Below are 57671 nucleotides of genomic sequence, written 5' to 3' on the forward strand. Positions count from 1 at the left end.
TACAATCACCTGGCGAACCCTTGTGGCCAACGCCATGATTTCCTCGCGGGTTCGCAAAGTGCGATGGTCATCGAGGCTTGTCATCGGATCGTCGATCATGACGATCTTGTTCGCCAGATTCGGGTCCTGTTCCAGCGATGCGAAAAAGAAAGCTAGGGCGAGAGTGTTGCGATCTCCCGCGCTGAGAGTGTTTCTGAAGGACGGGCCAGCGTCGGCCGTGACATCTACATTCTGCTGATTAATGACGACGACGTACGACGCCGACGAGCCCGACCTGTTGTTGACCGACTGGACTTCCCCAAGCCGAAACGACGCGCCGAAGCGGCGCAGGTAGTCGTTGATCGCCGCCTCAAAGACAGGGAAAATCTGCTGCCGATACTGGTCGAGGGCCGCGCGGGCCTGCGTTCGAAGCGCCTCCGTTGCCGTTTTCGCAGCCTTCTCTGTCAGGTAGTTCGCGCAGTGAGGCAGGACTTCCGGCTCGAATCGCGCTTTCTGCGCATTCAGTTTGGCGAGATCGGTGCGCAATGCAGAAAGGTCGTCTGCGGCAGCTTGCTCTTTGATGAGTTCCAACCGGGCGTTGGCACCGACTAGGCGTTCGGAAAGTGCCGTCACTTCGGCGATACACACGCGATAGTCTTGGATGGACTGCCGTGTTTCGTGCGTGAGCGCCATTGCTTCCAATGGCGAAGCGGCCTTTGCACGAAGCTGTTCAAGGACGGACTCGCGCGCTGCATTCCATTGCCGGGCCACCGCCGCAGTATCGATGTCGATTGCCGGCAGCTCTGCGAAGTCCTTCCAGAACTCATGAGCCTGCGCAGCCGTACGCACGTCCCGCTCGAATGCGGAAGGGATGTCACCGCCATGGGCATCGCGTACCCCGATCCCTGTCTGCCGTATCGTGGCTTTTAGATCCTCATAGGCCTGGCTGAAGTAAGCGCGGTAGTGGGCAATCAGATCAGAGCCCGCGAGGCTTTGTGCGCAGAACGGGCAGACCTCCCCTTCGTCTCCCTCAGAGGCAGGCGCGATGAGTGTCATGCCCTCGGATACCCAGTTTTCACCGCTGCGCCCCAGTTTGCCGATGTGGCTGCGCACACGCTCGGCGGCGGCGGCTTCGAGATCGGCAAGAGTGCGCCTCAGGACGCCATCAATGCTGTCGATGTCGAAATCCGGGAGGCGGATCGCCTGAAATCCCGGCCTTTGCCGTATCGCATCGGCCGACCGCGCCGCAGCCAGCCGTCGCTCCGCTTCCTGAATCTTCCGGTCTATCTCCGCGTCCGGTTCGAGATCGCAGAAGGCGTCAACCTTGTAGGGGCCAAGGGCTCCGGCAGGTATGGCTTCGGCGAGTTGGCGCAGCGCCACGTTGTGTTCTTCGATCCGGGCAACGTGCCCCTGCAGCGCGCTGCTGAGCGCACCCCCCCGCGCGCCGAGGATCAGTTCATGCAGGTTTTGGCGGTGCGCCGATTGAAGTTCGATACCCGAGCAGACATTTGCCGACACGAAAGCATCGTCGAAGATCGCAATATCGGGCAGCGGGTTCGACCACGCCCCGTTCTGGAAAACGGCGGCTCCTCCGGTGTGGCGAATAACAACGTGTGGCGGATGCTGTGCGCCGAGGCGGTGGCGCTCCAGTACAAGCCTAGGATTGCCGGTCGCTAAAGACCGCAGCACTGCCGCTAGTGTGGTCTTACCGCGAGCGTTTTCGCCGTAGATCAAGGTGAAAGGCGTGAGCGCCGTCTGCGCCGGAGGGTTGAGATTATCGAACTGGCCGACATTCCGTAGAAGTTGAATATGTTCGATCATACCGGCAGCCTCCCCCAAAAGCACCGAGTCAGTCTGATAATATTTGCCTAGAAGTGAACCAAATAGGCAAGAGCGATCCGCCGGATGTTGGAGCACCCAAAGAATTCGTAGTCTCACGTGTTTTTCAGCACTTGGTGTGCACAGGGTTTCCCAGTGTCGAGTTCTGAAGAGCTGTAGGTCCGCTCCCAGTGTCAGCTTGCGGCGCGTGACAGAATCCAACTAAACGGCTCGAATGGGGTCGGAACCAGACATTTCCCGAATGCAATTACCCATTGAAGCGATTTCCCAATCGACTGCGAAGCTTGCGTCAGTAATGCACGAATATGGTAGCCTTATTTCGAGAAACTCGTTGATGGCATTACATTCTAATTTACAAATCGATTTGCTAAGTACCTTCGGCTACCGCCCGTTTCAGGGCAGATAGGCGACGACAGCTGAGATACCCAACCAGGTCGCTCGCGCTAAGCTCGTAAGATTCGCCCGTTTTCCTCATGTCTCCGCCGCGCGGAGTAATAGACGTTTAATATCGATTGAACTCGATGAGGGTAAGATCATTCCCGCGAGGCGCAGCACTCCTGCTGCAGCCACGATCCATGCTGCCGAGGTGCCCCCACGGGTCTGCACCACCAAATAACTGACTTGCCGCAGTTGCACGACCAGCTGCTGCGGCTAAAGTCAGAACAGATTCTGGGGTAGGGGCATCATGGACTATCAGGGCGGAGCCGCCGAAAGCGCGGTTAGGCAGCAACTTCTTGCTGATCGGAAGAACCTTTTAGATTTGGGCACGCGGAACCGACTTATCAATGTCCCGCTGCGTTCAAACAATATTCGCACAATCGAAATTGTCGATGAGAAAGCCACCGAAGTTTACCGCCTACTGGTTGAGGGCAAGGGACTAACCTTCGTCCCCGGACGACAATTGACGGACGAGGAAAAGGCGGAACTCGGTGACGCAGATGCTGAAACCGGAGGCATCCCACAGCCTGACGAGAATGAAGAGGTGGACGATCGTGGGATATCGCGCCGCCACTCCGACAACAGATTACAAACCCGCCTGACTTCGCAGGGTCTTCAAAAGCGGCTGTTTGACATTTGGTATGATGCCCGGACGCTGGAGGAGGAGCAGGGCGTTAACATCCTCTACCTTGCAATAGGGCTACTGCGCTGGTTCGAATCCGAAACTTCGGATGTCGAGCGCCACGCCCCACTCGTCCTGCTTCCCGTGCGGTTGGACCGTACTAGCGCTGCGGATCGATTCACCCTTCGCTGGCGCGGTGAGCCAGCTTCGTCCAACCTGTCACTTCAAGCCAAGATGAACGCCGAATTCGGCTTGAAGCTCCCAGATATCGATGACGAAGAGGAGTTCGATATTGCAGGGTACATCGCGAGGGTCGCTGAGACGGTCTCGGGCAAGGGAAAATGGGACGTCCGTCCGGACGGCATAATCCTTGGCTTCTTCTCGTTCGCCAAGTTCCTGATGTATCGGGATCTAGATCCCGACAATTGGCCGGCCGATAAATCTCTCGATCAAAATCCGGTCATCAACAGCCTCCTCCGCGAAGGATTTCCTGATAGGGAGCCGATCGTTCCGGATAGTGGCCGAATAGATGCTTTCATTTCGCCTGAGAAAACCCATCACGTAGTGGAGGCAGATTCCTCGCAAACTGTTGTCATCGAAGAAGTCTCCCGTGGCGGGCATCTCGTTGTGAAGGGCCCGCCCGGCACCGGAAAAAGCCAGACCATCACAAACATTATCGCTGCGGCAGCGGAGCAGGGCCGAAAAGTCCTCTTCGTTGCAGAAAAGATGGCCGCGCTAGATGTAGTCCACCGTAGGCTGAAGGATGCGGGCCTTGGCCCCCTGACGCTTGAGCTTCACTCGAATAAGACGAACAAACGTGCATTGCTGGAGGAGCTGCGCAAAACGAAGGATCTTGCTAGGCGTGTTGCGGGAACTGACGCCACCGTTGTCGCTCGACTGAAAGACGCTCAAAACGGGCTCAACAGCCATGCGGACGCGATGCACAAGGTTCACGAGCCGAGCGGCATGACACCGTATCAACTCATCGGACATCTCGTCAGGGTCAGCGATGGGGCTGGGCTCCACGGTTTCGCACTGACCGGTCCAGAACACTGGTCTAGGTCAGACTACGAGGTGAGGTTGGATGTCTGCAAAGAGCTGACGGAGCGCTTTGCTTCGATCGGACAACCCGTTGAACACGCCTGGTATGGCGTTCGCCGCGACGCGCTGGATCCTGCTGAAATTGGTCACCTTGGGCAAAGTGTAGAGGAACTGCTGTCCGACTACTCGCAGATACAGGCGCTGACGAGTCAGGTCACGTCGGCATTGAAACTGGAGCAGGCTCAAACTTTCTCGGATCTAGTGACCATTCTGGACGTGGCCAAAGCCGTTGCTACAATGCCGGTGTGCGACCGGCGGGCGCTCGCGGATCCGATATGGCAACAACCCGGTCGCGCTGCCGAACTGGTTGAGGTGGGAACGAAGCTTAGGGAGCTTCGTGAATCTGTCGACGCCTCCTTCCTCGAGGTTGCCTGGACGGCGTCGCTGGGCGAATGCCGTTCCGTACTCGCGACGAAGGGCGGATCCATTTTCCGGCTGCTCAGCGGCCGATATCGGTCGCAGGTCGCGCTGCTAAGATCGTACCTGAAGCAGCCACTTCCCAAGGATCTGCCCGCAAGGCTGGCTCTGATTGACATGTTGCTGGCGGCTCAAGAAGCGCGGCGAAGCTTCGAAGAACTGAAACCTGCAGGCACGACAGCCTTCGGGTCATCCTGGAACGGCGAAAGGTCCAATTGGGACGACCTCCGCGCTGTCGTTGAGTGGCATGGCTCGAATCCGAAAGTCTTGACGGCGAATGTCATGGCCCGGGTAGCGGAATTGTCTGATCTCACTCCACAGAGGGAGATCGCCCGCGATTTGTCAGAATTGCTAACTCGGTTTGTGCAGGGTTGGACCGCTCTGCAGACATTTCTTGACCTGGACCTGGAGCGGTCGGTTGCGTCCGATACCTTCGCCGCGGCCAACGTAGAGGTTATTTCACGACGGCTGTACCAGTGGCACGCCAACATCGAAGCTGTAACCAAGTGGGTGGCCTTTCACGGCCGGTGCCGAGCCGCTTCCAGTCTCGGATTGGAAAGCCTTGTTGAAGGAATCCTGTCAGGCCAAATAGCCGACTGCAACTTGATCCCTACGTTTGACCGGTCGTACTTCGAAGCAATGCGCGCCGATTTCTTCGCCCGCGAGCCTGGTTTGAAACGCTTTGATGGCGAACTGCACACTCGATTGGTTGACACGTTCCGTAGGCTCGAAGTCGCCCGCATGTCTCTGGCGCGCGAACAGATCGCCACCCGCCACGCGACCGAACTCCCCCGCAGCAATGGCGGTATCGGACCGCTTGGCGTCCTCAACGGAGAGCTCGCAAAGAAGCGCAATCATCTTCCAATACGCCAGCTGCTAGATCGTGCGGGACCGGCCATCCAGCAGATTAAGCCGATTTTCATGATGAGTCCGCTATCGGTCGCTCAATTCCTGAAGCCCGGAACTATCTCATTCGATTTGCTTGTCGTCGACGAAGCGTCACAGGTTGAGCCCGTCGACGCTTTGGGGGCAATCGCCCGCAGTGGCCAAATAGTCGTTGTTGGCGACGAACGCCAACTCCCTCCGACACGCTTCTTTTCAAAACTGACCTCCGACATCGATGAGCGAGACGAAGACGACGAAGTCACGTTTCAAGCCCGCGACGCTGAATCCATTCTCGATCTATGCCTGGCTAAGGGTATGCCCTTCCGTATGCTGAACTGGCATTACCGCAGTAAACATCAGTCGCTAATCGCGGTTTCGAACCGCGAGTTCTATGATAACAGGCTGTTCATAGTCCCGAGTCCCTATGACGCGGTCGCCGGGATGGGGCTCAAGTTCAACTATCTTCCGCATGCCCATTACGACCGTGGGAACACTCGCACTAATCCTGTTGAGGCCAAGGCAGTAGCCGAGGCAGTCGTCCAGCATGCGAAGGAGCGGCCCGAAATATCGCTCGGCGTCGCAACCTTCTCGGTAGCCCAACGCCAAGCGATCCTCAAGGAATTGGAGTTATTGCGCCGTGCGCATCCAGAAACCGAAGACTTCTTCAATCGTGGGTCGACTGAACCGTTCTTCGTAAAGAATCTGGAAAACATTCAGGGTGACGAGCGGGACGTCATCTTCATATCGGTAGGATATGGGAAAACCAGCACAGGCTACATGGCCATGAGCTTCGGCCCCTTGAATTCGGAAGGTGGCGAGCGCCGGCTGAATGTCCTTATCTCGCGCGCCAAATTGCGTTGTGAAGTCTTCTCTTCTATCACTGGCGACGACATCGATCTGGAGCGGGTCCGTAGTCGGGGTGTTGCAGCCTTGAAGCTCTTCCTGACGTTCGCGCAAACCGGGAAGTTCGGTTTCGCAGAGGAGACCGGGAACGGCCCCGACTCCGTCTTCGAGGAGCAGGTCGCGGACAAACTTCGGTCACTTGGTTGCGACGTCAAGACCCAGATCGGATCGGCGGGGTTCTTCGTGGATTTGGCCGTTTCGGATCCTGACAAGCCCGGACGCTTTGTATTGGGTATCGAGTGCGATGGCGCTCAGTACCATTCTTCGCGGTCAGCCAGGGACCGTGACCGGCTGCGGCAGCGGGTGCTCGAGGACCATGGATGGATCATTCATCGCATTTGGTCGACTGACTGGTATCTGAGGCCAAACGAAGAGTTGGCAAAGGTCACTGCTGCGATCGAAGCCGCCAAGGCGGAGTGGCGGACCCGAGACGACGATCTCGCTAGGCCTCGGCAGGCGGTGCCATTGCATTTCACCACGCACCACGAGGGGGAGGTCGACATCCTCACCGCGCATGTGTCGCCCGAAGAACGGTCACTCGCGATCCCCTACGAAGAGTCCTCGATTACCGTTCGAATGGACCTGGAACCCCACGAGGTTTCAATTGCCGACATGGCTCGGTACGTAGGTCAAATTGTTTCCCAAGAAGGGCCGATACACGAAAGTGAAATTGTTACGAGGGTTCGGTCTGCGTGGGGCTTGGCACGTGCTGGCAACCGCATCCGGGATGCCGTGCTTGCAGGCATCAAGGCTGCCGAAGCCCGTGGCGAGATCGAAGGCGAGGGGGCGTTTTACGTCGCCCCTAAGCAAGAAATAAGAATCCGTGATCGATCAGGTGTCTCATCTCTCTCGCTCAGGCCAATTGCGTTTGATGCTTTTGACGCACCTTTGATGGATCGCCACTGAAGGAGCGTTCAATTATGTGTAGTTCACGTGCTTCAGCACGGTCCATCCTAGGCCTAGCGTCCCTTCTCTTATTGACGCTGTCCGCCTCGTCATTCGCGCAATCGGTTCCTGAAAAAGAGCAGTTCGATCCCGTCGCGGTCGTCAACGGAATATCGATCGATCGCTCTGAGTGCGCTGCATTAGAGAGAAATGAAACGGCAGTGTGGGTTGAAATCGAAGGGCAGAAGGCGTGCATGCGCTATTACGCAGCCGGCCTGAAGCCGTCGCCCGGTCCGAATCCCGTCGCCGTCATATGGATGAATGGCGACGTTCTTGGTCCAAAAGGAAATAACGCGGACAAGAGGCAGAAGGGCTTCGGCCCGACCGAGATGGTGGCCCAAGAACGGGAACTTTCGAGTCGTTTCGGTGTCCCGGTGATCTTCTTAGGGCGTCCGGGGACGTACGGAAGCGCTGGCAAGCATCACACGATGAGAGGCCGGCCAGTCGAAGCCCTGCTCGTGAACGCAGCGATTGATATTCTCAAGCAGCGCTACGGTATTCAGTCGCTTGCGTTAGGTGGGCATAGTGGCGGTGGCACCCTGGTTGCGGAAATGTTGGCACGCCGAGGGGATCTGAGCTGTGCGGTCATTTCCTCCGGAGCACCGGCCTATCGAGCTTATCTGGAGGCGAGGGCGTTTATCAAACCTGGTGAAACGCTGAGGCGCTTCGACCCTTACGCGTCGCTTGATAAAGTGCGCAATGATTCTAATCGGCGGATTTTTGTTATTGGTGACCCACGAGAGACGAACGTTCCGTTCTCAACACAGGAACTTTACTACAAAGGGCTCGTGACCCGCGGCCATGCTGCGTGGCTCCTTCCGCTCCAACGAGCGACGGACGCCCGCTACCATAATCTCGTTGATTTTGGGGAGACAGCGATCGGAATGTGCGCCGCCGGCGCAAGCACTGACAAGATCATTGCGACCTTGGAAGCAATGCCGGATCAGCGTTCCCGGGTCACGAACTGAGCGGCGCTGGTATCCATCACGAAGCGAATGGCGGCCGTAAGGGCGCTCCCGCCATTCGCCACCTCACCGCTGGTCCTCAAGGGCTTCCGAACCCTCCTGTCTGAGCTTCGGCCCGTCTGCGAGCCTACGCCCGAATGCGGGCAACGAAGGCTTGATAACGTCCGCCGATTTCGTGCGCGCCTGGCGGCGTGCTCAGGCAGGGCGGCCGTCGTGTTGAACCAGAAGCGCACGAAGATGGCGATCGCGATGGTGGGGGATCCTACAGCTCAATATCATCGGCAGGAGCGCCCCCACAGCATCGCGCCCGCTCGATTCCCGATGCTTTCAGCGACCTCGCGGAACATCACGACGAGCCTGATCGATCATTGTTCGCCTAGACATCCAAGTCGCGGTGGGCCTCGTCCGGGGCATCACAACGTCATGATACCGGGCCAGGAGTCGCTTTACCCGGCTTCTTTCCGACCCATTGGACGTGGCGGGCCAGCACCGATGCGGCAGTTTCCACTTGCCCCGCGCGCAATGCGCCGAGGATTGCCCGGTGATCGCGGTCGGTAGGTGCTTCCCATTCCGCCCGCCAACCAGAGAACAGGAAGCGGGCGCTTGCCGAATGCAGATCGTCAATGGTCTTAAGGAGTCGGGGCATGGCGCAGGGCGTCAGGATTAGTCGGTGAAAGGCACGGTTCGCTTCCTCCCAAGCCTGCACGTCGCCCGCCTTATCGCCAGCTCGGGTGGCATCCTCGGCCTGATCCAATATCGCTTTGGTCAAATGAGGCGCGGCATGGCGTAGGGCCAAGACCTCAAGGGCGGCGCGCATCTCAGCCACTTCCGTAATTTCGTCCATACTAAAACCAGCGACCCGAACGCCTCGGCGCGGTTCGCTGACCACAAGCCCTTGCGACTCCAGACGTCGGAATGCCTCGCGCACCGGCACATGGCTCGCTCCAAATTCTTCAGCAATACGATCTTGTCCGAGCCGCGAACCCGGTTCGAGCGAGCCCGAGATGATGCGATCAGCAAGTGCCTTGCTGATCCGCGCCGCGATTGTGTCGTCTTTAGCTGCTGTCATGAATTATAGATAATTCCGACACTGCGCAGCGTCGAGCGACTAAATCACGGCGCGGAGAAATCCGCTAAGGGACCCACAGAAAGCTCATTGAGGACGCTTGAGGCGGGCATTACTGATGCTCTTCCAGTTCTCGGATGTCGGTCCGGATGACGCGCCCCCAAGATACTGAAAGCTTGCATGCCGCCATCGCGCGGCAGTAGCTGCCCTACAACGATGCCAGGGCGACGCTTAGACAGCTCTCCGCCTACGCTACGCCTGAACGGAAGGCTGCGATGTGGAACTGGTAACAAGAGCCGCAGGCACGGTCTATCTTTGCCACCCGTTTCTCGTTCACGCCGCGCAATCGCGGGAACAACTGCGCTTCTTGGCAGCCGGCGCTGTTGCCGAGGGGCGAGTTGATCCGGCGTTGTTCACCATCGCCGGTTCAGATCGCCATCCGCCAGTTGCACTGACGTTCTGAATTGGATGACATCCGCGGCCGCTCGGTGGCTCCCGAACTGCTGAATCGATCGGCAAACCCTATCCGCCTTGCGGCCGAACATGCATCGCCGGGTTTCGGCATTTGAGCGCGGGAACCGGACCGCCTCCGATGGGATGAGCGGCGCAGAAAGCCGCCTCTCCGCTCAACCTCTTCAAAGACCGTCGAGCGGGTTGCGTACCCACCTGAAAGCCGTCATTGATAGCGGTCTCGACGAAGGGGGGCATATGGCTGGCAAGGAGCATCGATACTCCGTTCAGGTGAGCTGGACCGGAAACACCGGAAGCGGCACACGGACCTATCGTGGATATGAGCGAGCGCACGACATCACTGCGCCTGGAAAGCCGACGATAGAAGGCTCCGCTGATCCGGCATTCCGTGGAGACAGCAGCCGGTGGAACCCAGAGGATCTGCTTGTTGCCTCTCTCTCGGCTTGCCACAAACTCTGGTTTCTCGCCCTTTGCTCGAAAGCTGGTGTCGTCGTCACTGCTTACGAGGACTCAGCCGAAGGCTTCATGCTCGAGGAGCCAAACGGGGCTGGGCAGTTCACATCGGTTACTCTGAAGCCATGTGTGACCATTTCAGCGGAATCGGATGAAGCAAGGGCGCTGGAGCTTCACCACGAGGCGCATGCAATGTGCTTTATCGCTCGATCGGTAAACTTCCCGGTATCGAACGAACCGACGATTAAACGAGAACGACCCACAACACCATGACTAGCAGCAGCGCAGTTTGTCCGCCTCTGAGGCGCCAGATCCAGCCGCACAACCAAGGCAGTGCACGCCCATAAGGGTCAGGTTGCTGGGGCAGCCTTGCGCGCTGGGATTGTCATAGCAGCCACCCCCGCAATAACGCACACCAATCCGATCATTCCGGTCGAGGACAAGCTTTCGCCGAGGAACATGACGCCGATCGCCACCCCGATTGGAACCCGCAGATAAGCTTGCGCGGTCGTACCGACCGACCCAAGGGTCTGGACGAGGCGGAAATAGATGACGAAAGCGAGCGCCGTCGAGAAAACCGAAAGCGCCAGCAAGGCCAGGATCGACTCCGTTGATGGAGCCATGGTCCCCGGCTGTTCAGCGATGAGACTGACCGGGATAAGGACCGTCGCGCCGCAGATCATCGACCCCGCCGCCGGCATGATGGGATGGAGTCCTCTGAAGTTCTTGCCGAAGATCGCGGCGGCGGCATAGCAAACCGTGGCGGCGACGATGGCGAGTTGCGCCCATAGCTCCCGCCCCACACCATCGAGAGCCTGAACGCCGACGATCAAGCAAATGCCGACAATGCCAGTGCCAATCCCGAACAGCTTGCGACCTGTTACGGCTTCATGGCGCGTGACGAGCACGGTCAACAGGAAGACGAAGATGGGCGATGTGGAGTTGAGGATCGTTGCCAGTGCGGCGTCGGTGGTCTGCTGTGCCCATGCGATCAGCGTGAAGGGGATCACGCTGTTGAGGCACGCCTGAAACAAAAAACGTCGCCAAGTAGCCGCGTCCGTCGGTAAGTTCAGGCCTTGCCACTGGATGATTGCGACCAGGATCAGACCGGCGATAAAGGTCCGGGCTGCGATCAGCGTAACAGGCGCGATAGTCTCAACCCCGATTTTGATGAAGCTGTAGGAGGCACCCCAAAGCGTCGAGAGCGCCAGAAGCAGCGCCAATTCTTTCACCAGATTCTGATTCTCGCTCTTCATGCTCTCTCCGCGATCACAATTGAGCACAAACACCTCTCCTTTTTGGCGTGAGCCTTGCGCCGAATGTTTCGGCGTCGGCCAAAGTTGCGGCTGCGGCTGCGGGAGTGCAGGTTATACTTTGTCCACGTCCAACGGCGCTTCGAGAGACCACCTTTGCGGAGGTTGCGTCCTGATCTGGGACGCCGCCCGAGTAGCTTGGCCTAGCCACCGCTTTCGAACTCACGTCTGATTCACTCAGCGCCGTTTACCGGCGCGACTGGTGGGCTGGAATGCCGTGCCTGTTATCCAGATTTCTCGAAGCCCTCGATCAACAGAATCGTGGCATCTGCACCGGCCCTGCGATCCTTGACAATCTCCCGGTAGGCAGCCGATCCAGACCAGGCTGCAAAATCGTTCCTGCTCTTAAAAGAGATCAGGACAACTTTGTCTCCTTCCCAGATGCCCTCTACGGTCTCAGGCCTCTCATCGGCTGCGAGCAACCGACCGCCGAACTCCTTCAGGATCGGCATGAACCTCGCTTGGTAGCGATTGTAGGCAGCGAGATCCTTGAAACTGAGTTGGGCAAGCACGAAAACGGTCATCATTTGCGCCTCTGCAACTCCCAGGCAAGCCCTCGCTAGACCGCAGCAAGTAGCTGCCTCAGTCCACGCGCGCAGCAGACCCCTGTTCCGGCCGGTTTTCAGCATCTTCGGGTGCCATAGAGAAATTGGCACGCGAATAATTCTCAGCTGCAAATGGCACGGAGTTGGCAGCCGGCTCGCGCACCGCCTTTGCTTCCAGCCTACAGCCACGAGGTCCTCCGAGACGGGGCCTCCGACCGCTTTGCCGGTGAAATCTACTCATCCGGGTTCAAAGGTCGTACCGGCAAAGCTACGCTTAGTCCTGTTGCCGAAACTGTCCAATGAAAGCCAGACCGACTCTGATTCTCAAGAGCCAATGTGACCAATGCCCGTTCTCCAGATATTGTCGCCCCGCACGATCACGAAACCGTTTTCCCCGCCTGATGCACATGAAATCTATGCGTGTATTTCTCCGGAGATCACGAAATTCATGACATGGGAGCCGCCCGCTTCATATTCGGATTTTCGAACCGTATGGCGCGCTTGGCTTGCTCCCGGTGATCCACAGACCGACCTCCACTTGGTGGTCCGCGACCGCAAGGACTCTCGATTTCTCGGATGTGTCGGCCTTCACTCGCTCAGGACCAAAATACCCGAACTGGGCATATGGCTGCGGCGCGACGCCCACGGCATGGGATTTGGGGGCGAGGTGATTGGCGCCGTCGTCGCTTGGGCGAGCCGACAGTTCACTGTCGAGTGTTTCGAATATCCAGTCGCCGAAGAAAACGTCGCCAGCAGGCGGATAGCTGAATCGCTTGGCGGCAGCACCATTGGCCGACGTGACAACCCCAAATACCGGGCCATTGTCTATCATATTCCCAGCGCAGTCGAGCAAACCGAACTGCCTTAGTGCAGTGCCCGCGCGCCCCTCTGGACTGAGAGTGTAAACGGGGTTTGTCGTGAGGGATTGACGGCTGGGAGAGAGCCTCCCGGCGCTCGTCGCAGAGAACCGCGATGTCCAGACATGACCGCACCTCACACACCGGCTCGGACCGGGCGAAGCTTTACGACAAGATCATAGACAAGATCATCGCCGAGCTTGAGGCAGGACGATTTCCTTGGGCCCGACCTGGGGGAAGTCCAGCGCGAAAGCCTCGCTCGGTCTCCCGAGCAACGCCAGCACGGGCCGCCCATAGCGTCACCAGCATCCTGATCCTCTGCGGCGCCGTGATCCAGCACGGCTTTCCCGGTCAGGGCTGGCTCACCTACCGGAAGCGACGCCGTTCGGCAGCAATGTGCGCAAGGGCGAGCGCGGCACCACCCGATGAACTGGCACCGGATCGCATTGCACGATATCGGGCATAATCCCACAACCGGATTATGCCGGAACCAGTTCTGTAGTGCCGGAAGCGGTGGCCTCCGGCTCAAACACATTTCGGCATAATCATAGGGATTCGAGAAAAGCGAGCAGCTTGTCATCAGGCCAGTTCTGCTACGTGGGGGGCTTTTGACCGACGTACACGGCGGTCACAAAATTCCGGCGAACGTGCCCGCCGAATTCATCATCTACGATGCGCCCAATCTCGCTCAAGAAATTGGAGCGCTCATCCTGGGACAGTCTTGCGACCGAAGAAAAAGTTTGGGTTAGCAGTTGGACTTGGCGGGTGGTTAACCTGTTCTTCCATCGGATTTCTTCATATCCGACTTTCAAAAATCCTGCAGTTTCCAATTCGGCCTTGCGGGCCTCCCTATCAAGAGCGAAAGGGCGTTTTCCGTCGTTGGATGGACTACGGCTAAGTCGTTCGAAAAGCGATTGAGTACGGCGTTGGAATGGATCCATATCGTCTGGATCACCGAAAACTGTCCACCACATTGCCCACCAACCGCCTGGGCGCAAAAGTCGAAATACTGTTGCGAGCGTGGGCTCTGCTTTGAGCCAGTGAAACGCTGTTGCGGCCACACCGAGATCGAAGGCTCCTGCCAGAAGATCACTGTCCTCGAACGAGGTTTTTACGACGTTTAGCAAAGAACCATAGTTTTTCAGCCGATCCGCTAATATCGAGGAAAGCCGCTCGTTGGGTTCCACTGCTGATACTGTGCTTCCCATTGCCAGCAAGGGCTCGGTTGCCTGTCCAGTCCCTGCTCCAATCTCAAATACACGCGCACCTTGCGGTAGCGCGCCAACGTCGCGGAGTATATCAAAGACACGCTGAGGATATGGCGGCCTTGCATCATTATAGGCTTTACTGACCGCTCCAAATGCAGTTCGACCTTCCATGATTGAAATAGTATCTGGCGCCATTTCTTTAACAGCCTCGCCGGGCGATGTATCCAGGCTCCGGCTCCACTTACCACAAAAAGAAAAGCATCTTAATGCGTTCAGAGGCACCAATCCCTCCGACTGACTGATCCCCTAAGTCCGTTGGGTTTCCGGTCGCAACCCTCGTGGCTCCGGACCGTGTTGCCCGCAAACACGGCTGCCCGCCCATTCCGCGCCTAATGGGCGAGGTGCCCGCGAGCAGGCAGTTGCAGGCGTCTCCCGCCGGCCTTGGCCGGGCCTCGTCGGAGGGATGGCCTGCCGGCGAGACCCGCACTACCCCGGGCGGCACCCGGATCACCCACCTCACGCTGGTCACTTCACAGCGTACGCTATGCCGATCTTTCGCCTCGGGGTGTCAGCCATACGCGATCTGCCCTCTCCATCACGCCGCGATTTAGACTTTGCTTGGATGATTGGGCGGGGCAGGGAGCCTCATCGACTATCTAGATGCGAGCACGATCCCAGAAAGCGACACGACGAGCCCTACGGCCATCGCGCCGGACAGTGGTTCATCGAACATCAACCAGGCCCACAGCATCGTGACCGGAGGACTCAGATACAGAACACTGCTGACGCGAGCGGGTGACGATCTCCGCAAGCACAGGTAATACAGGCCGTATCCACCGAAGGTGGCGACAATGACCAGCCAGCCGATACCGATGATGAATTCCCACTCGTAAACTGGTGCGATGCCGCCCTCCCCAGCAGCGAAAGCACTGAAGATTACAGCAGCAGCAAAACATTGGATGCACAAGCTTTGATGAACAGGCATATCGCTGCTTGCGAAACGCTTCTGCAGAAGCGTGGCCAGAGCCAGAGACAGCATTCCTAACACCGGCATAGAGTAGGCCCAGGGCGGGGCTTCCCCTACGTGCAACGATCCGACCGAGGCAACGAGCACTCCCAGGAAGCCAATTCCCAAACCAACCCACTGCCTGCCGTTGAGAAGATGGCCCAGGACCGGCAATGAGAGCATTGCGATCGCCAAGGGCAGCATGTCGGCGATCAGTGCCACCAGCCCCGTTGGTACACCTCTAGCGATGGCGATAGCAAAACCCGCGAGATACCCCGACATCGCCAAGGCTCCAAACACGAGGTGCTTTGCAATCTCGGCCAGCCGAGGCTTTGGACCGATCAGAAGCGCAAAGGGCAGCAGCAGGACGCCGGAAGCAAGTGTACGCCAGAGCAAGATCAGAAAAACCGGCCCGTGATCTATGGCGTATCGGATTCCTACGAAACCGGAACTCCAGCAAACAACGAGCGAGGTCTCTAGCAGCAGAAGGCCGACAATTGGCAGAAGCTGCGGTCTTCCCGTTCCGACAGACTCGATGGCCATCTCTCATCCCTTAGCCGCCTTCGATTGGGATAGTACGCTGCCGTAATTACAAAAAATACGCTCAATGCGACAATCTGCTTCGCAAGCCTGAGAGCGTTAGACGACGTCCGCGAAGCTGCCGTCGTCCTGTGCGTCGTTGGCCGAACCGATCTCTAGCTCTGTTGTCGCAAGGATAGTATGCCGGCCCCAACGAGGAGCAGCATGCCGAGCGTGGAGATCACGTCCGGCAACTCTGGAAAGAGGACCATCCCCCAGATCACTGCAAAGCCGACATAGACGAAATCGAAGGCACCCACCGCAGGAGGGCCGTTCTGATAGGCAATAGCGGGCCCAATGCTGCCTACCAGGATCGCTGCCCTAACAACCCCATCTAAGCCCACTCTGCTCCGCCCATAGTCGCCCAGTGCGCGAACGAGAAGCCCGTTCGCAACGAGTGGGGCAGCAGCAGAATCAGTCCAGCGTTCCTGTAGCGATAAAAGCCATATTCAGCGCCATCGACAGAACGAGAGGATGCTGGTCGCGGCACTTGTTTGGCGCTCAAACATCCTTCCTTTGAAAGAGCTGTCACACCCTTTCAAACCATTTCATTTCCCGTTGCGAGGCGTTTCGTCATTTAAGCTCAGGCTCGTCATAAGCGACCCGCACCGCGGAGTGCGAGTTGCCGGTTTCAGCCCGCAGGAGGTCAAGGAGGTGGCCGACATGCGCGCAGCGCTCGAGTCATTGCTCTGCGGAACGCTGCACCCCATTTAACGCCCGCCCTTCTCGGCGAGGCTGAGGAGGTCAACAAAGCCGGCGACCGGGCGAAGGCTTTTGAGTCGGACTTTTCACAGGCTCATCCCTACGCCATGTGCGATGCCCCGCCTTCTGAGGGCTATCGACGATCTTCATACCGTATCGTAACGGCGGTTCCTATTCTACGGTGGCTCGCAGAATGGGATGCTTCAACCTGATCGCGATCACCGCTCCATCCTAGAGCATTACGAACCGGTCAGGCGGAGTTGGCGGCGTCGATTCTGGTCCGACATATCCAGACGATCGCGCAACCTCGGCAACCCTTCTAAAAATCTATAAAAATTTGCGAGCGCGACGCGCTGCAGGTGTTGCTTGCAATTTTCGCCAATTCGAGGAATCCTTTTAGCGATAGATTCTGAAGATTATCTATAATTCTGAAGGAAACTGCAATGAGTGAAGCACTGACCACGCCGGGCCAGACGCGTCCGGCGACCGCAATACAATCGGCTGCCGTGATCATCACCGGCACAGCGCTTATGGCGCTGGCTGCCAAGGTACAGATACCATTTTGGCCGGTTCCGATGACGCTGCATACTCTGGGTGTAATGGCCTTCGCTGTAGCGTTTGGACCGCGGGCGGCGGTCTCGATTTTCGCCTCCTATCTTGCCCTTGGGGCAGCGGGGCTGCCGGTGTTCTCAGGATCTCCTGAGCGGGGTATCGGCGTCGCCTATTTGATGGGCCCGACGGGCGGCTATCTGCTCGGATACCTGATCGCCTCAGGACTGGTTGGCTATCTGGCTGTCGGTAAAAAAACCTTCGGGCGTATCTGGGCGATGCTGGTTGGCATGATTCCGATCTACGGTTTGGGTGTGGCGTGGCTCGCATTTTACATCCCGTCCTCCGAGTTGTTCGTCGTGGGCGTCGCGCCTTTCCTGCTTGGGGATCTGGTGAAGATCTGTGTTGTCGCTGCAATCGGCACGGCGATCCCGGCCTCGATCTCCCGGCGGTGGAGCAAGGGCCAATGAGACCAGCCATCCGAACGACCCGCCACGACTGGACTGTGGAAGAGATCGTTTCGCTTCACGACCTGCCGCTGCTTGAATTGATCGGCCGGGCCAATCAGGTGCATCGCGAGCACCACGATCCCAACAAGGTGCAGAAGGCAAGTCTTCTGTCGATCAAGACTGGCGGATGCCCGGAGAACTGCGCCTATTGCCCGCAATCGGCGCATCATCGTGAAGTAGATCTGACGCGCGATCGGCTAATGGATCCTGCACGGGTGGTGGCGATGGCCGCCACCGCCAAGAGGGCAGGGGCCGAACGCTTCTGCATGGGAGCCGCATGGCGACAGGTTCGCGACGGCAAGGACTTCGACGCGATCATCGAGATGGTCAAAGGCGTACGCCAACTCGGAATGGAAGCGTGTGTGACGCTCGGCATGCTCAAACCCCACCAGGCCGAGCGCCTAGCGGGCGCCGGCCTCACTGCCTACAACCACAATCTCGACAGCAGCCCCGAATTCTACGGCAAGATCATCACCACCCGTACTTATGAAGATCGGTTGGAGACGCTGGCCACGGTTCGTGCCTATGGGATCGATTTGTGTTGCGGCGGCATCATCGGGATGGGCGAGACGATCTGCGATCGCGCGTCCATGCTGCAGGTCCTAGCCAATATGCATCCCCACCCCGAAAGCGTACCGATCAATGCGCTTGTTCCGGTGGCAGGGACGCCCCTGGCGGATCGGCCAAGGATCGATCCGCTCGAACTGGTGCGGATGGTCGCGACGGCCCGGTTGGTAATGCCGGGTTCGACCGTGCGACTTTCCGCAGGGCGATCTGCCCTCGTTCGTGAGGCACAGATCCTCTGTCTCATCGCTGGCGCGAATTCGGTGTTCTACGGAGACACCCTGCTAACCACTCCCAACGCCGAGATTGGCGAAGACGCGGAGCTTTTCGCGGCTATCGGTCAACCGATGTTCGACCCTGTTTCGCCAACGGCCGCCTGACGGACGAATACGGAACGACGTCATCAAATAGGGAGCTTTTGCCACGGAAGAACGCTTCCACCAAGGTGCAGTTTCTTCTCAAGCTTGGCATCATTTATGTCGCTCGATAGAATGACGGACACCTCGGGTAGTAGGCTGACGAGCAGCCGGCACGAAGACGGAGGAGGTCAGACGGCAACAATAGCTGTTGTCGCCGCTCCTGCATTACTGGTCTTCCTGTCCTCCACGAGCTTCATCGCCGCGCGTGCAGTTGCACCTTATGCCGATCCTGTTCTTTTTCTTTTCATCCGATTTTTGGTCGTCGTCGTCTTGTTTGCGATACTCGCACGCAACGTTCCGTGGCCGAAAGGCTGGCAATTTGTTGGTCATCTACTTGCCGGCATGGTCATCAACGGCGTTTATCTATGCGCCAGTTGGTGGGCCGTGGCCAATGGCTTGGCCGCTGGCGTTATGACCCTGATTGGCGCGCTACAGCCGCTGTTTGCAGCTTTCCTGATCGCAACCATCCAAAAAAGGCCGATTGGATCTAGCGCCTGGACCGGGCTGATGCTTGGCTTTGCCGGTGTCGCTTTGGTGCTTGCGCCGAGACTTGCCGACGTTCACGTCGAAGCCATCCCGGTGCTTCCAGCGGCACTCGGGATATTCAGCATACTTGCTTTGACGATTGGCACGATGATTCAGAAATCCACGCTTTCGAAGGCCAATCTGTGGGCTACAGGGGCAATCCAGCACCTCGGGGCGTCTGTCGTGGCCGGTATGACTTTTGTGACCGTTGGAACGGGTGATTGGAACGGTTCACTCTCGTTGTGGTTGGCACTGATTTGGTCGGTCCTAGGACTTTCCCTGGCTGGTACATCGCTGTTCGTCTGGATGGTCCGTTGTGGTGAAGTCACCCGGGTAACGGCATTGATGTTGTTGGTTCCCCCGGCCACGGCGTTGCAAGCATTCTTCCTGTTCGGAGAGACTTTAAACAGTATTCAGCTAGCCGGGTTTGTCGTCACCCTTGCGGGCGTGATGCTCGCGCAGGAGCTGCACCGTTTCCTAACTTTAGGGCGCATCTTTAAGCTTCCGCTACTGCCTCGCGCGATAAAGGCGGACAGGGGGAGCAACTTCTGCCATGGGCTGATTTGTGATGGTCTGGAGCGCAGCACGAACCTTCCGCCGGCGGCCTCACGCGCGACCGCGCAGCTGTGCGCGATCGCAGAACCGCGGTCAAACGGGCAGACCGAGGGCAGATCACCGAACTCATGCTAGTGAAGCGCCAGATGCACGGCCGTGGAAAGCCCACATCTTGCAAGCCAGTCACGCAGGATACGCATGATCCCGGGAACGTGTCTAAAAAAGCCAGTTGGTCAAGTTCGGCTTGAGAGTACATCGCGTTCACCGCGATGCCCTCTAGCATCGTCCAGACGTCGCCTATTTCGGTCGGCCGGATTCGAGGGGCGAGGTGCGGTACGGTATTGCCGAGAATTCCGAGAACAATGCCATTGCAGTTGCAGCCTTCAGCCATCAGCCGATGCATTCGATGCATTGCTCAAGCACATGCGCGACGTCGCAGCCCGCGAAGATAAACTGATCAATTCCGCTCTGCTGCAGCGCGATTTCACGGGTGCCAGGCTTGCCTGCGAGGGCGACAAGTGCCGCCCCCTCTCGTTTCAGCGTCCGGGCGACTTGTTCGACCAGAGTGTCGTCTGTATGAACAGCCTCATCCGGCACCGACCAATAGTCGTTGTCACTGCCGCAGATGCAAACCACGGAGCAGTCGCTTCTCTTGAACGCAGCAGTTAAGGTGTTCATGTCTGTATCGCCATTGCAAATGTAGCCGTCACCGATTGGCGCTTCGATCCCCGCGGCTTCGAAGAAGTTCTTGGCAAAGGTTGCTCGTGCAGTGAAGGAAGCGGCCGACCCGAGCGTCGCCATGAAAATACGAGGAACGACACCCCTTGCTGCGGCGAGGCGCTCGGATTGCGCGCGCAAGGTCTCAAAAGGCGCCGCAAATCGAAAGGGCTCGATAGCTGGGAATGTCTGCATCAACGTCGCCTCCGTGTTCAAACAAGACTTAGAATATGCACAGCTAGGCGCTGCACGATCGTTCCAGGGCGGTCCCGTGCCGATCTTTCCGCAGTGCTCCCCTGAATTGAGTCAGAGCCATGTCAAATCCTGGGGTGAAAATCCGTTGTTTCCAAAATGTTCGGAAATTTCACTTATCCCTGTGAATAGGGACCGATCCGTTTGAAACGCGTCGAAGCAAGTCAGCTTGACCACATCTCAACGCCCCCGCGATTGTCGCCATCAACAAGCGCCTTCCACATACCGCTCGTCACTCAATCGTTTGGAACAAGGCTAAGCTGCAGCACGCAGACTCTTGATCAGCGTTTCGCACCAACCTGCCCCAGCGGCCGGATCAATGACACGAGCAAGGTGAGCCTCTTTTCCGCATATGCGCGTCTGGCAATCCGACCGTCTGCTTAAAGGCAGGACGCTGGTCGGTCGACGTTCGCGCAGCAGATTCACCCACAGGTCGCGACGATCATCATCCGTCACGATGTTTTCGCCTGGAGCGAGAGCACTGCTCTCCTCAACCCAATTCCATAGGCATAGGAGAGCCCGAAAGGTCTCAATCGTGAGAAACTGGTCGGCATATTTTGCCCGCGATCTAGCTCTACCCAGTGCATCGGTACCGCCGCTCTCGCCCCCGATATCAATCGACCTGTTAAAACGAGGCATTCTCCCCTTCGAAATCGACGCATTAGATCCAGCGTCAGCTCCGCCAGCGACCCAGTGACGCGCTGATCTGTTACGTCAGGCATTCTTGAACTCAGGCTCCCGCTTCTCAACGAACGCTGCCATGCCCTCTTTCTGGTCGGCGGTAGCGAACAGGGAAGAGAAAATGCGGCGCTCGAAACGCAAGCCCTCATTCAGTGTTACCTCGAAGGCACGGTTCACCGCCTCTTTCGTCATCAGCACGGACGGCAACGACTTCGAGGCGATCATCTCGGCCGCCATCATCGCTTCCGTGAGAAGGTCCGCGAATGGCACTACACGAGCTACGAGGCCTGTGCGCTCCGCTTCTTGCGCATCCATTATCCGTCCGGTGAGGCATAGATCCATCGCTTTGGCTTTGCCGATCGCCTTCGTGAGGCGCTGGGTTCCGCCGGCACCCGGAATCATTCCGAGATTGATCTCCGGTTGGCCAAACCGGGCGTTGTCGGCGGCGATGATGAAGTCGCACATCATCGCGAGCTCACAACCGCCCCCGAGGGCAAGGCCCGCGACCGCTGCGATGATCGGCTTGCGGCGTTGGCTGATTCGATCCCAGCGTTCGAACTTGTCCTCCAGGTAGGTCTCGGGAAAAGTACGGCTCTGCATCTCCTTAATGTCTGCACCCGCGGCGAACGCTTTCTTTGATCCGGTGATGACGACGCAGCCGATGCTCACATCCCTCTCGAAGATGTCGAGCACCTGGTTGATCTCGCCAATGAGTTGGTCATTCAGAGCGTTCATGGCCTGCGGACGATTGAGTGTTATCAATCCGACCTTGCCCTTGGTTTCCACGAGAATGGTCTCATACGTCATGCAGGTTCCCTATACGATTTCGTCAAATCAACTTCGCGCGCGGCGCTCGTCGGAACGATCAATGCTTCAAACGTCGGCTGGCGGTGATTCACCAAGTGAAGAACTGATAGCTCTTCGACAATCATCAGATCGCCAGTCGAGGCAGTTATCCGATCTCCTGCAGGCGCTGGTGCTCATCTGAAAAATAGAACGTTCTCACACCTTCAACGCTACCGGATTCAGATCCAACGCGTGGAAAGGACCATCGTCTCTTGGTGCATCGTGAATGCGCCCCCTCGGACAAGAATTGGCCGCCGTGCCATTGGATGGCAGCGGCGAACCGGGCAGAGTATGCCCTTGTAGGGTCCCGATTGTGCAAGGTAAGGCACCCGATAAGATAGGCCGGCATTGTAGCCTTTGCACTCCCTCGTGCTGAAAAATCATTAGGTTGGCAGCTTGGCACGACAGACGGCGCGCATGTTGGTCGATCCTGCGCGCCATCCAATTGATCAGGGGACATGTGCCGGGGTGTTCACGCGCGTTATTGTGAACGCCAGGTTGTGATCGTCGATACTACCCGATTTCGAATACCCACCGCTCGGCTCATCTACAAAGCGCATCGAGTTTGCGAGAGCAGCCGTTGTGATCACAGAGTGATGAGTGCGAATGGCTTCTGCAATCGATCCCTCCGCCTTAACCTCGAGGCGAATACGATCGGTGACCTCAAAGCCCGCATCCTTCCGAGCCTGCTGGACGAGGCGCAGAAAGTCGCGCGCCCAACCCTCCGCTTGCAGGGTGGCAGCGATCTCGACATTAAGCTGGACGACACCGCGCCAGCCGTCAAACGACGCAGTGGCCTGGCCTTCGGCTGCTTTAATTCGCAGTTCGAAGTCAACTGGCTCAAGTGTCAGCCCGGCGATGTCAACGCGGCCGTCATCGCGCAAGACGAACTCCGACGCTCGCTGTGCGGCCATGACCTCTTTCATCTTGGACCCGACACGCGCGCCTACTTTCGAATTGACCTTGATCTCGCGCCTGCCGTGGCGCTCGATCTCGGAGCTCAAAACGACGTCTTTGACATTGACCGCCTCAGCGATGATCGGCACGTAGTCGCGCAATGCCTCGGCCCGGGGGTGTACCACGGTAAGCGAGCGTAACGGCAGGCGGGTCCGGCGCCGATATGCTTCTCTAAGCGAGAGCACGGCCGAACAGACGTCTCGAGCCAGGTCCATTTGCGACACAAGCTCGGTATCATCCGGCAGAGAGCGATAGTCCGGCCAATCAGCGAGATGAACGCTGGGCTCGCCCGTGAGGTTCATGTAGATCCTGTCCGAGATGAATGGCATCAGCGGAGCGACGGTTCGGCAGACCGTCGTCAGGACCGTGAAGAGGGTATCGTAGGCTACCTGCTTGTCGGCAGGATTGTCGTCGGACCAGAAGGACGAGCGGCGGCCCCTGATATACCAGTTGTTCAGCGCATCGATGAAACCCGACAGCGGCGCATAGGCGCCCGGGATATCGTAGTGATCCAGGCGGTCTTCGACCTTCGCCACCATCTGGCGCAATTTTGCCAAGATATGGCGATCGAGAACATGCGATGAATTGGCCCGCGACTTCGCACGGATCCCATCAATGTTGGCATAGAGCGTAAAGAACGAATACGCATTCCAAAGACGTAAGATGACCTGGCGCGCCGCCTTTCCGATGTCGCGTCCATCTTTGGGCATAGCGAGATCGCCGCCAGACATAAGCGGCGATGACAGCATGTACGATCGCAGCGCATCGGCGCCGTGGGCGTCGAACACCTTCACAGGGTCAGGGTAGTTTTTCAGCCGCTTCGAGAGCTTCTGGAAATTCTCGTCCAACACGACGCCGTGGCAGACGCAGTTCTTGAACGGTGCGCGATCGAAGAGCGCAGTCGACAAGACCATCATGGTGTAGAACCAGCCGCGCGTCTGCGCGACGTATTCCACGGTGAAGTCCCCAGGGAAGTTCGCTTCGAACCGTCCCTTGTTCTCGAATGGATAATGCAACTGGGCAAAGGGCATTGAGCCCGATTCGAACCAACAGTCGAGAACGTCCGGAACTCGCCTCATCATACTTTTGCCGGTCGGATCATCCGGATTCGGCCGCACGAGTTCATCGATCATTGGGCGATGGAGGTCATTCGGCCGAACCCCAAAATCGCGCTCGATCTCATCGAGCGAGCCGTAAACGTCGACTCGGGGGTATCGGGGATCGCAGCTCTTCCAAACCGGGATCGGCGCGCCCCAGAAGCGATTGCGGCTGACGTTCCAGTCGCGCGCATGAGCGAGCCAGTTTCCGAAGATGCCGTCTTTGACATGCTCCGGTGTCCAATTTATGTCCCTGTTCAGCTCGACCATCCGGTCGCGGAGGGACGATACCTTCACGTACCAGGATTCCACAGCCTTGTAGATCAGCGGCTGATCCGTTCGCCAGCAGTGCGGGTAGTTGTGGCGATATTGATCATGCCGCACGACCACGCCGCTGCGAGCCTTCAAGTCTTTGATGATGTTGGCGTTCGCTTCAAGGACGACATTTTGGCCGGCGTAATCCGGGACTTCCGATGTAAACTTGCCGGCCGCGTCCACCGGAACCACGAGCGGAATACCTTCGGCCTTGGAAATCTCGAAATCGTCTTCACCGAAGCCAGGCGCGATGTGCACGATGCCCGTACCATCGGATGGGCTGACGAAATCGCCGGCGATCACGCGAAATGCGTTTACCGCGTCCTCAAAATAGGGGAACATCGGTACGTAGCTGCGGCCGACGAGCTCCGCCCCTTTGATGGTGGCGACCCTCGAAAAGCCCTTGAGCTCGTGCTCATAGCGATCAACCGCCTCTTCTGCGAGGATCCACCGCTCCTTGCTGTCGCGCTCGAACACGGCATAGCCGAGGCAGTCGTTGACGCACAGCGCCATATTCGACGGCAGAGTCCAGGGCGTGGTCGTCCAAGCGAGGAGCTTGGTCTGGAAATCGTCACCAGGCTTTGCATTGAGCAGGAAACCGACCGTTAGGGCCGGATCCAGCCGCTCGCGGTAGGAATTGTCGAGACGTGTCTCAAAGTTCGAAAGCGGTGTCTGGACCGCCCACGAATAGGGCACGACGCGATAGCCCTCATAGACGAGCCCCTTGTCCCACAGCGTCTTGAAGGCCCACATCACGCTCTCCATGAACGTGATGTCCATCGTCTTATAGGCGTTCTCGAATGAGACCCAGCGGGCCTCGCGCGTCACATACCACTCCCACTCCTTTGTGTAGCGCTGCACCGATTCGCTGCACTTCGCGTTGAAGTTGGCGATCCCGTAGTCCAGAATCGCATTGCGGCCGGAGACCCCCAACTCCTTTTCGACTTCCAGCTCAGCCGGAAGTCCATGGCAATCCCAACCGAACCGCCGCTCGACATGGCGGCCTTTCATAGTTTGATAGCGCGGGATCAGGTCCTTCATGAAGCCGGTGACGAGATGCCCATAGTGCGGCAGCCCGTTTGCAAAAGGCGGTCCGTCGTAGAACACGAACTCATTCGATTTGCCGTCGATGGCCCGCGGACGGCCGTCGACCGAGGCCTCGAACGTTCGATCGCGTTTCCAAATCTCGAGCACCTCCCGCTCGATGGCGGGAAAGCTTGGATTGGACTCGATCGGGGGATAAACATTGGCCTTGGTCATTGAATTTACTCTTGTATGACTTACCGCGGTGCCATCCTAATCGCGCCGTCGAGCCGGATAACCTCGCCGTTGAGATAGCCATTCCGGATGATATGAAGAACAAGACCTGCAAACTCGTCGGGATCGCCGAGACGCGAGGGAAATGGCACCTGCTTCCCAAGCGACTCCTGAGCGTGGTCGGGAAGCCCCTTCAACAGTGGCGTACCGAAGATGCCCGGAGCGATCGAGCACACTCGAATTGCACTCTGCGCCAAGTCTCGTGCAATCGGCAGCGTCATGCCAGCGATTGCTGCCTTGGAGGCCGCGTACGCTGCCTGGCCAATCTGGCCATCGAAGGCCGCAACTGAGGCGGTGTTCACGATTACGCCCCGCTCACCTGTATCCGCCATCGGCTCCAGGCCTGCCATCGCCGCAGCGCAGCGAGAGACCATTCGAAATGTTCCGGACAGGTTTACGGAGATGACTTCTTCGAAGAGGCTCATCAAATGGGATTGACCTTTCGAGATCACGCGAGCGGGAGGAGCAATGCCGGCGCAGTTGACAAGGATACGCTCTACGCCTTGAGCGGCACGCGTCTCGTCCAATCCATTCTGCACGCTGTCATCGGACGTGATGTCGACCTTGACAAAGCGCGCCCCGATTTCCGCGGCGCGGTCGGCGCCATCATCACTCACATCGAAAATAGCAACGCGCGCGCCGGCGGCGATCAAAACGCGCGCGGTTGCAAAGCCAAGGCCGGAAGCACCGCCTGTGACGATCGCGGAAATAGTGTCGTCGAGATTCATGTTTGAACCTTCTGGCTTTGCTGTGTGGCGCGGCGAATTCGCCAAAATCGACTAGCGAACCCGTTCGAGCACACTGGTGTAGTTCGCAACCGCTGCGCCACCCATATTGAAGACGCCAGCAAGGGTCGCCTCCTTCACCTGCATACCCTTGGGAGCTTCTCCGGCGAGTTGCATCGCGCTCATGACGTGCATCGAGACGCCGGTCGCTCCGACCGGATGGCCCTTGGCTTTCAACCCACCGGAAGGATTCACTGGAAGCTTGCCACCCATTGCGGTCCAGCCTTCCTTGATGGCGCGCGCGCCTTCCCCCCGCTTCGTCAGGCCCATTGCCTCGTACTCGATCAATTCGGCAATCGTGAAGCAGTCATGGGTTTCAACGAATGAGAGATCCGCAAGCGAAATTCCTGCTTGGGCGAGCGCGCGCTGCCACGCCACCGAGCACCCTTCGAAGGCGAGAATGTCGCGCTTCGCAAGTGGCAGAAAATCCTGAGCCTGCGCGACCCCTCTAAAGGCAATCGCACGTCTCATTTCCCGGGCGGTACCCGTGTCGGCAAGGATGAGGGCTGCCGCGCCGTCGGAAACGAGGCTGCAGTCCGTTCGTTTGAGCGGCCCCGCCACAAACGGGTTCTTCTCGCTTTCGGCGCGGCAGAACTCGAAGCCGAGGTCCTTTCGCATCTGCGCATAGGGGTTGGCGATGCCATTCCGATGGTTTTTGGCGGCGATCATAGCGAGCGCGTCCGACTGGTCGCCATGCTTCTGGAAATAGGCAGCGGCAATCTTCCCGAAAACACCGGCAAATCCGCCCGGGGTATTGGCATCTTCCGGAAGATAGGAGGCCTTGAGAAGATTTTGCCCTATTTGCGCTCCCGGTGTCGTTGTCATCTGTTCGACCCCGACGACCAAGACGATCTCCGCCGATTTCGCCGCAATCGCCTTTAGGCCTTGATGCACGGCGGCCGAGCCCGTCGCGCAGGCGTTCTCGATCCGTGTCGACGGCTTGAAGCGCAGACGGTCGTCGGCTTGAAGAACGAGCGAAGCCGTGAAATCCTGAAGGCTGAAGCCGGCGTTGAAGTGTCCAAGTACGATCTCGTCGACATCTCCGGGGGCGATGCCGGCGTGCGCGAGCGCCTCATTGGCGACTTTCACAACCATGCTCTCGATCGTCTCGGCATCGTGTTTTCCGAAGGGCAGATGCGCCCAACCTATGATGGCAGCTGACATGATCTCGATCTCCTGTCTTTCCGGAACGATCCAGTGTGATTGATGGCGCTCGCGGCACCAGAAAGGGTGGCGACACAGTCGAGGCCAGGCCTGCCATGGCCGCTTTGTCCGAGGTTATGGCCGGGCTGGGCATTGCCCTCCTCCTGTGCAGCAGATTGGCGTGCTCGCCATTGCTGCCTCAGCAGGCCGTCAAGGTATTGGTAGAACTTTACGTTCGCTTCGCGGATCCAAGCTAAGCAGCTGCCGTTACGAACTGGCCTGGAGTAATCCCATAGGCCCGCTTGAAGTACTTATTGAATGCACTCTGGTCGTAAAATCCAACCGCAACCGCAATGTCAGCAAAGTGTGCACCCTGCTTCAGCAGTCGGCAAGCAGCACGAAGCCGAATCTGCGTCAAATACGTATGAGGCGACAGTCCGAATGTTCGGTTAAAACACCGGATCATCTGGAAAGGCGTCAAATTGAAAGACGTCGCTAGAGAATCGAGAGAGATATCCTGCGAGTAATACTCACGCATATATTCAATGATGCGGCCGGTCAGCACCTGCTCGTAGGTCGCTTTCTCCGGACGAAAAAAGGGGCTGCTGTGGCGCTCAAAAAGCTTACCGAACGCGAGATAGAGCTGGCTCCTAACCGAAAAACCGCTATCGTTGCTCTCGATTGACTGGTGCAGATATGTGAAATCGTTAATGAGCTCTTCGTCTCGGAACACATTGGAACAGAAATACGGCGTGTGCTCGAGCCCCAAACCTTTCTGCACCGTCTGCATGGCGCCGTCAGTCAGATAGAACGAGCGATAGCTCCAGCGCTCGCTCGCGCCGAGCCATCCGGAATGCGGTTCTTGAGGATTGAACACCAACAACGCGGAAGTGCGCGCCTGATCGACAATCCCTCGGCTCTTGAATTCGGCGCCACCCTGTTCGGTCACTGCAATGACATGGGCGTCGTGTGTATGGGGCGCATACTCATGCGTCGTGAAATCGGCCCACAGAAGGCTGAGCCCCTGGACTTCGGGATCTTGCCAATATTTGGAAAAATTTCGCGTGTCGGAGCGCGCCACTTAAGCGTTCTCCCGCCGCGGCGGCCTAACCTCGTCAAAAGGGCCACTGCAACAATCGTACCAAAAATTATTGCTGGGTGCCCGTCCGGCCAAGGCGCGCTGTCGCCAGTTGCTCTGCTGCGACCGCCGTCGATACACTATTACTTTCCGCAACGGCGAATACCTCCTTCAATGTGTTGGAAATCTCATCGACCTTCTGGTTGACCCAGTGAGGGTCAAATCCGCGTCTTTCTGAATCTACACGGATAAGGCCCGCGGCATTGATGATGTAGTCCGGCGCGTACAGAATATCCCTGTCGGTCAATGCGTCGGCATGTTGCGGCTTGGCCAACTGATTGTTGGCGGCGCCCGCGATTACTTTCGCCTTCAAGCGAGGGATCGTTTCATCATTCAGGATGGCACCCAGCGCGCACGGCGCAAAAACATCCACGTCTGCCTCGTAAATTTCGTCGGTCGTCACCGCCTTCGCATCAAACTCCGCGACCGCGCGTTCCGCCTTGGAGGCTCGAATGTCGCTGACCACGAGTTCAGCGCCGGCTTCCTTGAGGTACTGACACAGGTGCCAACCGACGTTTCCTAGCCCTTGTATGGCCACTCGGGCACCGCGCAGATCGGCCGTCTTGAAAGTGTGCTCGACCGCAGCGCGCAAACCGACATAGCAGCCTCGGGCCGTTGTCGGAGATGGATCGCCAGCCCCACCGTCGGCTTGGCCGAGGCCCACCACATGACGGGTAGACTTCTTGATCTCTCCCATGTCGGAAACGTTCGTACCGACGTCTTCGGCTATGATATATCGGCCTGAAAGCCGGTCGACCGCCCGCCCCATTGCCTGCATCAATGCCGGCGTCTTCAACCTTGTCGGGTCGCCGATTATGACGCTCTTGCCGCCGCCAAGCTCGATCCCGGCCATCGCCGCCTTATAGGTCATCCCGCGGGACAGACGCAGAACGTCCTGGAGAGCGGCGCCCTCACTGGCATATCCCCACATCCGGCATCCGCCCAACGACGGTCCGCGGTGGGTATTGTGGATGGCGATGATGGCCCTTAAGCCGACGCTGTCATCGCTGCAGAATACGATCTGCTCGTGACCGTCGAAATCGAGTTCCTTGAAGACCGACATTGTCCGTTCTCAGTTTTGGAACAGATCGGCAATGCCAACGCGCAGACGCCGGTTCTGGCGCCCCTTATTGTCGATTTTCAGAATGCGGACGGGGCGGGCCAATCCGGTATGCATCAGATGCGTGCCGCCGCAGGCCTGTCGATCAAACCCGTCCAACTCGACAATGCGCACGGGGCCGTCTTCCTGGGGCGGTGGGGCGACGGCCTTGCTGCGAATGACGCCCCGTTCTGCTTCGGCCTCGGCCATGGGGATGTAGTGCTGCCGAATGGAAAAATCCTGGCGAATTGCGTCGTTAATTTCCGGCTCGAGGGATTTTAGCCTCTCGTTATCAGCCCCCGGTATGTCGAAGTCGATGCGGAACGAGCCATCGTCGGACATTTGCACGCCGGTCACAAGCGCGCCGCCGAAATGGTGAAAGACGATGTTGTTCACGATGTGCGAGACCGTATGGAGCTCGCACATAAGTTCGCCGAACGGGCGGTTCACATCGACGACGACATCACTGTTGATACTGTGGTCACCGTCAAAGAGATGCCAGCATCCGCGCGGGTCTGCTTCGAAGCCGATCAGATCGACCTGTCGGCCCTCCCAGGATAGCTTCGCCTTGTTTGCGAGCTGTCCGCCGCCGCCTGGATAGGCTGACGTCCGGTCGAGCAAAACAGCTCCGGGCCGAGCGTCCAAGACCTTGGCTTCGACGGCAAGTGAGTGTGGATCGTCCTGGCAGAGATATCGAGCCATCGCCGCCTCCTCAGGACAGTTTGGAGCGTTCGACGATCGCGCCGAAGGTCATGTTGCGGGAGCTAGATGTCGTTACGGATGCGGGAGCGATCGTGTTCGCGGAATGAACGTTCATGGAATTTCTCCCTTCAGGGCAACCTCTCGATAAGCTTTTTGCGTCCAAACCTATTGGCGGAAATTCATGACGCGAGGCGCTGTCCCAGCCGTTCCATGAACGCTGCACCGCTGTGGAACGGTTCGATTTCGATGAATTCGTCCGGCTAGCTCACCGCCGCACCCGACGGATATCGGAGCGCGTGGGGGGGACCCACGGGTTAACGCCATCCCGAAGCCAAAGGATCGTGTCAAGCCAGAACCCCGTCTGATGCCTGGAGTTGAAGAGGCTGAAATGCCCGATCGCATTTCCGCCGAGTTCATCCGGGCCAAGTTCTATAGCGGTGGTTGGGGCATTTCGGTAATAGCCAAGTCCACGACGGACGGCGCGGAGCGTTGCGTACTCGTCATCGAACGCGGTGACCGCCAGAATGGGGGCCGTGACCGCTTCGAACCTCCTGAGAACCTCCTGGCGCCGCCTGCGAGGATAGCTCAGTTCCGCGCGCGAGCGCCGGAAGCTCCATTCGTTTGCTACTCCTGCGGGCAGATCCTCAAGCCATCCAAGACGGCTGCCAGGAAAATAGCCGCAGACGGCCGTCACCAGTGGCATTGCGACATGCCATTTCAGGAAGAGGGCTGCCCGACGCCTCGGCGCGTAGTCAAGCCACCAAGCATACTGCGCGCCGACTGTCAGCATGCGATCGACTTTTGTTGCGCTCTCGGCCATCCCGGGAAGAAAGCCGCCAATGCTGTGCCCGACCACGAGCAAGGACCCACCGCGATCCTGTTCACACATCAGCCGAACAGCGGCATCGAAGTCGTATTCGCCCCAGTCGCGCCATCGATAGCCGCATCCCCATAGCGACCGAGGACGCGAGGCGCCAATCCCCCGATAATCATATGTCAGGACATCGAACCCATGGCCAGCGAGAAAACGGGCATAGTGATGATAATAGCGGGCGAGGACGCCTGTTGCCGGATTGATGATTACGCGACCACAGGTCTCTGTGCGCTCAGCCAACCAGAGATGGCCACCGAGTTTCACATCATCTTGGCAGACGATTTCTACGGGCCGTTCACATCGCATTGCCCGGCTCCCGCCGCGGAGTGGTAGTTCGCTGATCCGGGAAGGGCGCGCGGTTGTTGAAAAGAACGAATGGACACTCCGGGACCATCCTGGATGCGTCGGCATGTGGCGGCTCCGTTATGATACAATATGTCGCATAGCGTGAAAATTGTCACAATCGTATCATTCATGTCAACTCGGTGTCTTCGGAGATTCGCGTGCGTCTGCTTCGGGCGCGCGGCCTCGCGTGCAAGGAGCACGCAAAAAATCTGGCCAGAACCTGCCGATGCCAGGCGAGCAAACGGCCAACCCAGCTCAGGGGGTGCCAACGCCGGGGTTTGTCCTTTCGAGGACCCCAGATACAAACCATTCGGAAGCACTGATACGGCATTTCTAAAGGCGCGAACGCATCTTGTGGGGCTCGCCAAACTTGCGTTCTGGGCCAAAGTGTTCAAGGTTAGTCGCCACGCAATCCTTTGCGACCTCTACGATGCCGTGCGGGCCCCATCCAGCGCATCTTTTTTCCAAAAGGCCTCCCGACAGATCAGGGAGACCTGAACTGGAGCTTGGAGAACAGGCGATAGGTAGTTCCCTCAGATTTTAGTGCGGCCCAATGCAAGAATACAAAAAAGAGAAATCAACGCGGCAGCAAGTAGATAATAGCCCACATAAGCCATGCCATAGTTCGTCTGTAGCCATGTTGCCGCATAAGGCGCGAGCGAAGCACCGAAGATCCCCGCGAAATTGAACGTGATTGACGCACCCGTATAGCGCACTGGAGTCGGGAATGGTTGGGCGAGCGCCGCTCCGATCACACCATATGACAGTCCCATAAGCATCAGGCCAATTGTGACGAAGACATAGACATTCATTTCATTGTGTGCGTCATCCGCCATGAGCGGGCCAATTAAGAACGAGAAAGCACCAATCGCCACGGTGACCAGAATCAGGAACGAATAGCGCCCGATACGGTCCGCAATCTTTCCTGCAATTGGGATGACAACTCCGAAAATCAGTGAGCTATAGAGCTGAATGAGGAGTGCATCCTTAAAAGGGATACCAACAACCCGAATGGTGTATGACAAAAGCCATGCTGTGCAGATGTAGAATATCACGAAAGTTGCGAGAACAGCGAACGTGCCAAGAAATAAGCTGCGCTTGTGGCTTTTGAAGAGTTCGGCCAATGGCAAAGAGACGCGCTTGTCCTTCTTGACTGCCGCCGCGAACTCCGGTGTCTCAGTAATTGTCAGCCGCACCCACAATCCGATGCCGATGAGAAAGACGGAGCCAAGAAACGGCAATCGCCATCCCCACGCCAGCAACTCGTCCTGGCTGATAAAATGCAACAGTATCCAGAAGAATCCTGAGGATAGGAACAGACCAACAGGAGCACCGAGTTGAGGGAATATCCCATACCAATTGCGTTTCCCCTCGGGCGCGTTTTCCATCGCGAGGAGTACGGCTCCTCCCCACTCACCGCCGAGGCCAAATCCCTGACCGAAACGGCAAAGCGCGAGCAGCAGTGGAGCCAGCAGGCCGATGTGCGAATATGTGGAAGCACTCCGATGACGACAGTCGAAATGCCCATCGTAAGAAGAGCGGCGACCAGCGTAGCCTTGCGACCGACTTTGTCGCCGTAGTGCCCGAATACGATAGCTCCCAGCGGGCGCGCAAAAAACGCGATGGAGAATGTCGCGAAGGAAGCAAGCAAGGCCGTTGTAGGATCGGAGCCCGGGAAAAAAAGCTGCGGGAAAATTAGTACCGCAGCCGTGGCGTAAACATAAAAGTCGAAGTATTCGATAGTTGTTCCAATAAGGCTTGCCGACAAAACCTGGAACGGCGTGTTTTTTTGTTTGACTAATCGCTCAGTTACACCCCGACTGGGTGCATCTGCAGAAACTGATCTGATCGATTCCATTTTTCTCCTCCCCTTTCGTATTCGGATCCGTTGCAGCGATCTGCTTTGCCGATCGCTCCGATTGCGCGTACAATCGAACCACCCGCTACAAACCGTCGAAAGCCTTATTGGCTGAAGCACTACCAAGCGTTCCCGCCAAAAAGTGTAACGTCCTTGGGTTCGGTCGAACCCAAGGTCTGCCAGACTTGGTGGATCTTTCTTTTGACGATCTCGCCGTGGGCGACGATCCGACTTTACTTCTGAAACGCTCATTTCCCGTTTTCAAGATAAGGCGTTGATGAAAAGGCTGGCCAGCTTGACCGTTGTCTTCGGGCTGTCTCCCGAGGCACGACTCATTCGCCTGCTCACGTGACTGTGCCCGGCGGGCCACGCGCAGACCGGCTTCACAGCTGCAAACAAACCCAGTGGACCTACGGCGTATTGGCTGAATTTGAGGTGGGAACCACGGCCAGCGGCGCTTGAACCGCCGCCGGTGTTGTCAGTGCGCCTTGAGCGATCAACGTCGATTCTGGGAGTTTGCGCGATCGTCTGTTCTCATTGCGCAAGCGTCGTCGCGCAACAGCGGCCCGGCTGTTTCGACAGCCGTGGTGAAGGTGCTCAGCCGTCCGGCGAAGCTGCTGCTTGTAGCGAGGTGCCAACTAGGCCAGCCGCCAACAGCATGTGGGTAAGACCGTTCGGCTCGATCACCTCGATCATGTGCACCACGTCCCGCTTTTCCTCGAGACAGAATGTGATGCGGGTGCTCACGGTGGTGCCGGGCGCCAACCGGGCGCCATATGAGGAAGCGAGTGAGGGATTTGCCGGTCACGCTGGAGAAGTTATTTTAGCGGCGCTCCCTGTGAGCAGACGGAAGTAAAAACGATCAGATACGACCTTCATCCATTTGCGATATCTGTGCTCGCTTCCCCAGCGCGATGATCGTGCTGGGGAGAAGGTAGCCGTCGCTGGTGCTATTCGGTCACCGTCGCGCGTTGCATGATTTTCTTCGCTTGGGATTGGGTGACGGCCAGAGCCAACGTCCCGTAGTGAACGCCCCAGGAACCGGACGTGCCCGGGTTGCGTGTGTTCAGGAATACATCGGCGACTTCGTCGGTGCTGTATCTAAGCAGCTCCGCCCCTTGTAGAACTCGCGCGATTGCCTCGCTCATGGGACGCGCAAAGAACTCATCGCTCAAAGCTTCTCGAACCAAGCGCTCGGCGTGATTGACCATTGCATCGTAGCGTGCGTCCTGTCCGGCCAGCGGCCTGACCTCATCGAACACCGCCTCAACCGTGCGCGGATCCCTCGTCATAGCGCGCCGCACGTCCATGCACATCATGTTGGCGGCTCCCTCCCAGATACTGTTAAGAGGCGCCTCGCGGTAAAGGCGCGCCATCGGATTTTCCTCGATGAAGCCGTTGCCGCCATGGCACTGCAGCGCTTCGTAGGCGATGGATGGGGCACGTGAGCAGTTGAAGAATTTCGCAGCGGGTGTCGCAACGCGGGCCAGTAGCTTTTCATGTTCGACGTCGGCCAGTTGGTCGGTAGCTTTAGCCACTCGAAGCGCCATCAATGTGGACGCTTCGACTTCTACGGCCATGTCCGCCAGAACGTTTGTCATCATCGGGCGGTCACCGATGGTGGTGCCGAAGGCGTTTCGCGTGGTCGTGTGCCTCATCGCGAGCGTCAGCGACTGGCGCATCAGGCCAGCTGATCCGATAGCGAAATCCAGGCGGGTAAGATGACCGTGTGAGAGAATTTCCCGAATTCCCTTGCCTTCCTCGCCGACGCGAATGGCTAGCGTTCCCGCGTATTCCACCTCGCTGGAGGCATTGGATCTGTTGCCCGCCTTGTCCTTCAGCCGCTGCACGAAGAAGCGGTTGAAACTTCCGTCGGGAAGCGTTCGCGGTAGGAAGAAGCAAGTCACTTCGCCATTAACCTTGGCCAAAGTGAAGAAGCCGTCGGCCTGGGGCACTGAGCAGAACCACTTGTGACCGGTCAGTTCGTACCAATGGGCTGTTTTTCCGTGGTAGTCTTCCGAATGCGAAAAACGAGCGGTGGTCTGTGTTTCGCGTAGATCTGAGCCGGCCTGCTTTTCGGTCATCCCGTAGCCGACGACGACCGATGGCTTGTCCGCGACTTCCTTGCGGCTGAACTCGTACTCGGTCCCTTTGACCTTCTCGGCCCAGATCGCAAGAGCGGGTTCGTGTTGAAAGCCGGCGTAGGCGGCGTAGGCCAGACCAGTTGGGCAACTGGTCCCCTGCTCGATCTGGTTCCAGACATAGGACAACACCGCCCGCGCAGTGTGCCCATTCTTTTGATTGGTACGCCAAGCCAGACTGGGAACCTCGTGCTTCCACGCCAGCGACATCAGCTCATGCCAGCTCGGATGGAAGTCGACCCAATCAATCCGATTGCCAAAGCGATCATGGGTCCTGAGCTCCGGAACATGACGGTTCGCAAGGCGCGCCAGTTCCTGTACATGTTCGTCGCCAGCAAGAGCGCCGAGCGCCTCGCAGCGGTCAGCCGCCCATGGCGCCTCGCGCTCGATCGCTTCACGAAGGACAGTGTCCCCAGCGAAAGCGTTGAACCCGCTCGCAGGCTTCGCCTGATTGAGAACGGTGTGCGTGTTGTAGCTCTGACCGATGAGATCGGTCGCTTCAGAAGGGTGGAGATCGTTCATTTAAATCCTCACATAGGATGATCAAGCTGGTGGATTCGGACGCAAAGCTGAGACTGTTCAGCATCGCGGCGTAGTTGACCGGTACGGCTGGACGCTGACCTCAACGCGGCCCGGTTCAGGCGGATTGACGGCGCGGGTCACGACTGCCTTCCTCGTGAACGACGGTGGTCGAAAAGCGACGTAGTCGCCCACCCGCGCAAGGTGCGCGATGACCATCGCTGAGACCGACTGACCGTCAGGCCTGCGCAAGGCGTTGTTTTATTGGCTCTCGGCACGATCTATCGACACTTTCCATCGCGAGCTGAACTGTGCGTGGCGATCACAGGCACAACACTTTAACGCGAAGTCGACGTATTGGCAGGAATTGCGGAGGCGGATGGAGTTTTCGCTGACAACCGGCCTTAGTCAGGTTCCGTGGCAAACTCGAATGCGCGACGCTGGAAGTCCACTGTCTTTCAAAGCAGCGAGGATGCTGAACTGCTCGGCAAGGGATGGTGTTGGATTGTAGGCATACCTCGCTTGACGTTTGCTCATCATGTGAACCATTTCGATGCCGGACAGTATTGTTGCTGCGCTGGCCTCTGATTTGAAGCCGAGCATCAGGCGGATCCATCGATACGCCGACGATCCTGCCCGATCGGGTTTGTTGAGAGACTCGTTCTGCCGGATGCTGACCGGCTTCAGGCGTCATCGGGATCGATCCCGCAGCCTGTTCTGGCTATCGCAGGCAATGATTGCCTCACGGTTCGTCTGGCTGCTGTCAATGCCGATGCGTTCGGGACCTCCATGGCGCGTCAGGGCCTTGCGGAGCAAGCGTTAGGCAGCCTGCAGGTCACGGTTCTCGCTGAAGAAGAACTCTACCGAGTCGCCAACGCTGTCGATGGCGCGGTACAGATACGTCCAGCGACCGCGGACCTTGATGTAGGCTTCGTCGACATGGCACTTTCCGGTGATCGTACGCTTTCGACGGTTGAAGCGCTCGAGCAACAGCGGCGAGAAATGCACGACCTAGCGATGGATCGTCGAATGGTCGAAGCCGATGCCACGCCCCGCCGGTACCTCTTCCAGGTCGCGCAGGCTGAGATTGTAAGCCAAGTACCAGCGAACGGACAGGAGGATCACCGACGGATCGAAATGGCGCCCTTTGAACTGAAAACCCTCCTCAAGGAGGAGCCTTCACGCCCCGGGTAATCTCGATGAAGAGTTTGCGACGGGACCTGGGCGCCAGCATGGGCTAGGAGCGGATCGTCGGGTTCTCGCAGGAAGCGTGGCGGTGGTCGGCGCTCCGCCCAGCCACAAGTTCAGGATCTTCTCCGCTGGCCAGAAGCACCGCGTGACACCCGCCATTCAGCGCCAGATGCGACGACGATCGGCGCTCGAGTGATCGGCCACATCAAAGAACGAACACAGGATGGGCCCAACTAAACTATCTTGCTCATGCCCAGGGCGAAGCCGCCAATGCCCTCCTGGCCGCCGCTGGCTGCAACTCCGCTCTCCTGCTCAACTCACTGCGGCTGCTCTTGTGGTCCTTGAGCGCGGAAGATTGCCCTCGGCGTAGAACGGCACGCGATCAACTTGGGGCCGCGATAATGACGGTCAGCGTGCAGAAAAGATAGACGCGGTTCGAATCCTCTAACGACCGAAGCAACTGTTTATTTGGCGATTGCGACCGACTGCCAGCTCGTCGGCGGAGCTGGATCAAGTGATGGCCTGACTATCAGAATCTGACTATCCGGCTACCGTCCTGTTGAGCGCTACCGCCTCTCCGTTGATCTCGTTCCGATCTGCCGGCACAGGAAAGAGAGGAATTTAGCTGTGGAGATAGCCGGCTCACGCTCGAGATGGATAAATATATCGATCGTCGGTTCCCGGAACACGTCCTCATCAAGTGGGATCGCGGACGCGCAGAATAAGCAAAAGCGTATTTTGTGAGTTCAGCGGGGCCGCGTTTTTCAACATTATCCGCCAGCGACGGCTCCCCGACAAACCTTTCCCCGGCACGATCACAGACCGCCGCCTCTCCGCAAGCCTGCCAAAACTCCAGAAACTTTCGAGAGCCTCACCGCTGGTTAGAATCTGGCGATGAGCTTCGCGAGCAGACCGTGGTCCTGGCCGGAGTCGGCTATCTGACCCTCATATGTCACGTTAAGCGAGGTAGCATCCGTCAGGCCAAGGCCGAGCCCCACCTCGAGGACTGCCGCATCGGAGGCAATCGGCGTGCCAGCGACGCTGAACGGCACGCCCGTGGCAAAGGCGTGAGTTGACATGGGTGTCAGGTCGCCGAAGGCATGGCGCCAGCCGAGTGCACCCGAGAGTGTCAGCCTCACTCCCCCGAAAGCAACATAGGTGGAGGCTCTGAGGCCGAGCGTGGTGAAGGTAGTGTCGGTGCTGCTTTCTGTGCCGGCGATGGCCGCCTCGTTCGCGCCTTGCAGGCCGGTCTCCTGGAAGTCGTCTGTGTCGAGCCCGACGTAGGCGAGCGCCGCGAACGGCTCAATAAAGGCCTGTCCGAGCATGCTGCGGTAGGCTACCTCACCGAAGGCTTGCATCGTGCCGGCGCTATAATGCGCCTGCGGGCTGTCGGAAAAGGTCCCGATATTGACCTGCCGGCTGGTGTTGATGTCATGCCAGGAATAGGCAAGTCCGGTTCGCAAACCTAAGGTGCCTGGGCCGACCGAAAAGTCAGTGCCGCCGTAGAGGCCGAGGTGATAGTTGTTGGACCAGCCTCCGGAGTTACGGGCCCACACATCGAAGGAGGTGTGGCTGTAGCCGCCGAGGATTCCAAGCCGCAGATTGTCGGCGAGGGCCGCATCCGCCCCGAGCACAAAGCCGCCGGTAGAGCGCTTCAGCTCGGCGGCATTGCCGTCACTGCCGCTGTAGCCCCAAGAGCCGAAACCTTGGCCCCACACGGCAAGACCATCCACCGGACCGGCAGAGGAGCTGGCGGCTCCAGCGCCCGACCGGGTCGCGGTCAACCCTGGTTGCGCATAGGCCAGCATCGGCATCGCCGGTGCATCAACTCTGGCAAAGGCGGCTCGGAGGCGATCGTTTACCGCATCGCGCAGCAAGCGGCTGTCCTCAATCAGCGCTGTCCGCGTACTCGCATAGAGCTCGCCTGACAAGGCGTCAAAGGCCACACCGATCACTATCGGTTCATCAGGCAGGCCGACAATGATGTCATACAGGTTATGACCCATGCCCAGGCTCTCTGCGCCCGTGGCCGCAGCGCGTTGATTGCGCGTACTCGCCTTGGCGGCAAAGTCGATATCGTTGCGGGCGAGCGACAGGTCGACGGTGAAGGCGTTATAGTTGTAGATAAGTTCGGGGACGAGGAAGGCGAAATCGGAGGTCACCTGCCCAAAGGCGCCGCTGAGCCCCATGCCAGCCTCAAGAATACGATAGGTCGAGAGTGGCTTGTAGGTACCGGAGTAACCGATGTGGGCGACTGTTCCGCCCTTGATCGTCGCGGTTCCCACCACGACCACCTTGTCGCTCGCCGTGCCTTCCGAATCGACTTCGATATCGTAACGCCCACCCGCCGCAAACGTCAGGTCCCCGACCACATTTAGTGTCCCTATCGAATTGCCCGGCGTCAGGATACCACCATTGCCGATTGCAACAGGCCCAACATCCCCGCTGCCGCCGAGAACCCCACCGTTCTCGACTGTCACCGCGGTGTTCTGCATCAATCCATTGACGATAAGCCGTCCATTGGCGGAAACGCTGGTGTTGGTGAAACTCGCGTCCCCGGTCAGTGTGAGAACGCCGCTGTCGACCACGAGGGATTCACCGTGCACGGTCCCTGAGAGCATCCATTGACTGCCTGCCATGGAGACAGTGCCGAAGCCCTTAAAAGCAGCATCCTCGCTACCCATTCCTTCAAGTCGGAGGGTATCAGAAGAACTACCGATCACGTCGCCCGTGATCTGAGAGCCGGTCCGGAGCACCAGGTCGAAGCTACCGCCGGTCTTGCTAATGGCCGGTCCGCTTGTCGCCACGATCTGCCCGGAATTGGCAATAGTGTGCATGCCTGAACCGGAGAAGACGATGGCACGATCGCCTCTGATCAGACCTGTGTTGTCGATGATAGACGCATTCGTTCCCGTAACGAGCACTCCGTGCTGTCCACCGACCAGCGATCCTGTATTTATCAGCGATGCTGCTTCGACGTTTTGAAAGAGGACGGGATAATAGTTTGTCCCGCTGATGGTGCCGTGATTGACGAGCGACGCCGTTCCGGCAGTCACAGCACCGGAGTTGCCAAAGCGCACGCCGATCGATCCGCGGATTTCTCCGCTCTGGGCATTCAAGAGCGATCCGCTCCCGTGAAGATAGACTGCGCTATTGGAAGTAGCCGTCGGAGTCGAGACAATGCGGCCCCCATTCTCGACATTTCCAGTTCCGTTCTGGATAAAGACGCCATTGTTCGTGCTCTCGATCCGACCGCTCGCCCGGTTGATAAGCGTGGAGTCGCCGCGAAGCACAATCTGCATTAGCGTCCCGCCGGAAATTGTTCCGGCGTTGTCCACTGTTCCCCCAGACCCGCCCGCCATCTGCACGGTACCGTTGATTATGGCGCCGGCGTGGTTTGTGAGGGACAGACTTCCATTGTTGACAAGAATAGCGTTTGCTTGCCCTGATATCGTCCCATAGTTGGTAACGTCGGCGCCTGCCACGCCGGCGACACCTTTTCCGTTCGAGCCGTTTGCTGAGACATTTCCATCGACGCCGATGGTCAGCTTGTCGGGGCCGAAAAGCCCGACGCCGGATCCACCCGGCCCTGTGGCAAGAATCGATCCGTCAACTCTAATGTCCCATCCGACTTCTGGCGCGGGGTAGGCATCGGTCGAGAGCGCAGAACGAAAGTTGCCGTTGTCGGAGATGAACCCGGTTCGCGTGAGCAGGAACGTGCCGCCGCCCGGGTGAAACTGCTCAGGGAAATATTGGCCTACAAATGGCGAATTCACCTCGACGTCTGCCGCAAGGGCGTCTGACGCCAGAGATATTGATGAAGCGAGAATGATGGCGAGCGCAGTGCCGGAGGCGAGGGCAACGTTCCAGGATATCGGACCATTTCCGGAACAGTTTCCAACCGTCGGCATAGCCTGCTTGCTCCTATCAGTTTCTGTTTCATTGCGACATGCCAACGGCATAGCTGTTCGGTATCCTGAAACCGTGCGATTGCGGGATCGGGGTACTTGCTTTGTGGTGTCGTGCCCTGCCAGTGCCCTGTCTTTGTTATCCGCCCCGTCGGCATCGTCGCTCAACCGGAGAACGCCAGGGGCGATGGCTGTGCACCACTCCAAGGCGTCTGTTCTTCCCGGTTCAGTCAATCATCCGTGCCAAGCGAACACATGCCTCATATCTGTTAGTAGGGATACGATCAATACAACTATGCCAGAAATTGGATCTATTTATCATGATACGTTATCGACACCATGTGGGAAATTCTTATCGATCCTCGAGAATGTCGACGCCGCTGCCGAGGAGCGGGCGCGACGGCACAGGTGCAATGAGGAAACGGCGGCGACGTACATGCTGCCGCTCTGCGAAAGCCGAATCTCACCCGCAGCTGGGCTACCGAGTTCCGGTGCGGCTCACACGTGCCGAGAAAAGTGCGCATGTCCCACCCTCCTCCCGATACGTGGAACGATTCCTACAGCACCGTGGCAAGGCCGGACTTCCGCATATGTTTCCTGACTGTTCCATCCCCCTCCACACCGCGCAACAGCTTGGACAGGCCACCGCCGGGCAGGGGAGACAACGGCGAGCAGTGGCAGGGCGAGGACGCCAGGGTCCGAGAAGCGTGCTCGCCGCGCGCTCTGATCCAGCCGGCGGTTCCATCTGCCAAACAGGCAGACTCAAGGCTTTATCCCGGCCCGACGTCCTTCCTGTTGATAACGAGACTAGCAACTGCTGGTGCGGGATAGAAAAGGATGGGGGACCGTTCGTGGCCGATGCCTGGACCGGGCGGTGCGGTACGTCGGAACGCACCGGAGACGCTCGCCGCGATCTGGACAGGTTTATAAGGCGAGCTTACGCGCAAGCGTCCGTGCATGCCATTCGTCTACCTTGCGCCTAATGAAAGCAGCCGTTCCTCGGAAACGCTTGCTGCCGTGTCAGCAGGTTTAGCAAGGTGGATTTCCCGAACTATTGTGTCCGGCCAAGCCGATGGTTCCATGTACCGACAGCGTCACCGTCAACAGGCAAGACCCACGTGGCGACCGCCCTTGGTATCCAGGCGATCCAGCATCATCGCCGAAAGGTGCGGTTCTTCTCCACGATTGAACTGGTCAACGCGCTTAAGCAGGAGAAGGCCAGGGGCAAAGCGGGGCCAGATCGCAGAGGCTTGATCAGGTTCGACCTGATCATACCTGGACGAATTGGGATATCTCCCGCTCAGCTCCTCAGGCGGAGCGCTGCTCTCCCATCTGCTGAGCAAGTTCTACGAGCGGACCAGCGTGGTGATCACCACCAACCTCAGCTTCAGCGAATGGGCCAGTGTCTTCGGCGGCGCCAAGATGACGACGGCTCTCGTCGAGCGCCTGACCCATCGTTGTCATATTCCTGGAAGCCGGGAAGGACAGCTTCCGCTTCAAAGCCACTTCGGCCGCAGCAGCCCTAAAGAGAGGAGAAAAAGGCGATCCCTTGTCCAAACCCTGATCAGAAAACCATACTCAGAGGTGGCTCACTTCTCGGTGGAAAACCGGCTCAGTTCCGCGTGGAAATCAGCAGCACGGTTTCAATTTGCCGGAAATAGCCGTCCGAAGCCACGATTCCCGCAAAATCAGGTCCGTATTTTCACAGACGACTATCAAGCGCGCGCTCTAACCAACTGAGCTACGGGGCCCCTATCGCCAACGTCAGAATTCTCCGTCCCAGTCACGATCTTCTAGCTGCCGCTTCACCGTCGACAAGAAGTCGGCGGCGTACGCGCCGTCGAATGCACGATGATCCATTGACAAACCGACAAAGCCCTTGGGCCGGACCGACACCGTCTCGCTTCCATCGGGAAGGCTGACCACCGAAGGCTTCTTGTGCACGCCATCCGTGACCATGATGGCCACCTGCGGCTGGTTGATGATCGGAATACTGAGGTGCGTTCCGCTGGGACCAGGATTGGTCACCGTAAACGTGCCGCCTGACATTTCCTCCGGCTTCAGCTTGTTGGATCTGGCGCGCATGGCAAGGTCAGCGATGGAACGGGCAATGCCAACAAGGTTCAATCCGTCCGCGTCCCTGATGACTGGCACCATTAGGCCCTGGTAAGACAGATCGACCGCGACTCCGATGTTGATGTTCTTCCGAACAATCAGATTGTTGCCGTCTATGGCGGAGTTGACGAGCGGAAACTGGCGAACTGCGAGTGTGAGTGCGCGTATTACGAACGGCAGATATGTCAGGCTCACACCATAGGCGGTTTTGAATGCGTCTTTTCGTTGCTTTCGAACAGCATCAATCGCGCCGTAGTCCACCTCTGAGCTGATGAAGCCATGAGGGGAGGTGTGAACCGAATAGACCATGTGCTCGGCGGTCTTCTGCCTCGCCAAGGTGAATGGCATGATCGTGTCGCCGTCCCCGGGGACAGGACGGAATGGGGTCGGAGCTAACTTGGAGACGGCTGCCATGCCTGGAGGCTGGGGTGTTGGAGAGCGGGGCGCTGGGTCCGCGGTCTGCGTGCTGATCGCCTTTAGGATGTCGTCGCGGGTCACCCGGCCATTGTAACCGCTGCCCAGAACGGTTGATGGATCGAGATTAGCCGCTTTGGCCAGCCGGCGCACCAGCGGACTGAGCATGGCGGGGCGCGTGGGCTTCTCCTCAGATGCAGGCGTCAGGCCAGGCACCGCAACCTGCGCGGTCTCCTGGTCTCGACGCGGTGTTGGGGGGAGAGCCGTAGAGTTGCCTTCGCTGGCCAGGCGGGCAATCACTGCATTCACCGGAACGACGCTTCCCTCCGGGGCAAGAACCTCCGCTAGAGTGCCGGCCTGCGGTGAAGGCACCTCGAACGTCACCTTGTCCGTGGCGACTTCGCAGATGGACTCGTCAATTTCGACTGTCTCGCCGGGTGACTTCAGCCATGTCGTGATTGTTCCCTCGGTGACGGATTCGCCGAGTTGCGGCATACAAATGTCGGTCATGATAAGTGCAACCCCCGTCCAGTCAGGGCGATGTACGCTTCGCCTAGAGCCTCACTCAAGGATGGGTGGGGAAAGACGAGGGGCGCGACGTCGTCCGGTGTCGCTTCCCAATTCGCTGCGAGATACGCGCTGGCCAATTGCTCGGTCACCCACGGACCAACCATATGTACGCCGACGATCGCACCGGCACGCCCGTCCGACGCCCGCTTTGCGATGACCTTGATGAGCCCGTCGCTTTCTCCGAGGATCATGGCCCTGCCGTTTCCCGCAAAGCTCTCCTTCTTCACGACAACCTCGATACCAGACGATTTCGCCTGGGACTCCGTCATTCCAACGAAGGCGACTTCGGGGGCTGTGTAGACGCACCATGGCACCAGGTCATAGTCTATCGGTGCCGGCTCCTCGCCGAGGATATCCTTCACTGCAACCATCGCTTCTGCAAAGGCCACATGGGCGAGCTGCGGCGTCGGAACCAAGTCCCCGACCGCGTAGACACCGGGAACACCCGTGCGCATTTTCGCGTCAACGGAAATGGTGCCTCCACTGCCAAGCTTCACACCGGATGCCGGATCGACCAGACCTTCGGTCGCGGGTGTACGTCCAATGGCGACAATGACACAGTCGGCTTCTGCGGACCCGTCCTCAAGCGACAACTTCACGCCTTTTGATTGAGGTTCGCAGTGTTTGAGCTTCACTCCGGTTCGGATTTCGACGCCGCGCTTTCTCAGCTGCTTGACCAAAACCGCGGCGACGTCGGCGTCGAGCGCCGGCAAGGCTTGCGGTGCCGCCTCGAGAACTGTGACCTTACAGCCAAGATCGACCATCATCGACGCGAATTCGAGACCGATGACACCGCCGCCGATGACGATCGCCGATGCTGGCAGCCGATCGAGCGACAGAACCTCATCGGACGACAGCACGCGCCGACCGTCTACTGGACATAGATCAAGGGCCCGTGGCTTCGATCCCGCCGCCAGGATGATGTGCTTGGCGCGAATGGTCTCCTGGCCGTTGACCGTAACGGTGCGATCGGCGCGCAGGTAGCCCACACCGGGGATCAGGTCGACGCGCCGCTGCTTCAAGAGCCCAGCCAAGCCACGCGTCAGTTGCTCGACGATACCTTGCTTACGCTTTTGAGCTTGGCCGAAGTCAATCGGACCCTTCTCGGCGCTGATGCCGAATTCCGCGGCATGCGCAATAGTCCGGGCGACATGAGCTGTTTCGAGAAGAGCCTTTGCGGGAATGCAGCCCCGATGCAGGCATGTGCCCCCAGGACGCTCCTTTTCGATCAGAGCGACTGATAGACCAGCGTTCGCAGCATAGAGCGCAGCGCCGTACCCGCCAGGCCCGCCGCCAACAATTGCGACGTCATACATTTTGTCACTCATGTGCACCTCGGTAGTAGCATCCACGAGGCGGCCTCCGCTGGAGCATAGACCTCGTTCTCCATGCCGGCCGGATCCGGCATGGGCGCGGCTTCAGCGGCTTTCACCGCGTTTTCGACAAGCTGGAGGTTCGCCTTGTCAATCTCGGACAGCGTTGGTTGCCCCACATTGGCCAACAGCAGCCGATCGCGAAGCAGCACGATCGGATCTCGCTGCTTCCATTCTTCGATGAGGTCCTTGGGCACATAGGAGGCATCGTCGTGAACCGCGTGGCCGTCGATGCGCATGGTGTGCGCTTCGATGAGAGTAGGGCCACCGCCGGCCCGGGCGCGATCGACCGCTTCCTTGACTACACTGTACACGGCAAAGGCATCGTTCCCGTCGACCTCAACGCCGGGCATTCCATAGGCTGCGCCGCGGGAGGCAAGGCTCATGGCCGCGTACTGCTTCGCCACCGGAGTCGAATAGGCGTATTTGTTATTCTCGATTACCCAGACATTCGGGGTATGAAACAGCCCCGACATATTCATGGTTTCGTGCCAGGCGCCGGTCGAGGTGGCCCCGTCGCCGCAGAACGCCAGTGTCACGCGGCCTAGTTTCATGTACGAGGAGGCGATGCCGAAGCCCAAGGCCACCGGCCATGAGTCCGGCAGATGCGAGATCATGGGGTAAATGCCGCGCCTGATATCGCCGATATGAACGTCGCTATCACGACCTTCGGAAGGGTGACCAATTTTCCACAGATAGCTGCGAAGGAACTCCTCCGGAGTGATCCCTTTGATCAGATTGGCGCCCAGATCGCGATGCAGCGGACACACAACGTCATGGGCGGCGAGCGCCAGTGCGGAGCCGACCGGAATCGCTTCCTGGCCCCGTCCAGTAACGAGCCGGCCGGGCAAGCGGCCTTGCCGCTTCATGATGTGGAGCTTGTCCTCGATGGCACGCGAGAGGCCCATCCAACGATAGAGTTCCAACCCGACGGGGACATTGAGGTTCGTGCGAGCCTGCTGCAATGCACTGTTGTTGCCGGGCCGTTCGTTTTTGGTGCGCGAGCTCATAGCGCGACAATCTCCCTGATGGCGGCCTCGATCCTCGCGTGCGACGGCACGAATGCCTCCTCAAGGGGTTTTGCGGCCGGGATGGGTGTGTCAGGAGCTGTTACGCGCATCACCGGCGCGTCCAAATCGAATAAGCAACGATCAGCAAGCCGAGCGGCAATCTCTGCGCCGATACCGAGCGTGTATGTGTCTTCGTGAGCAATGATCGCGCGCGAGGTCTTGCTTACGGAAGCGGCAATGGTGTCGAAGTCGATGGGGTTGATGCTGCGAAGGTCGATGACCTCGACGTCAATTCCATCGCCCGCTAGCTTCTCAGCGACCTCGAGCGCCTTATTCAGAACCGCGGCGTAAGAGACTACGGTGACGTGGCGCCCTTCGCGCAGGACCCGGGCCCGGCCCAGCGTTCCTTCTGGCTTGCGGCGCCGAAGCGGTCCGCGGATCGAGCGGTATAGCGCCTTGTGCTCGAAATAGAGAACCGGGTTCGGGTCGGCCACTGCCAAGCGCATCATATCGTATGCGTCCTGCACCGTGCCGGGACAGACGACCTTGATGCCAGGGCAATGTGCAAACACTGCTTCCGGGCTTTGCGAATGATAAGGGCCAGCGCCCACGCCACCGCCTGCGGGAGCCCGCATCACGATCGGCACGGCGCATTTGAACCGAAAGTAAAGTTTTGCCGCCTCGTTGACCAATTGGTCGTAGGCACATGAGATGAAATCGGCGAACTGAAACTCGGCGATGGGTCTCATACCTGAAATGGCCATGCCGATACAGGCACCGGTCATTGCTATTTCCGAAATTGGTGTGTCGATGACCCTCTCGTAGCCGAAGCGTTGCCAGAGGCCTTGGGTTGCGCGAAATGCGCCTCCCATGATGCCAATGTCTTGGCCGATAAGGACAACGCGCTCATCATCTGCCAATTCGTCCTCGAGAGCCGAACGGATTGCGTCGATATAGGTGGGCTGTTCGCTCTGAACCTCATTCGACGACGCTCTCCCGTCATCGAACCAACCCGCTGGGCGGTGCTCTGAAATTTGCTGCTCGTTCATTGACCTATTCGCCTGATGCGCTTCCCGGCCCAAAAAACCGACAAGGATGGGTGAGGTATTGGCTTTATTTGAGCTTCGGGCAGCCAGGCGGTTCACTGCTGACCATGGCTGTCGACAAGGCGCCGAATGAAGCGACGTCGTCGGGCATCAAAACATTTGGTTATTCGCGGTGCTATGGAGCGCAAGAACGTCTTGACGCGTCGGAGATGACTTGGCGACGAGATGGCCTCTTGTCGCACGCCGGGAACACTGCAAGCGAAGTTTTGGGGCTGAAAAGCCAATCGCCACAGAGGCGATAGGGCCGCCTAGTGCGAAGCATAAGAGGAAACGCGGCAAGGCGGATCCTCAAGGTCCGTTCAAGCGTCAGCCTTGCGATCGCGATCTCTGCCAACACGCCCGCAATCGTCGAAAGCATCACCAACTCAAACGTGTCAGCTAGAAAGCGTCGCATTGCTGGAATGATGTTAGGCGGCAGTGAAGGCGCGCGGCGTTCCAGAACGCCTGCTCGGGGCTTTCCTCATAGGCGCCGAAGGGCATATCGACCACAAGGAGAGCGCGTTCAATGCCGCGTCTGACGGCCTGGCCGTGCATGGTCATCATCACGAGCGTGACGTCGACCGTGGAAGGCGGCCCATGTAGCACCATGCCGACGCTGTCGCCGACAAGCATCACGTCACAATGTGCGTCGACCAAGCTGGCCATAGGCTTCGTATAGGCGGTGAGACAGACAAGCGGCGCTCCCCCTTGGCTTTTGCCACCTGGGGGGTGTCATGGGCAAGGTCCTTCCATTTGCGTTCAAGGGCATCCTCTTTCATGTTCGCCTGGTGTGTTGAAGGCCATGACCCAGCCAAAGCCTACCCGGATTGAAGGTCACTTCCCAACGCCGTGATCTTGGGAGAACAAGTCTAGGAAAAACCAGCGCAGGCCGAAGTTGAAATCCTTTCAAGATACGCTGAGAAATTTTCATGGCAGTTGACGGTCGGCGTGTCAGTCACGCTCGCGGTGCTGCCGCTGAGACCACGATTCGATCTTATTCGGGCGAGCCCTGCGCGGCGGTCGCGGCGTGCCCTCAGAATGACTGGTAAAGGCGGCTCGCTCACGTCCCACAGAAACGCCTGTGGATGCCCATCTTTGCATCCACCTTCAGTCTGGAAACTCCTCCCACACTTCCGCGTAAGCTTTGAACCCTGCGCGCTCGTAAGTCGACTTTGCCTTCGGGTGATCATTTGTATCGGTGTGAAGCCATATCCTTTCTGGTCGGCAACTCCATACCGAACGCAGCGCTGAGTTCAAAAGATATGACCCAAGTCCGCGGCCTTGGAAGCCGGGTGTTAGTCCAAAGTGCTTCAGTTCCACGGACTTTGTCCCCACGCCCTCGAATTCGCATAAGCCGACCGATCGCCCCTCAATCCGTAGAACGTAAATAGATGTCATAGAGCTCGCGATAAATTTGCAAAGCTCGTCTCTTGGCATTCTGAGCCGATCGTCCCATTGCAGCGGCGTACCCACAGCTCGATAGAGCTCCAGATATTCCTCTGGAGCGGGGACTTCCTTGGCGATGCAAACTGCCGCAAGACTTGGGGCTAGAACAGCATCGCAGGGAGGAGCGCACAGTTCCATATATGTGACGAGTAGGCGGACCATATCCAAAGGAGCCTTGTACCAGACGGCAGTCAGCAACAAAGAAGTCTCATTCGACCACTCGCTGAGTTAAATTTAAGCGAATAAATAGGCTGGCTTATGCGAGATAGCGCGCTTATAGACCACTGGGATTTCGATCTCGGCGGGACACTGTTCGATGGTCAGCCAGTCTCTTGTATCGACGTGGGCGACATCCCTACCGTTCTACATGACAATGCCGGCAACCGGGTTCGCATAGAATCCAAGACACGGGAAGTGCTGGCAATACCGGCGGTCCCAATCCTGCTTGGGGGCAATGATTCCGTCGTTATTCCCTTCCTCTGGGGTCTTGAAGACCATGGGCCGGTTTGGGTCGTGCAGATCGATGCGCATATCGATTGGCGTGACGAGGTGCACGGCGAACGCCACGGCTACTCGAGTCTGATGCGCCGCGCGAGCGAGATGGCCCATGTCGTTGGCATACTGCAAGTCGGCCTACGCAGCGTCGGCAGCGCACGATCTACTGAGATCGAGGCGGCGCAGCGGTATGGCAGCCGCTTCGTCACGGCCCGTGAAATTCACGCGTTCGGTATGGAACCAGCACTGCGGCATGTTCCTGAAGGCGCGCGGGTTGTTATCACACTCGACTGCGATGGTCTCGATCCCGGCGTCATGCCCGGCGTGGCCGCGCGTGCCCCCGGTGGTCTCACCTATTCGCAGGTGATCGACCTGATCGCAGGCCTCGGCACAAGGACTAGAATCGTTGGATTCGACCTCGTTGAACTCTTTCCGCCCGCAGATATAGATGGGCTTTCGGCTCAGACTGCCGTGCGTCTGCTCGTCGATGTAGTAGGCACCATTGTTCGGCAGGTTTGACTAACCCGGCTGAGCGCGTCAGTCGTGACTTGTTTGAACCGGCTGGCCTGTCGGCGGGGGCAAAATGAGCAGTGCTATTCCGACAAGTGCAAGCGTGATTCCGCTAGCGATTGTCCGGATCGTGTTCCAAGTTTGCCAAGGTGCGGAATAGTGCGTCCAGATGCGCGCGGCTTCCGCCGAGTCTGCCGGAACGACGGCCGCAGCCAGCGCCTCGTTCATCGGGACGTTGACCAGCATCGTCAACATCATCCCACCTAAGAAATAGACCGCCGCAGCGCCGAGAAACAGCAGCCCAGCAGGGCGTTGCTTTGCAAGCCAGCAAACGCTCGCCGTGATGAGAAGCACGACTGGCGTGCCGAAGAATGCTGGTGCGAAGATGGCGTTTCGTACTGATGCATTCATTGCCTGCATTGCGGCGATCGAAACCGCCGGTTCCGCCTGATCTAGGCCCCACATCGTCGAACACACCCAAGCAAAGAAGAAGCCGAAGATCGCCGCCGAGAGGACGAGCGCTATCAATGATAGGAAACGGAGTGCGTGCATCATTCCGACCGTTCTCGCGAAAACTCAGTAGGAGTAGGGGCGAACAGCCGGACGAAAAGGATCATCGCCCCCTCGGCTCGCTCCTCGATTTCAGTGGGGGTCAGTTCCGGCAAAACACCGATGACACGACGGATCTGAAGATCGCCGATCAGCAGGCGAAAGTAGATGTCGACCGCGTGATCAGGATCTGTGCACGCGATCAGTCCCTCGTGGGCAGCCCTTCCCAACAGTTCCGAAAGCAGTGGCCGGATGGTCTCGCGGCCGAGTTCACTTATCGACGGACCAAGAGAATGGGTTTCAGCAACGTCAGCGGCGGCTGCACGGTTAAGCGCAACGGCTCTGTTCGAGGTCACGAGCGCAAGCAGGATCGGACCGAGTGCCCAAACGGTTGCTAATGGATCGTGTGCTTCCGTCAGAGCATCCGACAGCAATTTTCGGGCCTCGCGCGCATTCTCCTCTATCAACGATCGGAACAAACCCTGCTTGTTCCCATACCAGTTGTAGAGCGTCTCGTTGGATGCCGAAGCCTGACGCGCAACCGAGAGCAAACTCGTGCTCTTGTAGCCTGATTCGCATAGGACAGCGTAGGCCGCGTCTTCAATCCGCTTGCGCCGCTCAATCTGCTTTGATGTCGATCGTCCAACCATTGTGGGAAGAACCGTATAGTCATGTACGGTTTTGTCAATCGACGTCGCCGCTCTGAACCTGAAAGGCATCAGCTTCGTCGCGTTCCTTCCGCAGTTCTTGAAATCATGCGGAGCCGATCGCCTTCCAGATGGTCGTTTTCGAGGTGATATTCCTCGTGCGTCAACCGCCAACGCTGCCGCTTACGACCTCATGGCCTCGATGGCGCGCAAGACGATCCGCAAGCCTGGTGTTCAGAGGGCGGTCAACCGCACAGACGGTTCATTGATGATCGGCGCGGGCTTGCTCGCCGTGGGTTGGAAGCGGGCCGCAGCCTAAGTTTGTCACGCAATTCCGGCAGAAATCTCCCTGAAGATTCAACGCCGGCCCGACCTGATGCAAGATCTGGATTTGCGCGACAAGACGCCTCACCGCGATGAACGTTCCCCGATGCCCTCAACGACGATACGGATGATGTGTCTGATTTCGTCCTTGGTGAACTGCCTTCCGGCGAGCGCTGAAAGCATCGCCTGCCCGTAGATACCAAGAAGAACCAGCGCCATGAAATTGGGGTCATCATCCTTGCGAATGACACCCTGCCGTTGGCCGAGTATCAGAATATCCCTGACAAGCCGCTGGAATGATGGTCTGTCGGGAGGCGGTTCAAGGGATGGCCGGTTAGCAGGTGCAAGGGCCAGCTTGGCAAGCGAGGGATTTGCCAAGCACCAACCCGCGCTGTCGAGGAAGACGTCTTCGAGCAGGCGCAACGCGTCTTCACTGGCCGCCATTCGCTCACGATAGGGCGCATCATTTGCTTCCACGCGGGCGATGAGCTGCGAGGCAATGTCACCTTTCGAGGCGAACAGGTTGTAAACTGTCTTGCGGGCCAAACCCGCCCGCATCGCGATTTCCTCAACGGACGTGGCGGCAAATCCCTTCTCCCCAAACGCCGCGTCTGCGGCATCAAGGATGAGAGTTCGGGACCGTTCGGTTCGCTTCGGGATTGCCATATCTACACACTTGTATAAATTTGCACGCATGTAAACATCCACGGGACGACTGCTATGCTAAAGGAGTTCGGTGCGAATATCTGGATCGCGGAAGGGCCAACGGTCACGGCGGCGGCCGGATTTCGCTATGGCACGCGCATGGCCGTCATCAGGCTGACCAATAGCAATCTGGTCCTTTGGTCGCCAACGGCGCTTTCGGACGATCTTCGCGCCGCGGTCGAGACATTAGGCGCGGTGCGCTATCTGGTCCCTCCCAATTCCCTCCATCATACATTCCTTGGCGACTGGCAGCGGGCATATCCTGACGCCACGGTCTATGCGCCGCCCGGCCTGCGGGAGAAACGCAAGGACATCAGGTTCGACGCTGATTTCAGTGATGGCCCGATCGCGGCATGGGCAGGGGAGATTGACCACGCGATCATGTGGGGCAACCGGATCACAACGGAAGTCGTTTTCTTTCACCGCCAGAGCGGAACCGCGATTTTCACCGATCTGGTTCAACAATTCCCGCGCGGATGGTTCAAGGGCTGGCGGGCGCTTGTTGCCCGACTGGACCTGCTGACGGCCGCCGAACCTACGGTGCCACGAAAATTTCGGGTCGCCTTCACCGACCGACGCGCCGCACGTGAATCTCTCCGGCGTATTCTGGCATGGCCTACGGAAAAGGTGATTGTAGCGCACGGCCCGCCGATCACCGAGGAGGGGCAAGCGTTCCTGCGCCGCGTCTTTCGCTGGTTGGGTGACTAGGGACTGATTCCACGACCCTGTCGCAAAATTCCCCGAAACCCGCGATGACATTCAACCGATTATCATCCCGGGCGACGACCGGCATGTATCCCTTACTGCGAATCGCCTGAAGATTAAACGGCCTCACCGGAACGCTTGGCGCCGGTCAACACAACCGCCGTTCTCCTGTATTTGCGCGCTACGCTACTACTACGACCGAAACTTGTTGAATCGGCCCGTTTTGCCGTTCTTTTAGTGATCCCCATCCGGGGACCGCCTCTCGCCTCCCTGGTGGAACGGGGACGAGATGGCCGGCTTCAACGACAAACAGGCAACGATCGATCGCGGCACGCGCATGCTGCGCACCGCGCTTGGGCCGGCCATCTCGAACCTGCTTCAGGACGCCGCCGTCATCGAAGTGATGCTGAACCCGGATGGCCGGATCTGGGTCGATCGTCTCGCCGAAGGACTTGCCGATACTGGCGAGAGCATGACGCCCGAAGACGGCGAGCGCATCGTCCGGCTGGTCGCGCACCATGTCGGCGCCGAAGTGCACGCCCGCGCTCCGCGCGTGTCCGCCGAATTGCCCGGGACGGGGGAACGGTTTGAGGGACTGCTGCCGCCGGTCGTCGCCGCACCGGCCTTCGCCATCCGTAAGCCGGCCGTCGCCGTCTTCACCCTCGACGATTACGTCTCCGCCGGGGTCATGAGCGCCTGCCAGGCCTCCGCCTTGCGCGACGCCGTAGTGGCGCGCGCAAACATCCTCGTCGCCGGTGGCACTTCGTCCGGAAAGACAACACTCACTAATGCCCTGCTCGCCGAGGTTGCCAAGTCAGCCGATCGCGTCGTCATCATCGAGGACACGCGTGAGCTGCAATGCTCAACGCCGAACCTCGTCGCGATGCGCACCAAGGACGGCGTAGCGACCCTTTCCGATCTCGTTCGCTCCTCGCTGCGCCTGCGCCCTGACCGCATTCCGATCGGCGAGGTGCGGGGCGCGGAGGCCCTCGATCTTCTGAAGGCATGGGGGACCGGACATCCGGGTGGCATCGGCACGATCCATGCCGGGACCGCACTCGGAGCCCTGCGCCGTCTTGAGCAGCTCATTCAGGAAGCCGTCGTCACCGTTCCGCGCGCCCTGATCGCCGAGACCGTCGATCTCGTGGCGGTGCTCTCTGGTCGTGGCGCCGCGCGCAGACTGGCTGACCTTGCCCGCGTCGAAGGACTCGCCCCGGACGGCGACTACCGCCTTGCACCCGCCTTTTCAGACCCGGCCACCCCCCACCAAACAGGAGATGCCGCATGATCCGTCGTGCCTTCCGCATCCGCCGCCACATCGCAACCGCCGCCGCGTTCACCTGGACCGCGCTCATCACGTCGCCGGCACTCGCCTCCGGGTCCTCAATGCCTTGGGAGGCTCCCCTTCAGTCGATCCTCGAATCTGTCGAGGGTCCGGTGGCCAAGATCATTGCCGTCATCATCATCATCGTCACCGGTCTGACGCTTGCTTTCGGCGATACGGGCGGTGGTTTCAGGCGCCTGATCCAGATCGTCTTCGGCATCTCGATCGCCTTTGCCGCGAGCTCCTTCTTCCTCAGTTTCTTCTCGTTCGGTGGCGGAGCGCTCGTCTGATGGCAGCCGTCCTCGAACAGCTCGATGCGGTGCCGGGGTTTTCGGTCCCGGTTCATCGCGCCCTCAGCGAGCCGATCCTATTGGGCGGCGCGCCGCGCCCGATCGCCATCCTCAACGGCACGCTCGCAGGTGCGGTCGGCCTCGGCCTCCAGCTCTGGCTCGCCGGCATCCTGATTTGGGCTGTTGGCCACCTTGCGGCGGTCTGGGCCGCGCGGCGCGATCCGCTCTTCGTCGAGGTCGCGCGCCGGCACCTGCGCGTACCAGCCCACCTTTCGGTCTGAGGTCCGCGCCATGATGAGCCTTGCAGAATATCGCCGCACCGCGGCCCGACTTGCCGACTACCTTCCTTGGGCGGCGCTTCTCGGCGAGGGCGTAGTCCTCAACAAGGACGGCAGTTTCCAGCGCAGCGCCAAGTTCCGTGGCCCGGATCTCGAGTCGGCCGTCGCGGCGGAGTTGGTCGCGGTCGCCGGACGGCTGAACAACGCATTCCGCCGGCTGGGATCAGGCTGGGCGATCTTCGTCGAGGCGCAGCGCACCGAAGCCTCCACCTACCCGGTGAGTCGCTTCCCCGATCCGGCTTCTGCGCTCCTGGACGCCGAACGCAGCGCCGACTTCGAGGAAGCCGGCAGCCATTTCGTTTCCGACTACTATCTCACATTCCTCTGGCTGCCTCCGGCCGAGGACGCCGCGCGCGCCGAAAGCTGGCTCTACGAGGGTCGCGAGACCTCCGGCGTGAACCCTTGGGAGCTGGTGCGCGGTTTTGTCGATCGCACCGGGCGCGTCCTTTCGCTGCTCGACGGCTTCATGCCCGAATGCCGTTGGCTGGGTGACTCGGAGACACTCACGTATCTCCATTCCACTATATCGACCAAGCGGCATCGTGTTCGCGTTCCGGAAACCCCGATCTATCTAGACGCGCTGCTGGCTGACCAACCTCTGACCGGCGGCCTTGAACCGCGCCTCGGCGACCAGCATCTGCGCATCCTGACGATCACCGGCTTTCCGGCCGCCACAACGCCCGGCATCCTCGACGATCTCAACCGCCTTGCGTTTCCCTATCGCTGGTCCTCCCGCGCCATCCTGATGGACAAGGTGGATGCGACCAAGCTGCTGACCAAGATCAGGCGGCAATGGTTCGCCAAGCGCAAGAGCATCGCCGCGATCCTCAAGGAGGTGATGACCAACGAGCAATCAGCGCTCGTTGATACCGATGCCGCGAACAAGGCGCTCGATGCCGACATGGCCTTGCAGGAACTCGGCGCCGACGTCGCCGGCATGGCCTACGTGACCGCGACCATCACGGTCTGGGATGACGAAGCGCGGCGCGCCGACGAAAAGCTGCGCCTGGTCGAGAAAGTCATCCAGTCCCGCGATTTCAGCGTCATGGTCGAGACGGTCAACGCCGTCGACGCCTGGCTTGGGAGCTTGCCCGGACATGCCTACGCGAATGTCCGCCAGCCCCCGGTCTCGACGCTCAACCTTGCCCACATGGTCCCATCGTCCGCCGTGTGGGCGGGACCGGAACGGGACGATCACTTCGGCGCGCCCCCGCTGCTGTATGGCAGGACCGAAGGATCTACCCCGTTCCGGTTCTCTCTCCATGTCGGCGACGTCGGCCATACCCTCGTCATCGGCCCAACAGGCGCGGGCAAGAGCGTGCTGCTGGCCCTCATGGTCCTGCAATTCCGTCGTTACCCCGGAGCGCAGGTCTTCGCCTTCGACTTCGGCGGCTCGATCCGAGCCGCCGCGCTGGCGATGGGCGGCGATTGGCACGATATCGGGGGCCGGCTTACCGAGGGCGGAGAGGTCTCGGTCTCGCTTCAGCCGCTTGCCCGGATCCACCACACGATGGACCGCGCCTGGGCCGCCGACTGGATCGTGGCGATCCTGACTCGCGAGGGCGTGCCGATCACGCCCGAGGCGAAGGAGCACATCTGGACGGCGCTGACTTCGCTGGCCTCTGCCCCGGTCGAGGAACGGACCATCACCGGCCTGTCGGTGCTGCTCCAGTCCAACGACCTCAAGCTTGGCCTCAAACCCTTCTGCGTTGGCGGCCCTTACGGCCGGTTGCTCGACGCGGAGGCCGAGACGCTGGGCGACGCTACCGTCGTCGCCTTCGAGACCGAAGGGCTGCTTGAGACCAGAGCGGCTCCCACCGTCCTCGCCTATCTGTTCCACCGGATCGCCGATCGCCTCGACGGCCGCCCCACCATAATCGTCATCGACGAAGGCTGGCTTGCGCTCGGCGACCCGGCCTTCGCAAAGCAGTTGGGCGAATGGCTGGTGACGCTGCGCAAGAAGAACGCGAGCGTGGTCTTCGCAACGCAATCGCTTGCCCAGCTCGAAAAGAGCTCCATCGCGCCCGCAGTCATCGAAAGCTGCCCGACGCGGCTTCTCCTGCCGAACGAACGCGCGATCGAGCCGCAGATCACCGCGATCTACCGGCGTTTCGGCCTTAACGACAGGCAGATCGAGATTCTGGCGCGGGCCATGCCGAAACGCGACTACTACTGCCAAAGCCGCAGGGGAAACCGGCTGTTCGAGCTCGGCCTGTCCGAAGTTGGACTCGCACTCTGCGCCGCTTCCGCGAAAGCCGACCAGGCCCTGATAGCCGACATACTCGCTGAGCATGGACGCGACGGCTTCCTCGATGCCTGGCTCCGTGCCCGCGGCGTCGATTGGGCGGCCGACCTCATCCCCACCCTCACCAACCTCGAACCGGCATCGGAGCCGCAAGCCCCCGCGCCGGTCGAAGACCTGACTGATCCCGTCCAACTCGACCCAGAGGAGATCATCCCATGACCCGTCA

The 57671-nt window shown here is 58.9% G+C and carries 43 protein-coding genes and 8 pseudogenes (2 of these 51 running past the window's edge); 18 read left to right on the forward strand and 33 right to left on the reverse strand.

Annotation, left to right across the window (positions count from 1 at the left end; all coding sequences use genetic code 11):
- A protein-coding gene (locus ACCO56_RS22510) for an AAA family ATPase (protein ID WP_433643108.1) crosses the window boundary here: on the reverse strand, positions 1-1800 show its 5' portion. 492 nt of this gene lie to the left of the window's left edge; the window shows 1800 of its 2292 coding nt (coding positions 1-1800); its start codon is at positions 1798-1800; the stop codon falls past the left edge of the window.
- A gap of 703 nt (positions 1801-2503) precedes the next feature.
- Here ACCO56_RS22510 and ACCO56_RS22515 point away from each other — a divergent pair.
- Together ACCO56_RS22515 and ACCO56_RS22520 are read left to right on the forward strand one after the other, a co-directional pair.
- Complete coding sequence (locus ACCO56_RS22515) at positions 2504-7090, forward strand: DUF3320 domain-containing protein (protein ID WP_433643109.1); 4587 nt, start codon at positions 2504-2506, stop codon at positions 7088-7090.
- Positions 7091-7161: 71 nt separating this feature from the next.
- Complete coding sequence (locus ACCO56_RS22520) at positions 7162-8097, forward strand: alpha/beta hydrolase family protein (RefSeq protein ID WP_433643110.1); 936 nt, start codon at positions 7162-7164, stop codon at positions 8095-8097.
- Positions 8098-8160: 63 nt separating this feature from the next.
- Here ACCO56_RS22520 and ACCO56_RS22525 read toward each other — a convergent pair.
- Together ACCO56_RS22525 and ACCO56_RS22530 are read right to left on the reverse strand one after the other, a co-directional pair.
- Positions 8161-8336, reverse strand: a pseudogene (locus tag ACCO56_RS22525) (CopG family transcriptional regulator); the annotation flags it as partial.
- A 179-nt stretch (positions 8337-8515) separates the two neighbouring features.
- Positions 8516-9163 (reverse strand): GntR family transcriptional regulator, encoded by a 648-nt coding sequence (locus ACCO56_RS22530; protein ID WP_433643112.1) that lies wholly within the window; start codon positions 9161-9163, stop codon positions 8516-8518.
- A 274-nt stretch (positions 9164-9437) separates the two neighbouring features.
- Between ACCO56_RS22530 and ACCO56_RS22535 the strand changes: the two genes are divergently transcribed.
- Both ACCO56_RS22535 and ACCO56_RS22540 read left to right on the forward strand, forming a co-directional pair.
- On the forward strand, positions 9438-9623 hold the full coding sequence (locus ACCO56_RS22535; RefSeq protein ID WP_433643113.1) for a hypothetical protein: 186 nt from the start codon (positions 9438-9440) through the stop codon (positions 9621-9623).
- Between the two features lie 245 nt (positions 9624-9868).
- A complete protein-coding gene (locus ACCO56_RS22540; RefSeq protein WP_433643317.1) occupies positions 9869-10357 on the forward strand; it encodes an OsmC family protein in 489 nt (162 codons plus the stop codon).
- A gap of 77 nt (positions 10358-10434) precedes the next feature.
- On the opposite strand, the gene ACCO56_RS22545 is transcribed toward ACCO56_RS22540, so the two are convergent.
- Both ACCO56_RS22545 and ACCO56_RS22550 read right to left on the reverse strand, forming a co-directional pair.
- Positions 10435-11340, reverse strand: coding sequence for a DMT family transporter (locus ACCO56_RS22545; protein WP_433643114.1), 906 nt, complete (start codon positions 11338-11340; stop codon positions 10435-10437).
- Positions 11341-11621: 281 nt separating this feature from the next.
- A complete protein-coding gene (locus ACCO56_RS22550) occupies positions 11622-12026 on the reverse strand; it encodes a DUF1330 domain-containing protein (protein WP_433643115.1) in 405 nt (134 codons plus the stop codon).
- Positions 12027-12285: 259 nt separating this feature from the next.
- Here ACCO56_RS22550 and ACCO56_RS22555 point away from each other — a divergent pair, with 259 nt between their 5' ends.
- Both ACCO56_RS22555 and ACCO56_RS22560 read left to right on the forward strand, forming a co-directional pair.
- On the forward strand, positions 12286-12810 hold the full coding sequence (locus ACCO56_RS22555) for a GNAT family N-acetyltransferase (protein WP_433643116.1): 525 nt from the start codon (positions 12286-12288) through the stop codon (positions 12808-12810).
- Positions 12811-12914: 104 nt separating this feature from the next.
- The gene (locus ACCO56_RS22560; protein ID WP_433643117.1) at positions 12915-13265 is read left to right on the forward strand and encodes an ArdC-like ssDNA-binding domain-containing protein; all 351 of its coding nucleotides are present in this window, start codon (positions 12915-12917) and stop codon (positions 13263-13265) included.
- A gap of 127 nt (positions 13266-13392) precedes the next feature.
- Here the strand turns inward: ACCO56_RS22560 and ACCO56_RS22565 are convergent, their stop codons facing one another.
- From ACCO56_RS22565 to ACCO56_RS22575, 3 genes are all read right to left on the reverse strand, one after another.
- Positions 13393-14289 (reverse strand): class I SAM-dependent methyltransferase, encoded by an 897-nt coding sequence (locus tag ACCO56_RS22565; RefSeq protein WP_433643118.1) that lies wholly within the window; start codon positions 14287-14289, stop codon positions 13393-13395.
- A 370-nt stretch (positions 14290-14659) separates the two neighbouring features.
- On the reverse strand, positions 14660-15556 hold the full coding sequence (locus ACCO56_RS22570) for a DMT family transporter (protein WP_433643119.1): 897 nt from the start codon (positions 15554-15556) through the stop codon (positions 14660-14662).
- A gap of 152 nt (positions 15557-15708) precedes the next feature.
- A complete protein-coding gene (locus ACCO56_RS22575) occupies positions 15709-15936 on the reverse strand; it encodes a hypothetical protein (RefSeq protein WP_433643120.1) in 228 nt (75 codons plus the stop codon).
- Between the two features lie 801 nt (positions 15937-16737).
- Here ACCO56_RS22575 and ACCO56_RS22580 point away from each other — a divergent pair.
- The 3 genes and pseudogenes from ACCO56_RS22580 to ACCO56_RS22590 all read left to right on the forward strand — a co-directional run.
- Positions 16738-17313: a biotin transporter BioY gene (locus ACCO56_RS22580; protein WP_433643121.1), complete on the forward strand. Its 576-nt coding sequence runs from the start codon at positions 16738-16740 to the stop codon at positions 17311-17313.
- Positions 17310-18296, forward strand: a complete 987-nt coding sequence (gene bioB / locus ACCO56_RS22585) for a biotin synthase BioB (RefSeq protein ID WP_433643123.1) — start codon at positions 17310-17312, stop codon at positions 18294-18296. Before ACCO56_RS22580 ends, bioB begins: the two co-directional genes overlap by 4 nt.
- A gap of 111 nt (positions 18297-18407) precedes the next feature.
- A pseudogene (locus ACCO56_RS22590) lies at positions 18408-19304 on the forward strand (DMT family transporter); the annotation flags it as partial.
- Positions 19305-19805: 501 nt separating this feature from the next.
- Here ACCO56_RS22590 and ACCO56_RS22595 read toward each other — a convergent pair.
- From ACCO56_RS22595 to ACCO56_RS22665, 15 genes and pseudogenes are all read right to left on the reverse strand, one after another.
- Entirely contained in the window at positions 19806-20330 is a 525-nt protein-coding gene (locus ACCO56_RS22595) for a cobalamin B12-binding domain-containing protein (protein ID WP_433643124.1), read from the reverse strand.
- 768 nt (positions 20331-21098) lie between these two features.
- Entirely contained in the window at positions 21099-21872 is a 774-nt protein-coding gene (locus ACCO56_RS22600) for an enoyl-CoA hydratase (protein ID WP_433643125.1), read from the reverse strand.
- 145 nt (positions 21873-22017) lie between these two features.
- Positions 22018-22371: a DUF1330 domain-containing protein gene (locus ACCO56_RS22605; protein ID WP_433643126.1), complete on the reverse strand. Its 354-nt coding sequence runs from the start codon at positions 22369-22371 to the stop codon at positions 22018-22020.
- Positions 22361-25540 (reverse strand): isoleucine--tRNA ligase, encoded by a 3180-nt coding sequence (gene ileS / locus ACCO56_RS22610; protein WP_433643127.1) that lies wholly within the window; start codon positions 25538-25540, stop codon positions 22361-22363. The genes ACCO56_RS22605 and ileS overlap by 11 nt, the downstream gene beginning before the upstream one ends.
- 20 nt (positions 25541-25560) lie before the next feature.
- Positions 25561-26325 (reverse strand): SDR family NAD(P)-dependent oxidoreductase, encoded by a 765-nt coding sequence (locus ACCO56_RS22615; RefSeq protein WP_433643128.1) that lies wholly within the window; start codon positions 26323-26325, stop codon positions 25561-25563.
- Between the two features lie 51 nt (positions 26326-26376).
- Positions 26377-27546, reverse strand: coding sequence for an acetyl-CoA acetyltransferase (locus tag ACCO56_RS22620; RefSeq protein ID WP_433643129.1), 1170 nt, complete (start codon positions 27544-27546; stop codon positions 26377-26379).
- 232 nt (positions 27547-27778) lie between these two features.
- Positions 27779-28606 carry a helix-turn-helix domain-containing protein gene (locus tag ACCO56_RS22625; protein ID WP_433643130.1) on the reverse strand — a complete coding sequence of 276 codons (828 nt, stop codon included), beginning with the start codon at positions 28604-28606 and terminating at the stop codon, positions 27779-27781.
- Positions 28607-28673: 67 nt separating this feature from the next.
- Entirely contained in the window at positions 28674-29726 is a 1053-nt protein-coding gene (locus ACCO56_RS22630) for a Glu/Leu/Phe/Val family dehydrogenase (RefSeq protein WP_433643131.1), read from the reverse strand.
- 102 nt (positions 29727-29828) lie between these two features.
- A pseudogene (locus tag ACCO56_RS22635) lies at positions 29829-30464 on the reverse strand (alanyl-tRNA editing protein); the annotation flags it as partial.
- A gap of 265 nt (positions 30465-30729) precedes the next feature.
- On the reverse strand, positions 30730-31644 hold the full coding sequence (locus tag ACCO56_RS22640) for an alpha/beta hydrolase family protein (protein WP_433643132.1): 915 nt from the start codon (positions 31642-31644) through the stop codon (positions 30730-30732).
- A 572-nt stretch (positions 31645-32216) separates the two neighbouring features.
- Positions 32217-33541, reverse strand: a pseudogene (locus ACCO56_RS22645) (MFS transporter).
- Between the two features lie 597 nt (positions 33542-34138).
- The gene (locus ACCO56_RS22650; protein ID WP_433643133.1) at positions 34139-34288 is read right to left on the reverse strand and encodes a hypothetical protein; all 150 of its coding nucleotides are present in this window, start codon (positions 34286-34288) and stop codon (positions 34139-34141) included.
- 203 nt (positions 34289-34491) lie between these two features.
- The gene (locus ACCO56_RS22655) at positions 34492-36204 is read right to left on the reverse strand and encodes an acyl-CoA dehydrogenase family protein (RefSeq protein ID WP_433643134.1); all 1713 of its coding nucleotides are present in this window, start codon (positions 36202-36204) and stop codon (positions 34492-34494) included.
- Positions 36205-36609: 405 nt separating this feature from the next.
- Positions 36610-37326, reverse strand: a pseudogene (locus ACCO56_RS22660) (IS6 family transposase).
- Positions 37327-38273: 947 nt separating this feature from the next.
- On the reverse strand, positions 38274-41303 hold the full coding sequence (locus tag ACCO56_RS22665; RefSeq protein ID WP_433643135.1) for an autotransporter domain-containing protein: 3030 nt from the start codon (positions 41301-41303) through the stop codon (positions 38274-38276).
- Between the two features lie 1094 nt (positions 41304-42397).
- Between ACCO56_RS22665 and ACCO56_RS22670 the strand changes: the two are divergent.
- A pseudogene (locus ACCO56_RS22670) lies at positions 42398-42864 on the forward strand (ATP-binding protein); the annotation flags it as partial.
- A 200-nt stretch (positions 42865-43064) separates the two neighbouring features.
- Here the strand turns inward: ACCO56_RS22670 and ACCO56_RS22675 are convergent.
- From ACCO56_RS22675 to ACCO56_RS22705, 7 genes and pseudogenes are all read right to left on the reverse strand, one after another.
- Positions 43065-44339 (reverse strand): dihydrolipoamide acetyltransferase family protein, encoded by a 1275-nt coding sequence (locus tag ACCO56_RS22675; RefSeq protein WP_433643136.1) that lies wholly within the window; start codon positions 44337-44339, stop codon positions 43065-43067.
- Positions 44336-45727 (reverse strand): dihydrolipoyl dehydrogenase, encoded by a 1392-nt coding sequence (gene lpdA / locus ACCO56_RS22680; protein WP_433643137.1) that lies wholly within the window; start codon positions 45725-45727, stop codon positions 44336-44338. Before lpdA ends, ACCO56_RS22675 begins: the two co-directional genes overlap by 4 nt.
- Positions 45724-46782, reverse strand: a complete 1059-nt coding sequence (locus tag ACCO56_RS22685; RefSeq protein ID WP_433643138.1) for a thiamine pyrophosphate-dependent dehydrogenase E1 component subunit alpha — start codon at positions 46780-46782, stop codon at positions 45724-45726. Before ACCO56_RS22685 ends, lpdA begins: the two co-directional genes overlap by 4 nt.
- Positions 46779-47831, reverse strand: coding sequence for an alpha-ketoacid dehydrogenase subunit beta (locus ACCO56_RS22690; protein WP_433643139.1), 1053 nt, complete (start codon positions 47829-47831; stop codon positions 46779-46781). Before ACCO56_RS22690 ends, ACCO56_RS22685 begins: the two co-directional genes overlap by 4 nt.
- Before the next feature lie 172 nt (positions 47832-48003).
- Entirely contained in the window at positions 48004-48282 is a 279-nt protein-coding gene (alaE, locus tag ACCO56_RS22695) for an L-alanine exporter AlaE (RefSeq protein WP_433643140.1), read from the reverse strand.
- Between the two features lie 26 nt (positions 48283-48308).
- Positions 48309-48603 (reverse strand): annotated as a pseudogene (locus ACCO56_RS22700) (3-methyl-2-oxobutanoate hydroxymethyltransferase); the annotation flags it as partial.
- A 371-nt stretch (positions 48604-48974) separates the two neighbouring features.
- Positions 48975-49475 carry a GNAT family N-acetyltransferase gene (locus tag ACCO56_RS22705; protein ID WP_433643318.1) on the reverse strand — a complete coding sequence of 167 codons (501 nt, stop codon included), beginning with the start codon at positions 49473-49475 and terminating at the stop codon, positions 48975-48977.
- A gap of 96 nt (positions 49476-49571) precedes the next feature.
- On the opposite strand from ACCO56_RS22705, the gene ACCO56_RS22710 reads away from it, so the two are divergent.
- Positions 49572-50327, forward strand: a complete 756-nt coding sequence (locus ACCO56_RS22710) for an arginase family protein (RefSeq protein ID WP_433643142.1) — start codon at positions 49572-49574, stop codon at positions 50325-50327.
- Between the two features lie 18 nt (positions 50328-50345).
- Here the strand turns inward: ACCO56_RS22710 and ACCO56_RS22715 are convergent, their stop codons facing one another.
- Positions 50346-50873: a DUF1772 domain-containing protein gene (locus ACCO56_RS22715; RefSeq protein ID WP_433643143.1), complete on the reverse strand. Its 528-nt coding sequence runs from the start codon at positions 50871-50873 to the stop codon at positions 50346-50348.
- Complete coding sequence (locus ACCO56_RS22720; protein WP_433643144.1) at positions 50870-51517, reverse strand: TetR/AcrR family transcriptional regulator; 648 nt, start codon at positions 51515-51517, stop codon at positions 50870-50872. The genes ACCO56_RS22715 and ACCO56_RS22720 overlap by 4 nt, the downstream gene beginning before the upstream one ends.
- A gap of 43 nt (positions 51518-51560) precedes the next feature.
- Here ACCO56_RS22720 and ACCO56_RS22725 point away from each other — a divergent pair.
- Positions 51561-51833, forward strand: a pseudogene (locus tag ACCO56_RS22725) (LysE family translocator); the annotation flags it as partial.
- An 89-nt stretch (positions 51834-51922) separates the two neighbouring features.
- Here the strand turns inward: ACCO56_RS22725 and ACCO56_RS22730 are convergent.
- A complete protein-coding gene (locus tag ACCO56_RS22730) occupies positions 51923-52534 on the reverse strand; it encodes a TetR/AcrR family transcriptional regulator (protein ID WP_433643145.1) in 612 nt (203 codons plus the stop codon).
- Positions 52535-52558: 24 nt separating this feature from the next.
- Here ACCO56_RS22730 and ACCO56_RS22735 point away from each other — a divergent pair, with 24 nt between their 5' ends.
- The 6 genes from ACCO56_RS22735 to trbJ form a co-directional block, all read left to right on the forward strand.
- Complete coding sequence (locus tag ACCO56_RS22735; RefSeq protein ID WP_433643146.1) at positions 52559-53251, forward strand: DUF4336 domain-containing protein; 693 nt, start codon at positions 52559-52561, stop codon at positions 53249-53251.
- 286 nt (positions 53252-53537) lie between these two features.
- On the forward strand, positions 53538-54536 hold the full coding sequence (trbB, locus tag ACCO56_RS22740; protein ID WP_433643147.1) for a P-type conjugative transfer ATPase TrbB: 999 nt from the start codon (positions 53538-53540) through the stop codon (positions 54534-54536).
- Complete coding sequence (locus ACCO56_RS22745) at positions 54533-54862, forward strand: TrbC/VirB2 family protein (RefSeq protein WP_433643148.1); 330 nt, start codon at positions 54533-54535, stop codon at positions 54860-54862. Before trbB ends, ACCO56_RS22745 begins: the two co-directional genes overlap by 4 nt.
- Positions 54862-55143, forward strand: coding sequence for a VirB3 family type IV secretion system protein (locus ACCO56_RS22750; protein WP_433643149.1), 282 nt, complete (start codon positions 54862-54864; stop codon positions 55141-55143). Before ACCO56_RS22745 ends, ACCO56_RS22750 begins: the two co-directional genes overlap by 1 nt.
- 10 nt (positions 55144-55153) lie before the next feature.
- Entirely contained in the window at positions 55154-57664 is a 2511-nt protein-coding gene (gene trbE / locus ACCO56_RS22755) for a conjugal transfer protein TrbE (protein WP_433643150.1), read from the forward strand.
- Positions 57661-57671 carry the 5' end (the start) of a P-type conjugative transfer protein TrbJ gene (gene trbJ / locus ACCO56_RS22760; RefSeq protein WP_433643151.1) on the forward strand. It continues 766 nt past the right edge of the window, so the window shows 11 of its 777 coding nt (coding positions 1-11); the start codon lies at positions 57661-57663; its stop codon lies beyond the right edge, outside the window. Before trbE ends, trbJ begins: the two co-directional genes overlap by 4 nt.

This window comes from Mesorhizobium sp. 1B3, assembly GCF_050958605.1.
GTDB lineage: Bacteria > Pseudomonadota > Alphaproteobacteria > Rhizobiales > Rhizobiaceae.

Bases quoted from the DNA above. Each gene is read 5' to 3' on its own strand.
- lpdA (WP_433643137.1), bottom strand. From the start codon at position 45,727: ATGAGTGACAAAATGTATGACGTCGCAATTGTTGGCGGCGGGCCTGGC.
- trbB (WP_433643147.1), top strand. From the start codon at position 53,538: ATGGCCGGCTTCAACGACAAACAGGCAACGATCGATCGCGGCACGCGC.
- ACCO56_RS22550 (WP_433643115.1), bottom strand. From the start codon at position 12,026: ATGCTGAAAACCGGCCGGAACAGGGGTCTGCTGCGCGCGTGGACTGAG.
- ACCO56_RS22560 (WP_433643117.1), top strand. From the start codon at position 12,915: ATGTCCAGACATGACCGCACCTCACACACCGGCTCGGACCGGGCGAAG.
- ACCO56_RS22715 (WP_433643143.1), bottom strand. From the start codon at position 50,873: ATGATGCACGCACTCCGTTTCCTATCATTGATAGCGCTCGTCCTCTCG.
- ACCO56_RS22735 (WP_433643146.1), top strand. From the start codon at position 52,559: ATGCTAAAGGAGTTCGGTGCGAATATCTGGATCGCGGAAGGGCCAACG.
- ACCO56_RS22640 (WP_433643132.1), bottom strand. From the start codon at position 31,644: ATGCGATGTGAACGGCCCGTAGAAATCGTCTGCCAAGATGATGTGAAA.
- ACCO56_RS22665 (WP_433643135.1), bottom strand. From the start codon at position 41,303: ATGCCGACGGTTGGAAACTGTTCCGGAAATGGTCCGATATCCTGGAAC.
- ileS (WP_433643127.1), bottom strand. From the start codon at position 25,540: ATGACCAAGGCCAATGTTTATCCCCCGATCGAGTCCAATCCAAGCTTT.
- ACCO56_RS22600 (WP_433643125.1), bottom strand. From the start codon at position 21,872: ATGACGTATGAGACCATTCTCGTGGAAACCAAGGGCAAGGTCGGATTG.
- ACCO56_RS22655 (WP_433643134.1), bottom strand. From the start codon at position 36,204: ATGAACGATCTCCACCCTTCTGAAGCGACCGATCTCATCGGTCAGAGC.
- bioB (WP_433643123.1), top strand. From the start codon at position 17,310: ATGAGACCAGCCATCCGAACGACCCGCCACGACTGGACTGTGGAAGAG.
- ACCO56_RS22720 (WP_433643144.1), bottom strand. From the start codon at position 51,517: ATGGTTGGACGATCGACATCAAAGCAGATTGAGCGGCGCAAGCGGATT.
- ACCO56_RS22710 (WP_433643142.1), top strand. From the start codon at position 49,572: ATGCGAGATAGCGCGCTTATAGACCACTGGGATTTCGATCTCGGCGGG.
- ACCO56_RS22570 (WP_433643119.1), bottom strand. From the start codon at position 15,556: ATGGCCATCGAGTCTGTCGGAACGGGAAGACCGCAGCTTCTGCCAATT.
- ACCO56_RS22630 (WP_433643131.1), bottom strand. From the start codon at position 29,726: ATGTCGGTCTTCAAGGAACTCGATTTCGACGGTCACGAGCAGATCGTA.
- ACCO56_RS22580 (WP_433643121.1), top strand. From the start codon at position 16,738: ATGAGTGAAGCACTGACCACGCCGGGCCAGACGCGTCCGGCGACCGCA.
- ACCO56_RS22530 (WP_433643112.1), bottom strand. From the start codon at position 9,163: ATGACAGCAGCTAAAGACGACACAATCGCGGCGCGGATCAGCAAGGCA.
- ACCO56_RS22745 (WP_433643148.1), top strand. From the start codon at position 54,533: ATGATCCGTCGTGCCTTCCGCATCCGCCGCCACATCGCAACCGCCGCC.
- ACCO56_RS22615 (WP_433643128.1), bottom strand. From the start codon at position 26,325: ATGAATCTCGACGACACTATTTCCGCGATCGTCACAGGCGGTGCTTCC.
- ACCO56_RS22705 (WP_433643318.1), bottom strand. From the start codon at position 49,475: ATGGTCCGCCTACTCGTCACATATATGGAACTGTGCGCTCCTCCCTGC.
- ACCO56_RS22750 (WP_433643149.1), top strand. From the start codon at position 54,862: ATGGCAGCCGTCCTCGAACAGCTCGATGCGGTGCCGGGGTTTTCGGTC.
- ACCO56_RS22605 (WP_433643126.1), bottom strand. From the start codon at position 22,371: ATGTCCCCTGATCAATTGGATGGCGCGCAGGATCGACCAACATGCGCG.
- ACCO56_RS22545 (WP_433643114.1), bottom strand. From the start codon at position 11,340: ATGAAGAGCGAGAATCAGAATCTGGTGAAAGAATTGGCGCTGCTTCTG.
- alaE (WP_433643140.1), bottom strand. From the start codon at position 48,282: ATGCGACGCTTTCTAGCTGACACGTTTGAGTTGGTGATGCTTTCGACG.
- ACCO56_RS22515 (WP_433643109.1), top strand. From the start codon at position 2,504: ATGGACTATCAGGGCGGAGCCGCCGAAAGCGCGGTTAGGCAGCAACTT.
- ACCO56_RS22540 (WP_433643317.1), top strand. From the start codon at position 9,869: ATGGCTGGCAAGGAGCATCGATACTCCGTTCAGGTGAGCTGGACCGGA.
- ACCO56_RS22675 (WP_433643136.1), bottom strand. From the start codon at position 44,339: ATGACCGACATTTGTATGCCGCAACTCGGCGAATCCGTCACCGAGGGA.
- ACCO56_RS22730 (WP_433643145.1), bottom strand. From the start codon at position 52,534: ATGCGTGCAAATTTATACAAGTGTGTAGATATGGCAATCCCGAAGCGA.
- ACCO56_RS22620 (WP_433643129.1), bottom strand. From the start codon at position 27,546: ATGTCAGCTGCCATCATAGGTTGGGCGCATCTGCCCTTCGGAAAACAC.
- ACCO56_RS22685 (WP_433643138.1), bottom strand. From the start codon at position 46,782: ATGAGCTCGCGCACCAAAAACGAACGGCCCGGCAACAACAGTGCATTG.
- ACCO56_RS22690 (WP_433643139.1), bottom strand. From the start codon at position 47,831: ATGAACGAGCAGCAAATTTCAGAGCACCGCCCAGCGGGTTGGTTCGAT.
- trbE (WP_433643150.1), top strand. From the start codon at position 55,154: ATGATGAGCCTTGCAGAATATCGCCGCACCGCGGCCCGACTTGCCGAC.
- ACCO56_RS22555 (WP_433643116.1), top strand. From the start codon at position 12,286: ATGCCCGTTCTCCAGATATTGTCGCCCCGCACGATCACGAAACCGTTT.